62 protein-coding genes and 1 riboswitch (1 of these 63 cut by a window edge) are annotated in these 55,798 nt (G+C 70.7%); of the genes, 59 read left to right on the top strand and 3 right to left on the bottom strand.

Annotation, left to right across the window (positions count from 1 at the left end; all coding sequences use genetic code 11):
• The 4 genes in view from FWJ67_RS04025 to rpe are tightly spaced (at most 24 nt apart) and all read left to right on the top strand, a layout consistent with a single transcriptional unit that may run on beyond the window.
• Positions 1-712 carry the 3' portion of a penicillin-binding transpeptidase domain-containing protein gene (locus FWJ67_RS04025; protein ID WP_304172756.1) on the top strand. Its footprint begins 524 nt before the window's first position, so only the last 712 of its 1,236 coding nucleotides appear in the window; its start codon lies beyond the left edge, outside the window; its stop codon occupies positions 710-712.
• A gap of 3 nt (positions 713-715) precedes the next feature.
• Positions 716-2,623 carry a Stk1 family PASTA domain-containing Ser/Thr kinase gene (pknB, locus tag FWJ67_RS04020; RefSeq protein ID WP_304172759.1) on the top strand — a complete coding sequence of 636 codons (1,908 nt, stop codon included), beginning with the start codon at positions 716-718 and terminating at the stop codon, positions 2,621-2,623.
• 18 nt (positions 2,624-2,641) lie between these two features.
• The gene (gene rsgA, locus FWJ67_RS04015) at positions 2,642-3,535 is read left to right on the top strand and encodes a ribosome small subunit-dependent GTPase A (RefSeq protein WP_304172761.1); all 894 of its coding nucleotides are present in this window, start codon (positions 2,642-2,644) and stop codon (positions 3,533-3,535) included.
• Between the two features lie 24 nt (positions 3,536-3,559).
• Positions 3,560-4,240 (top strand): ribulose-phosphate 3-epimerase, encoded by a 681-nt coding sequence (rpe, locus tag FWJ67_RS04010; RefSeq protein WP_414482594.1) that lies wholly within the window; start codon positions 3,560-3,562, stop codon positions 4,238-4,240.
• A gap of 303 nt (positions 4,241-4,543) precedes the next feature.
• Here the strand turns inward: rpe and rpmB are convergent, their stop codons facing one another.
• Positions 4,544-4,735: a 50S ribosomal protein L28 gene (gene rpmB, locus FWJ67_RS04005; protein ID WP_304172764.1), complete on the bottom strand. Its 192-nt coding sequence runs from the start codon at positions 4,733-4,735 to the stop codon at positions 4,544-4,546.
• Positions 4,736-4,932: 197 nt separating this feature from the next.
• On the opposite strand from rpmB, the gene FWJ67_RS04000 reads away from it, so the two are divergent.
• Genes FWJ67_RS04000 through FWJ67_RS03970 form a run of 7 tightly spaced genes read left to right on the top strand, consistent with a single transcriptional unit; the run spans position 4,933 to position 11,562 of the window.
• Positions 4,933-5,331: an Asp23/Gls24 family envelope stress response protein gene (locus FWJ67_RS04000; protein WP_304172766.1), complete on the top strand. Its 399-nt coding sequence runs from the start codon at positions 4,933-4,935 to the stop codon at positions 5,329-5,331.
• Between the two features lie 16 nt (positions 5,332-5,347).
• Positions 5,348-7,078, top strand: a complete 1,731-nt coding sequence (locus FWJ67_RS03995; protein WP_304172768.1) for a DAK2 domain-containing protein — start codon at positions 5,348-5,350, stop codon at positions 7,076-7,078.
• Positions 7,079-7,109: 31 nt separating this feature from the next.
• Positions 7,110-7,970: a DegV family protein gene (locus FWJ67_RS03990; RefSeq protein ID WP_304172770.1), complete on the top strand. Its 861-nt coding sequence runs from the start codon at positions 7,110-7,112 to the stop codon at positions 7,968-7,970.
• A 22-nt stretch (positions 7,971-7,992) separates the two neighbouring features.
• Positions 7,993-10,044 carry an ATP-dependent DNA helicase RecG gene (locus FWJ67_RS03985; protein WP_414482593.1) on the top strand — a complete coding sequence of 684 codons (2,052 nt, stop codon included), beginning with the start codon at positions 7,993-7,995 and terminating at the stop codon, positions 10,042-10,044.
• Positions 10,035-10,592, top strand: coding sequence for a 16S rRNA (guanine(966)-N(2))-methyltransferase RsmD (gene rsmD, locus FWJ67_RS03980; RefSeq protein ID WP_414481909.1), 558 nt, complete (start codon positions 10,035-10,037; stop codon positions 10,590-10,592). The genes FWJ67_RS03985 and rsmD overlap by 10 nt, the downstream gene beginning before the upstream one ends.
• A gap of 2 nt (positions 10,593-10,594) precedes the next feature.
• Positions 10,595-11,092, top strand: coding sequence for a pantetheine-phosphate adenylyltransferase (coaD, locus tag FWJ67_RS03975; RefSeq protein ID WP_304172775.1), 498 nt, complete (start codon positions 10,595-10,597; stop codon positions 11,090-11,092).
• The gene (locus FWJ67_RS03970) at positions 11,089-11,562 is read left to right on the top strand and encodes an ATPase (protein WP_414481910.1); all 474 of its coding nucleotides are present in this window, start codon (positions 11,089-11,091) and stop codon (positions 11,560-11,562) included. Before coaD ends, FWJ67_RS03970 begins: the two co-directional genes overlap by 4 nt.
• A 7-nt stretch (positions 11,563-11,569) precedes the next feature.
• Here the strand turns inward: FWJ67_RS03970 and ylbJ are convergent, their stop codons facing one another.
• Positions 11,570-12,799: a sporulation integral membrane protein YlbJ gene (gene ylbJ, locus FWJ67_RS03965; protein ID WP_304174399.1), complete on the bottom strand. Its 1,230-nt coding sequence runs from the start codon at positions 12,797-12,799 to the stop codon at positions 11,570-11,572.
• A gap of 153 nt (positions 12,800-12,952) precedes the next feature.
• Here ylbJ and FWJ67_RS03960 point away from each other — a divergent pair, with 153 nt between their 5' ends.
• The 10 genes from FWJ67_RS03960 to rnc all read left to right on the top strand — a co-directional run bounded on the left by FWJ67_RS03960 (position 12,953) and on the right by rnc (position 20,617).
• Positions 12,953-13,537, top strand: a complete 585-nt coding sequence (locus tag FWJ67_RS03960; RefSeq protein WP_414481911.1) for a YceD family protein — start codon at positions 12,953-12,955, stop codon at positions 13,535-13,537.
• A 12-nt stretch (positions 13,538-13,549) separates the two neighbouring features.
• A complete protein-coding gene (rpmF, locus tag FWJ67_RS03955) occupies positions 13,550-13,747 on the top strand; it encodes a 50S ribosomal protein L32 (RefSeq protein WP_304172471.1) in 198 nt (65 codons plus the stop codon).
• A 117-nt stretch (positions 13,748-13,864) separates the two neighbouring features.
• Positions 13,865-14,413: a transcription factor FapR gene (fapR, locus tag FWJ67_RS03950; protein WP_304172472.1), complete on the top strand. Its 549-nt coding sequence runs from the start codon at positions 13,865-13,867 to the stop codon at positions 14,411-14,413.
• A gap of 35 nt (positions 14,414-14,448) precedes the next feature.
• Positions 14,449-15,450 (top strand): phosphate acyltransferase PlsX, encoded by a 1,002-nt coding sequence (plsX, locus tag FWJ67_RS03945; protein WP_304172473.1) that lies wholly within the window; start codon positions 14,449-14,451, stop codon positions 15,448-15,450.
• 3 nt (positions 15,451-15,453) lie between these two features.
• Positions 15,454-16,446: a beta-ketoacyl-ACP synthase III gene (locus FWJ67_RS03940; protein ID WP_414481912.1), complete on the top strand. Its 993-nt coding sequence runs from the start codon at positions 15,454-15,456 to the stop codon at positions 16,444-16,446.
• The gene (gene fabD / locus FWJ67_RS03935) at positions 16,443-17,393 is read left to right on the top strand and encodes an ACP S-malonyltransferase (RefSeq protein WP_414481913.1); all 951 of its coding nucleotides are present in this window, start codon (positions 16,443-16,445) and stop codon (positions 17,391-17,393) included. Before FWJ67_RS03940 ends, fabD begins: the two co-directional genes overlap by 4 nt.
• A complete protein-coding gene (gene fabG / locus FWJ67_RS03930) occupies positions 17,390-18,130 on the top strand; it encodes a 3-oxoacyl-[acyl-carrier-protein] reductase (RefSeq protein ID WP_414481914.1) in 741 nt (246 codons plus the stop codon). Before fabD ends, fabG begins: the two co-directional genes overlap by 4 nt.
• Before the next feature lie 96 nt (positions 18,131-18,226).
• Positions 18,227-18,466, top strand: coding sequence for an acyl carrier protein (acpP, locus tag FWJ67_RS03925; RefSeq protein ID WP_304172477.1), 240 nt, complete (start codon positions 18,227-18,229; stop codon positions 18,464-18,466).
• Between the two features lie 65 nt (positions 18,467-18,531).
• A complete protein-coding gene (gene fabF / locus FWJ67_RS03920) occupies positions 18,532-19,791 on the top strand; it encodes a beta-ketoacyl-ACP synthase II (RefSeq protein WP_304172478.1) in 1,260 nt (419 codons plus the stop codon).
• A gap of 55 nt (positions 19,792-19,846) precedes the next feature.
• Positions 19,847-20,617 (top strand): ribonuclease III, encoded by a 771-nt coding sequence (gene rnc / locus FWJ67_RS03915; protein ID WP_304172479.1) that lies wholly within the window; start codon positions 19,847-19,849, stop codon positions 20,615-20,617.
• A 38-nt stretch (positions 20,618-20,655) separates the two neighbouring features.
• Here rnc and FWJ67_RS03910 read toward each other — a convergent pair whose 3' ends face one another.
• Complete coding sequence (locus FWJ67_RS03910) at positions 20,656-21,237, bottom strand: LexA family protein (RefSeq protein WP_304172480.1); 582 nt, start codon at positions 21,235-21,237, stop codon at positions 20,656-20,658.
• A gap of 286 nt (positions 21,238-21,523) precedes the next feature.
• Between FWJ67_RS03910 and FWJ67_RS03905 the strand changes: the two genes are divergently transcribed.
• The 38 genes from FWJ67_RS03905 to FWJ67_RS03720 form a co-directional block, all read left to right on the top strand.
• Positions 21,524-22,213 (top strand): hypothetical protein, encoded by a 690-nt coding sequence (locus tag FWJ67_RS03905; protein ID WP_304172481.1) that lies wholly within the window; start codon positions 21,524-21,526, stop codon positions 22,211-22,213.
• 111 nt (positions 22,214-22,324) lie between these two features.
• Positions 22,325-22,585: a stage V sporulation protein S gene (locus FWJ67_RS03900; protein ID WP_304172482.1), complete on the top strand. Its 261-nt coding sequence runs from the start codon at positions 22,325-22,327 to the stop codon at positions 22,583-22,585.
• Between the two features lie 141 nt (positions 22,586-22,726).
• Complete coding sequence (locus tag FWJ67_RS03895; RefSeq protein WP_414481915.1) at positions 22,727-23,422, top strand: sigma-70 family RNA polymerase sigma factor; 696 nt, start codon at positions 22,727-22,729, stop codon at positions 23,420-23,422.
• A gap of 84 nt (positions 23,423-23,506) precedes the next feature.
• On the top strand, positions 23,507-27,079 hold the full coding sequence (smc, locus tag FWJ67_RS03890) for a chromosome segregation protein SMC (RefSeq protein WP_414482587.1): 3,573 nt from the start codon (positions 23,507-23,509) through the stop codon (positions 27,077-27,079).
• Entirely contained in the window at positions 27,076-28,011 is a 936-nt protein-coding gene (gene ftsY / locus FWJ67_RS03885; protein ID WP_414481916.1) for a signal recognition particle-docking protein FtsY, read from the top strand. Before smc ends, ftsY begins: the two co-directional genes overlap by 4 nt.
• A 69-nt stretch (positions 28,012-28,080) precedes the next feature.
• Entirely contained in the window at positions 28,081-28,530 is a 450-nt protein-coding gene (gene ylxM / locus FWJ67_RS03880) for a YlxM family DNA-binding protein (RefSeq protein WP_304172486.1), read from the top strand.
• On the top strand, positions 28,512-29,870 hold the full coding sequence (ffh, locus tag FWJ67_RS03875) for a signal recognition particle protein (RefSeq protein WP_304172487.1): 1,359 nt from the start codon (positions 28,512-28,514) through the stop codon (positions 29,868-29,870). The genes ylxM and ffh overlap by 19 nt, the downstream gene beginning before the upstream one ends.
• 19 nt (positions 29,871-29,889) lie before the next feature.
• Entirely contained in the window at positions 29,890-30,174 is a 285-nt protein-coding gene (gene rpsP / locus FWJ67_RS03870; RefSeq protein ID WP_304172488.1) for a 30S ribosomal protein S16, read from the top strand.
• Positions 30,175-30,176: 2 nt separating this feature from the next.
• The gene (locus FWJ67_RS03865; protein ID WP_304172489.1) at positions 30,177-30,434 is read left to right on the top strand and encodes a KH domain-containing protein; all 258 of its coding nucleotides are present in this window, start codon (positions 30,177-30,179) and stop codon (positions 30,432-30,434) included.
• 17 nt (positions 30,435-30,451) lie between these two features.
• Positions 30,452-30,973, top strand: coding sequence for a ribosome maturation factor RimM (gene rimM / locus FWJ67_RS03860; protein ID WP_304172490.1), 522 nt, complete (start codon positions 30,452-30,454; stop codon positions 30,971-30,973).
• Entirely contained in the window at positions 30,963-31,727 is a 765-nt protein-coding gene (gene trmD, locus FWJ67_RS03855; protein WP_304172491.1) for a tRNA (guanosine(37)-N1)-methyltransferase TrmD, read from the top strand. The genes rimM and trmD overlap by 11 nt, the downstream gene beginning before the upstream one ends.
• 10 nt (positions 31,728-31,737) lie before the next feature.
• Positions 31,738-32,079, top strand: coding sequence for a 50S ribosomal protein L19 (gene rplS / locus FWJ67_RS03850; protein ID WP_369686550.1), 342 nt, complete (start codon positions 31,738-31,740; stop codon positions 32,077-32,079).
• Positions 32,080-32,082: 3 nt separating this feature from the next.
• Positions 32,083-32,931, top strand: coding sequence for a GTPase (locus FWJ67_RS03845; protein ID WP_304172493.1), 849 nt, complete (start codon positions 32,083-32,085; stop codon positions 32,929-32,931).
• Between the two features lie 23 nt (positions 32,932-32,954).
• On the top strand, positions 32,955-33,296 hold the full coding sequence (locus tag FWJ67_RS03840; protein ID WP_304172494.1) for a YraN family protein: 342 nt from the start codon (positions 32,955-32,957) through the stop codon (positions 33,294-33,296).
• 164 nt (positions 33,297-33,460) lie between these two features.
• Positions 33,461-34,612, top strand: a complete 1,152-nt coding sequence (locus FWJ67_RS03835; protein WP_304172495.1) for a branched-chain amino acid ABC transporter substrate-binding protein — start codon at positions 33,461-33,463, stop codon at positions 34,610-34,612.
• Between the two features lie 71 nt (positions 34,613-34,683).
• Entirely contained in the window at positions 34,684-35,589 is a 906-nt protein-coding gene (locus FWJ67_RS03830) for a branched-chain amino acid ABC transporter permease (RefSeq protein ID WP_304172496.1), read from the top strand.
• 26 nt (positions 35,590-35,615) lie between these two features.
• Positions 35,616-36,626: a branched-chain amino acid ABC transporter permease gene (locus tag FWJ67_RS03825; RefSeq protein WP_414481917.1), complete on the top strand. Its 1,011-nt coding sequence runs from the start codon at positions 35,616-35,618 to the stop codon at positions 36,624-36,626.
• Positions 36,623-37,399 (top strand): ABC transporter ATP-binding protein, encoded by a 777-nt coding sequence (locus FWJ67_RS03820; protein WP_304172498.1) that lies wholly within the window; start codon positions 36,623-36,625, stop codon positions 37,397-37,399. Before FWJ67_RS03825 ends, FWJ67_RS03820 begins: the two co-directional genes overlap by 4 nt.
• Entirely contained in the window at positions 37,399-38,118 is a 720-nt protein-coding gene (locus FWJ67_RS03815) for an ABC transporter ATP-binding protein (protein WP_304172499.1), read from the top strand. The genes FWJ67_RS03820 and FWJ67_RS03815 overlap by 1 nt, the downstream gene beginning before the upstream one ends.
• Positions 38,119-38,200: 82 nt before the next feature.
• Positions 38,201-39,682 carry a YifB family Mg chelatase-like AAA ATPase gene (locus tag FWJ67_RS03810; protein ID WP_304172500.1) on the top strand — a complete coding sequence of 494 codons (1,482 nt, stop codon included), beginning with the start codon at positions 38,201-38,203 and terminating at the stop codon, positions 39,680-39,682.
• A gap of 102 nt (positions 39,683-39,784) precedes the next feature.
• Entirely contained in the window at positions 39,785-40,030 is a 246-nt protein-coding gene (locus tag FWJ67_RS03805) for a hypothetical protein (RefSeq protein WP_304172501.1), read from the top strand.
• A gap of 45 nt (positions 40,031-40,075) precedes the next feature.
• A complete protein-coding gene (dprA, locus tag FWJ67_RS03800) occupies positions 40,076-41,176 on the top strand; it encodes a DNA-processing protein DprA (protein WP_304172502.1) in 1,101 nt (366 codons plus the stop codon).
• Between the two features lie 78 nt (positions 41,177-41,254).
• A complete protein-coding gene (gene topA, locus FWJ67_RS03795) occupies positions 41,255-43,417 on the top strand; it encodes a type I DNA topoisomerase (RefSeq protein WP_414481918.1) in 2,163 nt (720 codons plus the stop codon).
• A gap of 39 nt (positions 43,418-43,456) precedes the next feature.
• Positions 43,457-44,020, top strand: a complete 564-nt coding sequence (hslV, locus tag FWJ67_RS03790) for an ATP-dependent protease subunit HslV (RefSeq protein ID WP_304172504.1) — start codon at positions 43,457-43,459, stop codon at positions 44,018-44,020.
• A 49-nt stretch (positions 44,021-44,069) separates the two neighbouring features.
• Positions 44,070-45,479: an ATP-dependent protease ATPase subunit HslU gene (gene hslU / locus FWJ67_RS03785; protein ID WP_369686551.1), complete on the top strand. Its 1,410-nt coding sequence runs from the start codon at positions 44,070-44,072 to the stop codon at positions 45,477-45,479.
• A gap of 129 nt (positions 45,480-45,608) precedes the next feature.
• Positions 45,609-45,697, top strand: a riboswitch (cyclic di-GMP riboswitch).
• An 85-nt stretch (positions 45,698-45,782) separates the two neighbouring features.
• Positions 45,783-46,178: a flagellar basal body rod protein FlgB gene (gene flgB / locus FWJ67_RS03780; protein ID WP_304172506.1), complete on the top strand. Its 396-nt coding sequence runs from the start codon at positions 45,783-45,785 to the stop codon at positions 46,176-46,178.
• Between the two features lie 2 nt (positions 46,179-46,180).
• Entirely contained in the window at positions 46,181-46,606 is a 426-nt protein-coding gene (gene flgC / locus FWJ67_RS03775; RefSeq protein ID WP_304172507.1) for a flagellar basal body rod protein FlgC, read from the top strand.
• Positions 46,607-46,707: 101 nt separating this feature from the next.
• Complete coding sequence (fliE, locus tag FWJ67_RS03770; RefSeq protein WP_414481919.1) at positions 46,708-47,016, top strand: flagellar hook-basal body complex protein FliE; 309 nt, start codon at positions 46,708-46,710, stop codon at positions 47,014-47,016.
• Between the two features lie 35 nt (positions 47,017-47,051).
• Positions 47,052-48,584: a flagellar basal-body MS-ring/collar protein FliF gene (gene fliF, locus FWJ67_RS03765; RefSeq protein ID WP_304172509.1), complete on the top strand. Its 1,533-nt coding sequence runs from the start codon at positions 47,052-47,054 to the stop codon at positions 48,582-48,584.
• Between the two features lie 8 nt (positions 48,585-48,592).
• Entirely contained in the window at positions 48,593-49,615 is a 1,023-nt protein-coding gene (gene fliG / locus FWJ67_RS03760; protein WP_414481920.1) for a flagellar motor switch protein FliG, read from the top strand.
• Positions 49,608-50,345 (top strand): FliH/SctL family protein, encoded by a 738-nt coding sequence (locus tag FWJ67_RS03755; RefSeq protein WP_304172511.1) that lies wholly within the window; start codon positions 49,608-49,610, stop codon positions 50,343-50,345. Before fliG ends, FWJ67_RS03755 begins: the two co-directional genes overlap by 8 nt.
• A gap of 19 nt (positions 50,346-50,364) precedes the next feature.
• A complete protein-coding gene (fliI, locus tag FWJ67_RS03750; protein ID WP_414481925.1) occupies positions 50,365-51,696 on the top strand; it encodes a flagellar protein export ATPase FliI in 1,332 nt (443 codons plus the stop codon).
• 12 nt (positions 51,697-51,708) lie between these two features.
• Positions 51,709-52,206, top strand: coding sequence for a flagellar export protein FliJ (fliJ, locus tag FWJ67_RS03745; protein WP_304172513.1), 498 nt, complete (start codon positions 51,709-51,711; stop codon positions 52,204-52,206).
• Positions 52,203-52,778, top strand: coding sequence for a MotE family protein (locus FWJ67_RS03740; RefSeq protein ID WP_414481921.1), 576 nt, complete (start codon positions 52,203-52,205; stop codon positions 52,776-52,778). Before fliJ ends, FWJ67_RS03740 begins: the two co-directional genes overlap by 4 nt.
• A 1,183-nt stretch (positions 52,779-53,961) precedes the next feature.
• Complete coding sequence (locus FWJ67_RS03735) at positions 53,962-54,486, top strand: flagellar hook-length control protein FliK (protein ID WP_414482586.1); 525 nt, start codon at positions 53,962-53,964, stop codon at positions 54,484-54,486.
• 37 nt (positions 54,487-54,523) lie between these two features.
• Positions 54,524-54,970, top strand: a complete 447-nt coding sequence (locus tag FWJ67_RS03730) for a flagellar hook capping FlgD N-terminal domain-containing protein (RefSeq protein ID WP_414482585.1) — start codon at positions 54,524-54,526, stop codon at positions 54,968-54,970.
• 4 nt (positions 54,971-54,974) lie between these two features.
• Positions 54,975-55,376 (top strand): TIGR02530 family flagellar biosynthesis protein, encoded by a 402-nt coding sequence (locus tag FWJ67_RS03725; protein WP_414482584.1) that lies wholly within the window; start codon positions 54,975-54,977, stop codon positions 55,374-55,376.
• 114 nt (positions 55,377-55,490) lie between these two features.
• A partial coding sequence (locus FWJ67_RS03720; protein WP_414482583.1) for a flagellar hook-basal body complex protein occupies positions 55,491-55,798 on the top strand: 308 nt, incomplete at its 3' end.

Below are 55,798 nucleotides of genomic sequence, written 5' to 3'. Positions count from 1 at the left end.
ATCGGCCTTCAAAGTGGTGGTGATGGCCGCCGCGCTGGAGGCGGCTCAAGCCGGGGGTACCGTCGGGCTCCCCGGGCCGGGCCGGGCCCCTTTGGATCTGGCGCTGGCCCGATCGGACAACCTGGTCTTCAGGCAGCTGGGCGTCGCCTTGGGTCCCCAGATCACCGGGCTGGCGCGCCGTCTGGGCCTGGACGGGGCGCCCCCCTTGGAGATCCCCACCCGGGCCGGCCACCTCCCCCCGGAGCCCTTGAGCCTCGGGGAGGCGGCCCTTGTTGGGATCGGCCAGGGCGCCATCGCGTTCACGCCCCTGCAGATGGCCCTGGTGGCGGGTGTCATCGCCAGCGGCGGGCGGGCGCTCACCCCCCGGTTGGTCCGGTGGATGGAAGGCCGGCCGGCGCCCCGTGTCCAGGAAGGGCCGCGGCTTCTGCCCCTGGCGGTGGCCCAGCGGGTCCAGGCGGCCATGGCCCTGGCGGTGGAGGAAGGGACGGGCACCGCCGCCCGGGGGGAGCCGCCGGTGGCGGGGAAGACGGGCACGGCAGAGGTGGCCGGCAAGCCACCCCATGCCTGGTTCATCGGCTTTGCCCCCGCCGACCGCCCCAGGGTGGCGGCGGCGGTGGTGGTGGAACACGGCGGATCGGGCGGCCGGGTGGCGGCGCCCATCGCGGCCAAGATCCTGCGGGCCGCACTCGAGATGATGGGCGGAGGAGGCTGACCCGTGGTCGGGCAGATCTTAAGCGGGCGGTACCGCCTGGAAGAACGGGTCGGACACGGCGGTATGGCGGAGGTCTACCGGGCGACGGACCTCCTCTTGGAGCGGGCGGTGGCGGTCAAGATCCTCCACCCCCAGTTCGCCTCCGATGAGGAGTTTGTCCAGCGCTTCCGGCGGGAAGCCCAGGCCGCGGCGAGCCTCTCCCATCCCAATGTGGTCAACATCTTCGACGTGGGCGAGGATGCGGGGACCTATTACATCGTCATGGAGTACGTCCGGGGCCGGACCCTGCGGGCCCTCCTTCAGGAGCGGGGGCCCTTGCCGGTCCACGAGGCCCTGGACGTGGCGGCCCAGGTGGCCGGGGCCCTGGCCGCGGCCCACAGCCAGGGGCTGGTCCACCGGGATGTGAAGCCGGCCAACATCCTCATCTCCACCTCGGGCCAGGTGAAGGTGACCGATTTCGGCATCGCCCGGGCGGCCAGCGAGAGCAGCCTCACCCAGACGGGGACGGTCCTGGGGTCGGTCGGGTACGTCTCGCCGGAGCAGGCCCGGGGCGAGGAAGTGACGGGGCTTTCGGACCTGTACTCCCTGGGGGCCACCCTGTACGAGATGCTGACGGGCCAGGCCCCCTTTCGGGGCGAGTCGACGGCGGCGGTGATTCTCAAGCACCTCCAGTCGGAGCCGACCCGGCCCCGGCGGCTCCGGGCCGAGGTGCCCGAGGATGTGGAGGCCCTGGTCCTGCGCCTCCTTTCCAAGGAGGCCCGGCGCCGGGCCCGCTCCACCTTGGCCTTGAAGGAGGAGCTGGAAGAGCTGGCCCGCCGGTACGATCACGAGGAGGCGACCCGCCGGTTCCAGCGGGTGAGCGACCCGGTGGGGGAGGCGGGGGAGGAGGCAGGGGAGGACGTGGCAGCACGACGCAGGCGACGGGTCCCGACCTGGATGTGGGTGGCCGGGGTGGTCTTGGCGGTGGCCCTGGCCGGGGTGTTGGGGGCCCGGGCCCTCGCGGCCCTCCTCTTCCCGCCCGAGGTGGTCGTCCCCGACCTGGTGGGGCAGAGCCTGGAGGCGGCCCAGACCCGGGCTAGCGCTTTGGGCCTCAAGCTGGAGACCCGCTACCTCCTGGCCAGCGCCGAGGTCCCCCAAAACCACATCATTTCTCAGGATCCCCGGGCGGGGCGGACGGTTCGCGCGGGACGGACCATCTGGGTGGTGGTGAGCACCGGACCTGAGGTGGTGACGGTCCCGGCCGTGGAGGGGATGGCCCTTCGGGAGGCCCGGCTGATCCTGAATGAGGCGGGCCTGCGGGTGGGCCGGGTGGAGGAGCGCTACGCCCCGGAGATCAGCCCAGGGCAGGTTCTGGAGCAGAACCCGCCGGCCGAGGCGGAGGTGGAGGCAGGCCAGCTGGTCGATCTGGTGGTGAGCCGGGGCGGCGCCGGGCTGACGGTGGTGGTCCCCGACCTTCGGGGCCAGCTCTTCTCCCAGGCGGAGGCCCGTCTGGGCGAGCTGGGCCTCCAGCTGGGCGAGGCCCAGCCCCGGGAGGCGGCGGCCCCCGTGGGCGAGATCCTGCACCAGGAGCCCGGGCCCGGGACCCGGGTGCCCGTCGGCTCGGTGGTCAACCTGGTCTACGCGACGGGCCAGCCCGATGAGGCCCGCACCCCTGAGCCGGCGGCCACCGTTCCCGAGCGGCCCCAGGTCTCTCAAGGGATGCTGCGGACCCAGGTGACCATCCAAGTCCCCGAGGGGCCGGCCCAGGAGGTGCTGGTGGTCCTCATCGACGACCGGGGGGCCCGGGAAATCCACCGGGCCTACCATCCGGGCGGCAGCCGGGTGGAGCTGCCCCTGGAGGCGACGGGGGCCTCCCCCTTGGTTCAGGTCTACTTGGACGGTTCCATGATTCAGGAGTTGCCCCTCCGGTAAATCGGGAGGCTGTGCGAGGTGGACGCGCTCAGGACAGGCCGGGTGGTGCAGGTGATCGCCGGCTTCTACCACGTAGCGGTGGGGCCGGGGGAGACGGTCATGTGCCGGGCTCGGGGCCGCCTCAAAGGGGCCGCCAGTATCTACCCCGGCGACCTGGTCCGGGTCCTGCTCTTCGAGGATGAGCCGGGCACGGGCCGGGTGGAGGAGGTCCTGCCCCGGGCCAGCCTCCTCCAGCGGCCCGCGGTGGCCAACGTCACCCGGGTGCTGGTGGTGATGGCCCTGGCCCAGCCCCGTCCCCAGAGCTTCCTCCTGGACCGGCTCCTGGTGCTCACCCATTTGGCCGGTCTGGAGCCGCTCATCGTCTGGAACAAGGCCGATCTGGAAGCGGAGCCAGAGAGCCTGGCGTTGATCGACATCTACCGGGTGCCCGGCTACCCAAGCGTCGTCGTCTCCGCGGCCACCGGCCGCGGCATGGAGGCGCTGGTCGCCTCCCTGGGGGATGGGGTCGGGGTGCTGGCCGGCCCGTCGGGGGCGGGCAAGAGCTCCATCCTCAACCGGCTGGTTCCCGAGGCGGCCCAGGAGACATCGACCGTCAGCCGGAAGTCGGGCCGGGGTCGGCACACCACCCGTTCCGTCCGCCTCTGCCGGGTGGGGGACGGCTGGCTGGCCGATACCCCCGGATTCAGCCGTCTGGACCTGCCGCTGATCGAGCCCCGGGAGCTGCCCGCCACCTACCCGGAATTCGCCGAGCCGGCCCGCAATTGCCGGTACGACGGGTGCCTCCACGCCAGCGAGCCCGGCTGCGCCGTGCGGGACGAGGTGGAGCGAGGCACCATTCCCCCCTTGCGCTACGAGCAGTACCGGCGTCTCTTGGACGAAGTGATCGAGGCCTATCGAAACCGGTACCGGTAAGGAGGAGCTTCAGTCGTGATCTGGATGGCCCCATCGATCCTCGCCGCCGACCCCGCTCGGCTGGGGGAGGCGGCTTCTGCTGTCTCGGATGCGGACTGGCTGCACGTGGACGTGATGGATGGTCACTTCGTGCCCAACCTGACCTTCGGGCCCAACGTGGTGGAGGCCCTCCGCCGGGCGGGCGCGCCCCCCTTGGATGTCCACCTGATGATCACGGAACCGGAGCGCTCGGTGGAGCAGTACGTTCGGGCGGGGGCCCGGCGGATCGCGGTCCACGTGGAGGCGACGCCGCACATCCATCGTCTCCTCCAAAGCCTGGGCCAGCTGGGGGTGGAGCGGGCCGTCGCCCTCAACCCCGGCACGCCTTTGGAGGCGGTGGAGTGGGTCATGGAGGAGTGCGAGGCCATCCTGGTCATGACGGTCAATCCGGGTTGGGGCGGCCAGAAGCTGATCCCCGCCACCTTGCGGAAGGTGGCCCAGCTCCGGGCCCTCTTGGAGGAGCGGGGGCTCGACCGGCGGATCGTGGTGGACGGCGGCATCGACCTGCAGACGGTAGCCCAGGCGGTCCGGGCCGGCGCGGACACCCTGGTGGCCGGGTCAGCCGTCTTCGGCGCGCCGGACCCGGCCGAGGCCCTGGCCCAGCTCCGGGCGGCGGCGGAGGCGGCCTTGGATGGTGAGGCTAAACCAAAGTTTAATCAGACTTGACTGACCCACAAATGGAAAGTATCATACTCTTAGGAAACCGGGGGGCTCGGCGAGGAGAGGGGGATGCCCGCGGGCCCAGCCGGTCATGTAGGGATCGGCGGGCCTGCTCGCCAGAGCTGCGGCAGAGCGCGAAAAAGGCCCGATGCCTCGGGCCTCACGAGATCCGATCCACTGGTCCACATGACCAGAAAAAATACGATAAACTCCCCCTGCGGGCAAGGAAGACCTGGGACGGAGCAGACGGATCAAGGGACGCCAACCATCACCCGAGCTCTCCCAGGTTTCCTCGCGTCAGGCGCCGGCTTAGAGCGCGCGCAGCACCCGGCCCGACCGGAGGCAGCGGGTGCAGACGTACTGGCGGCGGGGTTGGCCGTCGACAAGGATCCGCATCCGCTGCAGATTGGGGTACCACTTGCGGCGCGTCTTCCGGTTGGAGTGGCTCACCTGGTTGCCTGTTTGGGTGCCCCGGTTGCAGTAGTAGCAGCGCCGTGCCATACGGAGCCCTCCTTTCACGCCTGGCTTGACGAGCCTGCGGTGGGCACGGCTAGAAGTCTACCATAAGAGTCCGGTCGTTGACAAGGAGAAGGGCCGGTGATATAGAACCGTTTAGGTCAGGCCTGCGCCGGTGCGCGGGGCGTCCGGAGGTGGGGAGGCGCCCCCGGGGGCTGGCGTCGAGGGAAGGGGGGCCGGCGGTGCCGGAGAGTTTGGACAGCCAACTGGGCAAGGTGCGCATCGCCGATGAGGTGATCGCGGCCGTCGCGGGGGCCGCGGCCGTCTCCTGCTATGGCCTGGTGGGCATGGCCGCCCGAAACGTCCAGGACGGCCTGTCGGAGCTGTTGGGCCACGACCAGATCGACCGGGGGGTCCGGGTCCGGCTGGACGCGGATGGCAGCACCGTCATCGATCTTTACGTGGTGGTCCAGTACGGCGTCAACATCGCCGAAGTGGCGGAGAACGTCAAGGAGCAGGTCCGCTACCAGGTGGAGCGCCTGCTGGGGCTGAAGGTCCGGGCCGTCAACGTCCACGTCCAGGGTGTGCGGGTGGAGCGGCCCGAGCGGGAAGGGCGGGCCCCGCTCACGGAGATGGCGTAGTCGCGGGGGGAGTTCGGTGAAGGTCAAGCATCTGACGGGGGACCTGTTGCGTCAGCTGATCCAGGAGGCCACCACCCGCTTGGAGCTGGCCCGGGACGAGGTGAACGCACTCAACGTCTTCCCCGTTCCTGACGGTGACACGGGCACCAACATGCTGCTGACGCTGCAGGCGGCCCTGGCGGAGATGGAGAGGGTCCAGGAGGACGATCCTCGCCTGGTGGCCCGCGCCATGGCCAAGGGGGCGCTCATGGGGGCCCGGGGGAACTCCGGGGTGATTCTTTCTCAGATTTTGCGCGGTTTCGCCAAGGGCTTGGAGGCGCCCGGGCCGCTGGGGCCTCAGCGGGTGGCCCAGGCCCTGCTGGAGGCGGCCCAGACCGCCTACCGGGCGGTCATCCGCCCGGTGGAGGGGACGATCCTCAGCGTCGCCCGCGCGGCGGGCCGGGAGGCGGTCAAGGCCGCGGCGGTGGCCGACCACCTGACGCCGGTCTTTCAGGTGGCCGCGGAGGCGGCCAGGCAGGCCCTGGCCCGTACGCCGGAACAGCTGGCCGTCCTCCGGGAGGCGGGCGTGGTCGACGCGGGCGGGCAGGGGTACGTGGTCATCCTCGAGGGGTTTGAGGGTTGCCTCGCGGGGGAGCGGGTGGCGCCGGTCCAGGCCCAGCCGGACCGGGCTGCATCGGATTCGTCGCCGTTTGAGCAGTCCTTGGCCGAGCTCCACCGGCAGGGGATTGTGGAGACAGAGGTGGAGCACGGCTACTGCACCGAGTTCCTCGTCCGGGGCAAGGATGTGCCCATCGACACCCTCCGGGCCCAGATTGAGGAGCTGGGCGACTCGGTGCTGGTGGTGGGGGACGGGGAGGTCGTCAAGGTCCACGTCCACACCGAACACCCCGGTCAGGCCCTGGAGGTCGGCCTCCGTTTCGGCGAGCTGCTCAACGTCTCCGTGGGGAACATGCGGGAGCAGAACCGCCAGGCGGCCCAGAAGCAGCGGGAGACGGGCGCGTCGGCCCTCCACGCCAACAACGGCCAGAGCGAGCGGCCCGCCAGCGCGGTGGGGGCCGCGGTGGCCACCCCGCCCAGCCCGGTGCAGAAGGCCGCCCTCCAGGCCGTGGTGGTGGCGGTGGGCGACGGCCTGGCCGAGATCTTCACCAGCCTGGGGGCCGCCCGGGTGGTGAAGGGCGGCCAGACCATGAACCCCAGCACCCAGGAGATCCTGGAGGCGGTGGAGTCCGTCGGCTCCGAGCATGTGGTGATCCTGCCCAACAACGGGAACGTCATCTTCACCGCCAACCAGGTGATCGAGCTGACCGACCGGCACGTCCACGTCATCCCCACCAAGACCCTGCCCCAGGGGATGGCGGCCATGCTGGCCTACGACCCCAACCGGAGCGTGGAGGAGAACCTGGAGCTGATGCGCCGGGCCGGTGAGCAGGTGCGGACCGGCGAGGTGACGTACGCGGTTCGGGACTCCCAGAACAACGGCATTCAGGTCCGCAAGGGCGACATGATCGGCCTGGTGGAAGGGGAGCTGGTGGTGGCCGGCCCCGACCGGAGCCAGGTGGTCCTGAAGGTGCTGGAGCGGATCGTGACGGAAGATTCGGAGGTCATCAGCCTCTACTACGGCGAGGATGTGACCGATGAGGAGGCTGAGGCGATGCGCCGCCAGGTGGAGGAGCGCTTCCCCGACCTGAGCGTGGAGCTCTACGCCGGGCGGCAGCCGCTCTACTACTACATCCTCTCCGTCGAGTAGGCCCTCGCCGGAGAGGCTTGAGGAGACCGCCATGGTTGATCGGACCTTTGCCGTTGTGACCGATAGTGGTGCTGATCTCCCCGCCTCCCTTGCGGAGGAGCTGGGGATCCGGGTGGTGCCCTTGAGCATCCACTTCGGGGACGAGGTCTTCAAGGACGGGGTCACCTTGACGGCCGAGGCCTTCTACCAGCGCCTGACCACCGACAAGGAGCGCCCGCCCCACACCAGCCAGCCGTCGCCGGGGGACTTCCAGCAGGTGTACGAGAGCCTGCGGGAGGCGGGGGTCAAGCAGGTCCTCTCCATCCACCTCTCGAGCAAGCTGAGTGGAACCCTCCAGTCGGCCACCATCGCCGCCCGGGAGATGGAAGGGATGGAGATCGTCACGGTGGACAGCCGGATGGCTTCGATGGGGATCGGCATGCTGGCCGTCCACGCCGCCCGCCTGGCCCGGGAAGGGCGGAGCCTGCAGGAGGCGGCGGCGGAGGTGGAGGCCCTGCGGGACCAGTTCCACGTGGTCTTCGCGGTGGACACCCTCGAGTACCTGGCCCGGAACGGGCGGATCGGCCGGGCCCAATCTTTTCTTGGCGGCCTGTTGAGCATTAAGCCGGTCCTCAGCCTGGCGGACGGCGAGGTGGTCCCCGTGGAGCGGATGCGGGGGAAGAACCGGGCCCTCCAGGAAGTGGTGGACCGGACCGTCGCCTTCCTGGGCGACCGGCCAGGCTGGGTGAGCATCGTGCACAGCCAGGCCGAGGAGGAGGCGGCCCAGGTCCGGGCCCGCATCGAGGAGCGGTGCCAGGTGGCGGAGATGATCGTCACCCACCTGGGGCCCACCATCGGGACCCACGTGGGCCCTGGCACCATCGGCGTTCTCGCCCTCCCCGTCTCAGGCTGATCACACAGGGTGGTGAGCAAACCTGAACCCGGCTCTCCGTGCGCCCATCGACACCCTGAAGGGTGTGGGGCCCGTGCGCGCCGCGGCGCTGGAACGGGTGGGTGTACGGCGGGTGTGGGATCTTCTGACCCTTCCGCCCCGGCGGTATCTGGACTACAGCCGGGTGGTGGAGCCTGCCGACGCCCAGCCGGGGGAAGGGGCAGTGCGGGGCCGGCTGGGTGCCTTCCAACGCCGGCCCCTGGCCGACCGGCCCCGGGTGCTGCTGGTGGAGAGTGTTCTCACCGGGCCCCGGGGCCGGCTGACGCTTCACTGGTTTCTTCCCCGCAACCACGCCCGCTACGTCCGCTTCCCGCCGGTGGGGACGACGGTCGTCGCCTCGGGGCCGGTGCGGGCCGCCAACGGGCGCCTGACCATGGTCAACCCGGTCCTGGAAGAGGAGGGTCGCCTCCAGGTGGCGGGGCGGCTCCTCCCCGTCTACCCCCTGAGCCAGGGGCTGAGCCAGGGCGTCCTGCGCCGGCTGGTGGACCAAGCCCTCGACGCCTACCTGCCCCTGGTGGAGGAGTATCTTCCCGAGGCCGTTCGGGCCCCCTTGGCCCTGCTCCCTCTGGAGCAGGCCATCGAGCGACTCCACCGGCCCGAGAACCTGGAGGAGGCGACCCAGGCCCGGCGCCGCCTGGTCTTCGACGAGCTCTTCTTGTGGAACTGGTCCCTGGAGGCGGCCCGGGCGGCCCGGCAAGCCCAAGCGGCACCGGCCTTGGGGCCACCAGGCCCCCTGGCCGCCCGCTTCCTGGAGCAGCTCCCCTTCTCGTTGACCGACGGCCAGAGGGAGGCGATGGCCGTCCTCGATGAGGATCTAACCCGGCCCTTCCCCATGCGCCGTCTTCTCCAGGGGGATGTGGGCTCGGGGAAGACGGTGGTGGCCGCGTACGCCCTCCTGCGGGCGGTGGAGAGCGGGCTCCAGGCGGCGCTGGTGGTGCCCACAGGGGTCCTCTGCCGGCAGCAGGAGGTCCGGCTGCAGGAGCTCTACCGTGGCCTGGGGGTCCGGGTGCTCCGGTACACGGGCAGCCTCAACGAGGCGGAGCGGGCCCAGGTGGAGGCGGAGCTGGCCTCGGGCCAGCCCCTGGTGGTGGTGGCGACCCACCTCTTCGCCAACCTCCCCCGGCCGCCCCGGCTCGGCTTGGTGGTGGTCGATGAGGAGCAACGCTTCGGCGTGCGGTTGCGCCAGGCCCTGGCCGGGGAGGGGGTCCACCAGCTCCACATGACCGCCACCCCCGTGCCCCGCACCCTGGCCCTCACCGCCTACGGGGACCTGGACGTCACCGTGCTCCGGGGCCTGCCGCCGGGCCGCCACCCTGTCGACACCCGCTGGATCCCCGAGCGGAAGCGGGACGAGCTGTACCGGTTCGTCCGGGCCCGGGTGGAGGCGGGGGAGCGGGCCTTCATCATCTTTCCCGCCATCGACTCGGAAACTCAGGCCCAGGCCCTGGTGGAGCAGGTTCGCGTCCTGGCTCGGGGCCCCCTGGCGGGCATCCCCATCGGGGTGGTCCACGGCCGGCTGCCCGAGGAGGAGCGGTGGTCCACCCTGGAAGCCTTCCGCTCCGGCGAGGTGCCCGTCTTGGCCGCGACGACAGTGGTGGAGGTGGGGGTGGATGTGCCCGAGGCCTCGGTGATGGTGGTGGAGGGCGCGGATCGATTCGGCCTGGCCCAGCTCCACCAGCTCCGGGGCCGGGTGGCCCGCAGCCGGAGCCCGGCCTTCTGCTTCCTGGTCGCCACCCCCCGCACGCCCCAGGCCCGGGGCCGGCTCAATGCCATGCGGACCCTGGATGACGGCTTCGCCATCGCCGAGGCCGATCTGCGGCTGCGGGGGCCGGGGGAGCTCCTGGGCGAGGCCCAGTGGGGGGCGCCCGAGTGGCGGCTCGCCTCCCTTCCCGAGGACGAAGGGCTCCTCCGGGAGGCCCGGCAGGCCCTGGAAAGCTACATTGAACAGGTGGGCTGGGAGACGGTGGAAGGGGGGCCCATCGGCCGGGAGGCGGCGGCCCGGGCCGAGGGGGAGGAGGGGTGGGGATGCGGGTGATCGGAGGCACCGCCCGGGGCCGGCGCCTGGAGGCGGTCCCCGGCCGGGCGACCCGGCCCACGTCCGACCGGGTCCGGGAAACCCTGTTCAACATCCTGGGCCCCCGGGTGGTGGAGGCCCGGGTGCTGGACCTCTTCGCGGGGACGGGGGCGCTGGCCATTGAGGCCTTGAGCCGGGGCGCGGCCCATGCGGTGCTGGTGGAGGCGGCCCGACGGGCGGCGGAGGTGGCCCGCCGGAACCTGGAGCGGTGCGGCTTCCAAGACCGGGCGGAACTTCTCATCCAGCGGGACCGGCAGGCCCTGCCGTGGCTGGCCCGGCGGGGCGACCGGTTCGACCTGGTTTTCCTGGACCCGCCCTACCAGCGGGGCCTGGGCCAGGCTGCCTTGGAGACCCTGGCCCGGCTGGGGCTGGTGCCCCCAGGGGGCCTGGTGGTTTGGGAACGGGCCCGGGGAGAGGAAGAGCCCCAACCGATACCGAATCTGTCGCTGCACCGGCGGCACCCAATCGGATCCAGCGAGCTTTGCTTTTTTCTTGGGGAGGAGGGGTAGCCGTGAAGATTGCGGTCTATCCCGGCAGCTTTGACCCGGTGACCTACGGCCACTTGGACATCATCCAGCGGGCCGCCGACCTCTTCGACCGCCTCTACGTGGCAGTCCTGAGGAATCCCAACAAGAAGGCCCTCTTCTCGGTGGAGGAGCGGGTGGAGATGCTCCGCCTGGTGACCAGCCACCTGGAGAATGTGGAGTGTGAGAGCTTCGACGGCCTGGTGGTCCGCTACGCCCAGGGCCGGCAGGCCAGCGTGATCGTCCGGGGCCTGCGGGCTGTGGCCGACTTCGAAGCGGAGTTCAAGATGGCCTCCATGAACCGGTCCCTGGCGCCGGAGGTGGAGACCATCTTCATGATGACCAGTGCGCCCTACAGCTTCGTCAGCTCCAGCATCATCAAGGAAGTGGCCAGCTTCGGCGGGTCCGTGGGCAAGTGGGTGCCGAGGGAAGTGGAGCGGCGGCTCATCCGCCGCCTGCGGGGGGGAGGTGAAGGCGAGGGATGACCCAGATGAACCTGATCAACCTCCTGGGCCAGCTGGAGGAGCTGATCCAGCGGGCTCCTGAGGTGCCCTTGACGGGGCGGGCCATCATCGATGGGGACCTGGCCCTGGAACTGATTGAGAAGATCCGGAACGCCATCCCCGAGGAGATCCGCCGGGCGGAGCAGCTGCAGGGCGAGCGGGAGGCCTTTCTCCGGGAGGCCCAGGCGGAAGCGGACGAGACCATCCAGCGGGCGGAGGCGTACGCGGCCAAGCTGGTCTCCGATTCCCACGTGGTCCAGCGGGCCAAGCAGGAGGCGGAACGGATCGTCGACGACGCGCGCCGGCAGTGCGAGGAGCTGAAGCGGGAGGCGGACCGGTACGCCCTGGACGTGCTCACCGATCTTGAGGGCCGCCTCACCAACCTCTTGGAGGTGATCCGCAACGGCCGGGCGGAGCTGAGCAAGGGCCAGACCAACGGCGCCATGGAGTGAGGCGAGGCTAGCGCCGCCGGCGTCCCCGGCGGGCGCCGGCCCGGAGAAGCTGCCAGAGGAGGCTGGTGGCCAGCAGGGTGAGGGTGACGCCCATGACCCGGAGGCTCGCGCCCCATAGCCGCCCCAGAAAGCCGGGGGTGAGGGGGGCCGGCAGGGGGAGGGCCGCCTCCAGAAAGAGGTTACCCGCCACCCGGAAGGCGAGCAGGGTGAGGAGCCCAGCCAGGATCCCGTGCAGGAACCGGGCCAGGATGTAGGGACCGAGGCGGCAGCCCGTCCCCTGGAGCATGGCGGCCACCTGGGCGTGGACGGCCAGCCCGCTCCAGGCGATGACCGCGCTGGTGATGACCACCCGGTCTTGCAAGGAGGCGGCCGCTTGGGCTGCGGCCCGGCTCCCCAGGTCCAGCTCGAAAAGGCCGGCCGCGAGGGCGTGGGCCAGGCTCGGGTCCAGCCCCACCAGGCTCAGGAGGGGGCCCAAGAGGTGCTGGGCCGCCCAGGGGACCAGGCCCGTGATGGCGGCCACCCGCAAGAGCACCGAGAAGAGCATGATGGTCCCGCCGATGAAGAGCATCTGGATCATCGAGTCCCGGACCACGTCCCCCAGAAGATGGCCGAACGGCCGGCCGTCCCGGGCCCGGGCCTGGTAGAGGGCTTCCAGCGCCCGGTCGAGGAGGGCACCCGGCGGCGGGGCGGGTGGCGGCGGCTCCCGGTGGCCGTGGAACCGCATGAGGAGCCCGACCAACACCACGGAGGCGTAGTGCGCGAAGCTGAGGACGGCCCCGAGGGAAGCCTGGCCGAACATGCCCACCGCCACCGCGCCCGACATGAAGAGGGGATCCGCGGTGTTGGCAAAGGCGACCAACCGTTCGGCCTCCACCCGGCTGCAGAGCCGGTGCCGGCGCAAGTCCCCCGTCACCTTGGCCCCCAGAGGGTACCCTGAGACCAACCCCATAGCCACCGCAAAGGCGGCGGTGCCGGGGAGGCGGAAGAGGGGGCGCATCAAGGGCTCCAGGCAGACCCCCAGGAAGTGGACCGCCCCCAACCCCATCAGCACCTGGGCCATGACGAAGAAAGGGAGGAGCGACGGGAGGACCACCTCGAACCAGAGACGGAGGCCGTCGAGGGAGGCTTCGAAGGCGCTCCGGGGGAAGAGGACCACCATGGCGGTAAAGAGCACCGCACCCGCCGCAGTGGCGTAAGCCACCCGGCGGGAGGGAAGGGTGTGGGATGGGGAGGTCACTGGACGGGCCCGCCTCCTCTCCGTCGGCTCGTGGGCGGTCGCCGCGTCCCCTTTCTTATGCGCCCCGGGCGGGCGCCAGACCGGGGCGGGGTGTTCAGGAGTTTCCCTTGACGGTGTCGAAGGGAACCCAGTATAATGCGGAGGTGATCGCCCATGGAGCTGCAGGTCGGCCGGCTGTTGAGGGAGCGGGGCCGGGCAGAGGTCTTCGTCACCGATGAGCCCTGCCCGCCAGATCTGACCGAGGTTGGCGTGGAGGCCTGCCGCGGGCCGGTCCACATTGAGGGTCGGGCGACCAGCACCGGGGATGGCGTCCTGGTGGAGGGGCGGATCACCGTTCCCGTCACCCTGCTCTGCAGCCGCTGCCTCAGCCCCTACCCGGCCGAGGTGGAGGCCCACTTTCAGGAGAAGTTCGTCCCCCGGACGCGCCGCCGCCACCGGGACGAGGAAGAGGGCGGGGTGCCCGAAGGGGTGGAGGCGGTCGCCGATGAGGACGACCAGGTAGAGTTTTTTGAGAACAACCGGATCGATCTGGGCCCCCTCATCCGGGAGCAGCTCATGATGGCGGTCCCCATGAAGGGTCTCTGCCGGGAGGAGTGCCGGGGACTCTGCCCCATCTGCGGCCAAGACCTGAATCAGGGCACCTGCCAATGCCAGGTGGAGGAGACAGACCCCCGTCTGGCCGTCCTGCGGGATCTTCTAGAGGGGATGGAGGCATCCCGGCCGGCGGGGGAGGAGTGAGGAGGAAACGTTATGGCCAATCCAAAGCGCCGTCATTCCAAGGCCCGGACCCGGACTCGCCGCACCGCCTGGGCGATGCGGGCCATCGTGGAGCCCGAGTTGGTGGAGTGTCCCCGGTGCCACGAGCTGAAGCCGACCCACCGGGTCTGCCCCAACTGCGGGTGGTACAAGGGGCGCCAGGTGATCGCCGTCGGCGAGGAGGAGGCGTAATAAGGGACGCCCGGGGTCAAGAGCCCCGGCGGTTCCGTTTCCTGGCCAGCCGCCGCGAGGCGGCTTCCCTTAGGCCGGGGATTAGCACCTGGTGCTAAGGCCGGAGAGGAGCGAGGCGTGACGCGGGAGGAACGGCGCCATCAGCTGGCCCGTCTGATCCAAGAGGAACCCTTCATCTCCGACCGGGAGCTGGCCCAACGGTTCGGGGTGAGTGTCCAGACCATCCGCCTGGACCGGGCGAGCCTGGGCATCCCCCAACTCCGGGAGCGGACCCGGAAGCTCGCCCGGATGGCCTACAGCCAGCTCCGCTCGGTGGGGGCCGATGAGGTGGTGGGGGAGCTGTTGGAGATGGAGTTGGGGCGCCGGGCCCTCTCGGTGATGGAGACCACGGAGCGGATGGCCTTGAGCGGTTCAGGGGTGGTGCGGGGCCATCACCTCTTCGCCCAGGCCAACTCCCTGGCCGTGTCGGTCATCGACGCCTCCCAGGCCTTGACGGGCCGGGCCCGGCTCCGGTTCGTCAAGCCCGTGCGGGTGGGGGAGCGGGTGGTGGCGGTGGCCACCGTGGTCCGCCAGCGCCAGGGGCGGTTCTGGGTGGATGTGGAGAGCCGGGTGCAGGGGGAGCCCGTCTTCCAGGGCCGGTTCTTGGTGGTGGTGCCCGGCCCCTGAGGGTGGGCCGGGGCTGGCTGCGGGGAGGTGAGGGGATGCGGCGGGTAGCCGTCGATGTGATGAGCGGGGACCGGGGGGTCCCAGAGTTGGTGGCCGGTTGTGTGGAGGCGGCCCGCCGGGGCTGGGCCGAGGTGGTGCTGGTCGGCCGGCCCGAGGCCATCGAGCCCTGCCTCGATGGGGAGGCCCGCCGGCTGCCCATCGCCATCGAGCCGGCTTCCGATGTGATCGGCATGGAGGAGGCGCCCGTCGCCGCGGTCCGGGCCAAGCGGGAGGCGAGCGTGGTCGTCGCCTGCCGGCTGGTGCGGGACGGCCAGGTGGATGCGGCCGTCAGCCCGGGGAACACGGGGGCCACCCTGGCCGCCGCCTTGCTGGTGGTGGGGCGGCTGCCGGGGGTGGAGCGGCCGGCCTTGCCGGCCCTCTTGCCCACGGGTGCGCGGCCGTCGCTCCTGTTGGACGTGGGGGCCAACGTGGATGTGCGCCCCACCCACTTGGTGGATTTTGGCCGGATGGGAAGCCTCTACATGGAGCGGGTCGTCGGGGTCCAGCGGCCCACCGTGGGCCTGCTCAACATCGGCGAGGAGGAGACCAAGGGGAACCGTCAGGTGCAGGAGGCCTTCCCCCTCTTCCGGGAGGCGGAGGATCTCCACTTTGTCGGCATGGTGGAGCCGGGCCAGCTCCTCCGGGGTGAGGTGGACGTGGCGGTGGCCGACGGCTTCCTCGGCAACGTGACCCTCAAGGTGCTGGAGGGGATGGCCGAGGTTCTCTTCGGCAGGCTGAAGGCGGAGCTCCGCCTGGGCCTGCGCACCCAGCTGGGCGCGGCCCTGGTCGCCCCCCGGCTGAAGGCCCTGGCCCGGAGCCTGGACTATGCCGAGTACGGCGGCGTCCCCCTATTGGGCGCCCGGGGTCCGGTCCTGGTGGCCCATGGCCGGTCCAACGCCCGGGCGATCGCCAGTGCGGTCCGGTCGGCCGCGACCATTGCCGAAAGCGGGCTCTGGCAAGCCCTGAGCGAGCGGTTCGGCACGAGGAAGGACGGGTGACAGATGCCAGCGGGCATTGTCGGGATCGGCTCCGCCGTTCCCGGCCGGATCCTGACCAACCGCGACCTGGAGCAGATGGTGGAGACCAGTGATGAGTGGATCCGGACCCGGACGGGGATCCGGGAGCGGCGGGTGGTCTCCCCGGGGGAGACGGCGACGGAGCTGGGCCTGCGGGCCGCGCAGCGGGCCCTGGAGGTGGCCGGCCTGGAGCCCGAGGCGGTGGATCTCATCATCGCTGCCACCTCCACCCCCGACACGGTCTTCCCGGCGACGGCCGTCCGGATCCAGAAGGAGCTGGGGGCCCGCCGGGCTGCCGGGTATGACCTCTCCGCCGCCTGCTCGGGCTTCGTCTACGCCCTTCACCAGGCCCGCTACCTGGTGGAGGCAGGAGCCGCCCGGCACGTGCTGGTGGTGGGGGTGGATCTTCTCAGCCGGATCACCGACTGGACCGATCGGAGCACCTGTGTCCTCTTTGGTGACGGGGCGGGCGCGGTGGTGGTCGCCCCCGTGGCCGAGGGGCAGGGCATCCTGGCCAGCCGGCTGGGCGCCGATGGGGAGGGCGGCCCCCACCTCTACCTGGACGCGCCCCACGCTCGCCACACCGTGGGGGGACGCCCGGAGGAGCCCCTCCCCTTCATCCGGATGAACGGCCAGGAGATCTTCAAGTTCGCTGTCCGGCTGGTGGTGGAGGAGACCCAGGCGGTCCTGGACGGGCTGGGCCTGAGCGTGGCCGATCTGGATCTCTTGGTGCCCCACCAGGCCAACATCCGCATCATTGAAGCGGCCCGGGAGCGGCTGGGCTTGGCGCCGGAGCAGGTCTTCACCAACCTGGAGCGGTACGGCAACACCTCCACCGCCTCCATTCCCCTCGCCTTGGATGAGGCCTGGCGGGCGGGCCGGTTGAAGCCGGGGGATCTGGTGGTCATGGTGGGCTTCGGCGGCGGGCTGACCTGGGGGACCGTCGCGGTGCGGTGGAGTTTGGAGGGACGGCCATGAGCCTGGTCTTGCTCTTCCCCGGTCAGGGGTCCCAGCGGGTTGGGATGGGCCAGGCCTGGGTCCAGGCGGAGCCAGCCAGCCGGGCGATTCTAGAGGAGGCCGACCGGATCCTGGGGGAGCCCCTCAGCCAAGTGATCGCCCAGGGGCCCGAGGAGGTCCTGCAGCGGACCTACTACACCCAGCCGGCCCTCTTCACCGTAGAAGTGGCCATCTGGCGCGGCCTCCAAGCCCGGGGCGTGGTGCCGGCCGCGGCGGCGGGGCACAGCGTGGGCGAGTACGCGGCCTTGGTGGCCGCGGGGGCTTTGGACTTCGCCGAGGGGTTGCGGCTGGTCCGCTTGCGGGCGGAGCTGATGGAGCAGGCCCGGGCGGGGCGTCCCGAGGGGCCGGGCGGCATGCTGGCGGTACTGGGGCTCGAGGATGAGCAGGTGGAGGCCCTCTGCCGCCAGGTGACGGCGGGGGTGGTGGAGCCGGCCACCTACAACGGGCCTGGCCAGGTGGTGGTGGCGGGGGAGCCAGGGGCGTTGGAGGCTTTCGCCGAGCTGGCCCGGGCGGCGGGCGCCCGCCGGCTGGTGCCCCTCAAGGTGAGCGGGCCGTTCCACTCCAGTCTCTTGGCCGAGGCGGCCGAGCGCTTGGGTGAGGCCCTGGCTTCCATCCCTGTGGCCGATCCCCAGATCCCGGTGGTGGCCAACGTGTGGGCCCGGCCCTACGCCAACGCCCAGGAGGTGCGGGAGGGGCTGGCCCGGCAGGTGGCCGCCCCCGTCCGGTGGACCGAGTCGGTCCGCTGGCTGGGCGCCCAAGGGTACGGGCGTTTTGTGGAGGCGGGGCCGGGCAATGTGCTGGCGGGGCTCGTCCGGCGCATCCTGCCTGAGGCCCAGGTCATCCTGGCAGGAGAACCTCCGGAGACCGAAGAATTGATTGGCTCGCACAAGCGGGGTGAGGCGGGATGAGGCTGGCCGGCAAGGCCGCGTTGGTCACCGGCGGCACCCGCGGGCTGGGGTGGGCGATCGCCCAGAGGCTGGCCCAAGAGGGGGCCTCCGTGCTCGTCTGCGGCCGGCGGGAGGAGGACGCGCTCCGGGCGGCGCAGGAGCTGGCCGCCTTCGGCCGGGTGGAGGGGATCGGCTGCGATGTGGGCGATCCCGAGCAGGCCGAGGCCGCGGTCCAGGCGTGCGTCGAGCGGTTCGGCGCCCTCCACATTCTGGTGAACAACGCGGGCATCAACCGGGACCGCTTCCTGGCCCGGATGCGGGAAGAGGACTGGGCCGCGGTGCTCCAGACCAACCTGACGGGCGCCTACTTCATGGCCCGCGCGGCGGTGAAGCCCATGCTCAAGGCCAAGTGGGGGCGGATCGTCCAGATCAGCTCCGTGGTGGCCCTGGTGGGAACCGCTGGCCAGGCCAACTACGCCGCGGCCAAGGCGGGCCTCATCGGCTTCACCCGGAGCCTGGCCCGGGAGCTGGCCAGCCGGGGGATCACGGTGAATGCGGTCGCTCCCGGGTACATAGACTCCGAGATGACTCGGGCCATCCCCGAGAAAGAGCGTCTCGCCCTTCAGAGCCAAATCCCCCTGGGTCGTGTGGGGCAGCCGGAGGAGGTCGCCGCCGCGGTGGCCTTCCTGGTCTCGGACGAAGCCGCGTACATCACAGGCCACACCTTGACGGTGGACGGCGGCCTGTCCATGTACTAAAGTGGCTTTCCCACCAGGGCGCGCACGACCGGGCCCTGGGAAGAAGGGTATCGGGACCGCCTGATGGTCGGGCGGCAGTTGAAGGAGGGTACGTCGATGGAGACCGAGATCTTCGAGAAGGTCAGGCAGATCATCGTCGATCAGCTGGGCAAGGAGGCCGATGAGATCAAGCCCGAGTCCCACTTCGTCCAGGACCTGGGGGCTGACTCGTTGGACATCGTCGAGCTGGTGATGGCCTTCGAAGAGGAGTTTGATCTGGAGATCCCCGACGAGGCCGCGGAGAAGATCGCGACCGTGGCCGACGCGGTCAACTACATCAAGGAGCAGAAGGGCTGACGGGACCGGTCGGGCGGCAAGGCCGTTGGGCCGCGGGTGTGTAAGAAGGGGGAGCTCTTGGGCCTATGGGCGAGCGAACAGCAGGGCCCCGTCGGCGGGTGGTGGTGACGGGGCTGGGGGCGGTCTCTCCTCTCGGGATCGGCGTGGAGGCTTCATGGGAAGGCCTGGTGGCCGGGAGATCCGGTGTGGGGCCCGTGAGCCGGTTCGATGCTTCGGACCTGCCCGTCCGCATTGCCGGGGAGGTTCACGGCTTCGACCCGTTGCATTATGTGGATCGGAAGCGGGCCCGCCACCTGGACCGGTTCGCCCAGTTCGCCATCGCGGCCGCGCAAGAAGCCCGGGCCTCCAGCGGCATCGTGGTGGAGGACGAGCCCGAACGGGTGGGCGTGGTCATCGGTTCGGGCATCGGCGGCATGGAGACCTTCGAAACCCAGCACCGGACCATGCTGGAACGGGGGCCGGGCCGGGTGAACCCCTTCTTTGTGCCCATGATGATCGCCAACATGGCGGCCGGGGAGGTTTCCATTGAGCTGGGGGCCCGGGGGTACATCGGGGCGCCCGTCACCGCCTGCGCCACCGGCGCCAACGCGATCGGTGAGGCCTACCAGGCCATCGCCCGGGGGGATGCGGACGTCATCTTCGCCGGGGGGACCGAGGCGAGCATCACGCCCATGGCCCTTGCCGGCTTCGCCGCGGCCCGGGCCCTCTCCACCCGGAACGACGAGCCCCAACGGGCGAGCCGCCCCTTCGACCGGGACCGGGACGGTTTCGTCATGGCCGAGGGGAGCGCGGTCTTGGTCCTGGAGGAGTTGGAGCACGCCCGCCGGCGGGGGGCCTCCATCCTGGCCGAGGTCTGCGGCTACGCCAGTGTGGCCGACGCCTACCACGTCACCGCGCCGGACCCCGAGGCCCGGGGGGCCACCCGGGCGTTGCAGCTCGTCCTCCAGCAGGCCCAGTGCCGGCCTGACCAGGTGGACTACATCAACGCCCACGGCACCTCCACCATCTACAACGACCGGAGCGAGACCCTGGCCATCAAACAGGCCTTGGGGGAGGCCGCCTACCAGGTGGCCGTCAGCTCCACCAAGTCCATGACCGGCCACATGCTGGGGGCGGCGGGCGCCTTCGAGGCGATGGTGGCCGTCATGAGCCTGGTGAAGGGCGTCATCCCGCCCACCATCAACTTGGACAACCCTGATCCTGAGTGCGACCTGGACTACGTGCCCGGCACCGCTCGGGAACAGCCGGTCCAGGTCTCCATCTCCAACTCCTTTGGTTTCGGGGGTCATAACGTTGTCCTCCTCTTCCGGCGAGACACCCTCTGAGAGACGCCGGCGACGTCCAAAGAAAAGCCGACCGCCCCGGGAAGGGGCGCCCCGGGTGGAAGGGACGGGGATCTCGCCCGGGCGAGCGCGGCAGCTGGCCGCCCTCGCCCGGGTGGTTGACCCGCCTTTGACGCGGCTGGACCTCTTGGACGAGGCGATGACCCACCGCTCCTACCCCCAGTCACCCCACCGGCCCCGCCGGGAGAACGAACGGCTGGAGTTTCTGGGGGACGCGGTCCTGGGGCTGGCCATCGCTGACCGTCTCTTCCGCCAGTTCCCCGACCTGCCCGTGGGCCGGCTGGCTCAGATGCGGATCGACCTGGTCCGGGCCCCAGTGTTGGCCGCCAAGGGGAGGAGCCTCTCCCTGGGCCGCTACCTCCGGTTGGGCCACGGGGAGGCGGCCAGCGGCGGGCGGCAGAAGGACTCCCTCATTGGGGACGCCTTGGAGGCCTTGATCGGCGCCATCTACCTGGAGCAGGGGTATGAAGCGGCGGCCCGGTGGATCGAGACCCTCTTCGAAGAGGAGATCGCCCGACTGCCCGGGACGGTCCGGAGCTTTGACGCCAAGAGCCGGCTCCAAGAACGGACCCAGGAACGGGGTGGCCAGCGGCCGGAGTACCGGCTGGTGGAGGCGGTGGGCCCCGACCACGACCGCCGCTTCACCGTCGAGGTCTGGTTGGGCGACCGGGCCTTGGGCCGGGGCGTGGGCCGGAGCAAGAAGGCGGCCGAGCAGGAGGCGGCCCGGCAGGCCCTGTCGGTGCTGGAGCAGGCCGAGGAGGAAGACGGCGGCCAGCCCGACGCGGTGCAGGCCCCCTCCAACTCCTGACGGTCTCCACGGCGGCCCGTCTCTCCAGGGTGCTCCTCCTAGAACAGGCGCACCAGGCGGCTGATCCGGCCCAGGATGACGGGACGGGAGGGGTACGCCTCGAAGGGCCGGGGCCGGCTGGGATGAGTGAGCCAGGTGGGGTTCTGGCCGAAGATCCGGCGGATGGCCGGGCCGGAACCCTTCAGGAGGACCAGCACCAGGTCACCGTCCCGGGGCTCGCTGGCGGGGTCGATGACCAGCTGGTCCTGGGGCTCGATGACGGGGGCGTACTCGCTCCCCTCCACCTCCACCGCGAACGCCTCCGGGGCGGGCGGGGTTTCCACCACCAGCCGGCGGGAGCTGGGCGGCGGCTGGTCCCGATCGAAGGGAAGCTGGCTCATCCGGTAAAGGGGCAGCTCGTAACCCCCAGCCTGAGAGCGGATTCCCGCGGATCCACCCCACTCGCCACGCAGGACTGCGTCCCGGAACTGGCGAATCCCTCGGAAGTCAGCCTTGTTCAGCCAATAGTAGACGGATCGCTCTTGACTGTACCCCAAGGCGTCGGCCAGCTCCCGGACCGTGATGGCCGGGCGCTCGCGGACGAGCTGGGACATCCGTTGCAAGACGTCGTGGGCTTCCATGGCACCGTCCTCGGATGGTCTCGGGCTGGCCCGCCGCTGGATGGCAGGAAAGGGCTCCCAGATGGCCAACCGGAGTATAGGAGTTCGGTACAGGCTTGAACGCAGACCTTTACATAGAGTGTGTCACCGGCCCGAGGGCCGGTGTTTTTGAGAATGGGCCCAGAAGCCGGTACGAGCGGCTGACAAAGCCTTTCCAAAAGCCAGACGAGCCCGCGGGCGACTACAGAAACCCTGTCAGGCTGCTGGGCGCCACGGCGAACCGATCGGCGGGGGAGGGGCCTGAAGGATGGAGCACCAAACCTGGCCAGGACCGGAGACGGCAGGGGACGAGCTGCGGATCGATCCCCGGGAGGTGGAGCGGGGGCTGCTGGAGCTGGCGTCGGTGGAGGCGGTCCGGGTGGTCGCCGGGGCGGAGCGGCCCATCGACGAGATCCACGTCCTGGCCGCCCCAGGACCCTCGCCCAAGCAGGTGGTCCGGGACGTGGAGGCCTTCCTCCTGACCCGGTTCGGCCTCCGCATCGACCGGCGGCTCATCAGCGTGGTGCAGCTGGGGGGCCAGGGTCGCAAGGGTCCGAAGCGGATCATCCTGGACCGGATCGTGGTGGAGCAGACCCGGCAGAACCTGGTGGTCCGGGTCCGCCTCCTCCGGGGGGACCAGGCGGCCGAGGGTGAAGCCCAGGCGGCCGTTTCCCCGGAGAGCCGGGGGGCGCTGGCCGCCGAGGCCACCTTGCGGGCGCTGGAGGGCCTCTGGCAGGAGCGCCTCCGCTTCGGGGTGGAGGCGATCCGGCGGGTGTTGGTCGCCCACCGGTGGGTGATGGTGGTCCGGGTGGGCGCCATTGGGGAGGGCGGTGAGGGCTTCACCACCGTGGGTGTGGCCGTCATCCGCCGCTCCGATGAGGAGGCGGCGGCCCGAGCGGTGCTCAACGCCACCCAGCGCCGCCTCGAGCAGATACCACAAGGGACGGCTAATAACTGAACCGGGAGGATTTTGCCTCGAGGGCGGGAATAGGATTAGGCACATCCAGCCACACAGTGCAGGGGTCGCACCAGGCGCCCATGCAGCGTCTCAGGAGGAGGCGTACTCGGCGTGGAGGTCCTGAAGGTATCCGCAACGTCGAAGCCCAAGGCTGTCGCCGGTGCTCTGGCTGCCGTGCTGCGGGAGCACGGGTCCGCGGAGGTGCAAGCCGTCGGCGCCGGCGCCGTCAATCAGGCGATCAAGGCGATCGCCATCAGCCGAGGCTTCGTGGCCCCCAACGGCATTGACCTGATCTGTATTCCGGCGTTCGCTGAGATCGAGATTGACGGTGAGGAGCGGACTGCCATCCGGTTTATCGTTGAGCCCCGGTGAGCTCCGCTCGACGGGGCGAGTTCTTTTCGGGACAATTTCCAGAATTGTGTGCCTTTATCTCGGTCCCGGAGGACCGGGGCCTTCTGGTCGCGTCTTGGCCGCGTGGAGGGGAGAAGAGCTCTCGCATCGAGGAGGGTCCCTGTGGTCAGTCCCAACCAGAAACGAGATCTGGAGCTGTTGCAGCGGATCGGGCAGAAGGATCGGGAGGCGGAAGAGGAGCTGATCCGCAAGTACACCCCCATGATCCGCCACATCGTCCGCCGCCACTACGCCCGGGCCATGGATTTTGACGACCTGTGCCAGGAAGGCTTCATCGGCCTGATCCAAGCCATCGCCCAGTACGACCCGGTCCGGTACGATGTGGCCTTCAGCTCCTTTGCCTACCTCTGTATTATCCGGAAGGTCTACAACGCCATCAAAAGCGCCAACGGGACCCGCCACCGGGCTCTCAACACGGCCGTCTCCCTCCAGCACCCGGTCCAAGGCCAGGCCGAGCGGACCGTCCAGGAGACCATTCCCGCGGAGGACCCGGACCCGGTGGACCTGGTGGCCGAGCGGATGGCGGTGGGCCGGCTCCAGCAGGTCCTCCAGCACCACCTGTCGGTCTTGGAGTACACCGTCGCCGCCTACCTGGCGGCGGGGTACACCGCGCAAGAGATCGTCCGGGCGGTGGGCGTCAACGCCAAAGCGGTGGACAACGCCCGCACCCGGGTCCGGGCCAAGCTCTCCCGCCTGCTCGCCCAGTATGGCACCCTGCTCAATCCCACCCTCCCCCTGACCACCCGTCGGCGGACAGACCTCTACGTCCAGCTGCCCCGGCGTCACCGGGCCGGGTAGGGCCCGGGGGCAGGGGTCCTCAGGTGCAGGCCGCGACCTCCTTGTGCTAGAATAGGCGCTGGCACTTTGGGAGGAGTTGGGCCCGTGCACCTGGAGTCCCTCAGCCTGCGCGGCTTTAAATCCTTTGAACGGCGGGTCACGCTCCGTTTCGACCGGCGGATCACCGCGGTGGTCGGGCCGAACGGCAGCGGCAAGAGCAACATCGCCGACGCGGTACGCTGGGTCTTGGGCGAGCAGAGCATGCAGGCGCTCCGCTCCAAGAGCCTGGTCGATCTGATCTTCGCCGGCACCGACCGGCGCGCCCCTGTCAACGTCGCGGAAGTGGTCCTGACGGTCAACAATGAGGATGGCAGCCTGCCCGTCCCCTACGCCCAGGTCTCGGTGATGCGCCGGATCTCCCGCTCGGGTGAGAGCGAGTTCTTCATCAACGGCATCCCCTGCCGGCTGCGGGAGATCCAGCAGCTCTTCCTGGACACGGGGGTGGGGCGGAAGAGCATTGCCTTGGTGGGCCAGGGCGAGATCGACGCGCTCTTGACGGCCACGCCCGAACAGCGCCGGGGTTGGGTGGAGGACCTGGCGGGCATCGCCCGTTACCAGCTGCAAAAGGAGCAGGCTCTGGCCAAGGCGGAGAGCACCCGGCTGGAGCTGGCCCGGCTGCAGGATCTCATCATCGAGGTCCGCTCCCAGCGGGACCGCCTCCAGGCGGAGGCGATGCGGGCCCGCCGCCACCGGGAGCTGGTGGCCAAGCTCCGCCTGGCCGAGTGGCACCTCTACCTGGCGGCTCGCCAGGCGGCGGAGGCCCGGGTCGCCGCGGCCCAGGCTCGGCTCGATGGGGCCCAGGCTCGCCTGCAGGAGGCCTTGGAGCGCCACCGAGCCCAGGCGGCCCAGGTGGAGACCCTGCGGGAGCAGGTCGCCTCCCTGGAAGGGGCCCTGGCGGAGGTGGCGGGCCGGGAGCGGCAACTGGAGGAGGCCCTGAGCCGCCTGGAACGGGATGAGAGCGTCCTGGCCGTGGAGCGGCGCCAGGCGGCGCAGGGCCTGCGGGCCCAGCGGAAGGAGCGGGCCCGCCTCCGGTCCCAGGCTGCGGGCCGGGTGGAGCGCTGGCGGGCGGCGCGGCGGGCCAGGAGCGAAGCGGCCCGGGAGCTGGCCGCGGCCCAGACAGCCCTCCAGGAGGCGGAGGCGGCCCTGGCCGCGGTGGAGCAGGAGGTCCCCGCAGGGCAGGCCTCCGCCGATCTGGAGGCCCTCCGGGCCCAGGCCGGCCGGCTCCGGGAGCGCCTGGCGGCCCAGCAGGCCGAGGCCAAAGCCCGGGCCCGGGCCCTGGAGGAACGGCGGCGCCAGCTGGCCGAGACGGAGGAGCGTCTCAGCCGCCTGACCGCCGCTGTGGCCCAGGCTCGGGAGAGCCTGGCCCGGCACGAGGCGGAGCGGGAGCGGCTGGAGGCCGAACTGGCCCGCCGGAAGGCGGCGCTGGCCCAGGCGGAGGCGGCCCTCCAGGAGGCGGAGGCGGGCCGAACCCGGGAGGTGCGGGAGTACGAGCGGCTCCAGGCCCGGCTGGGGAGCTTGCGCCAGCTGGTGGAGGAGGGCCAGGGGTACGCCTTGGGCCCCCGGCTCATCCTCCAGGCCCGGGAGCGTTTTCCGGGGCTCATCGGTTCCGTCGCCGAACTCCTCCAAGTCCCGCCCGAGCTGGCCAGGGCCGCGGAGGCGGCCCTGGGCGGGGCGGGCCAGTACCTGGTCACCCGGGACGAGCGGGCCGTCCGGGAGGCCATCGCCTGGCTGAAGGCCGGCGGCCGGGGCCGGGCCACCTTTCTCCCCCTGGACCGCTTGCGGCCCGCCTCGCCCCTCCCCCCGCACCATCCCGCCCGCCGGGCCCAGGGGGTCCTGGGTGTGCTGGCGGAGATGGTGGGGGTGGTGGGCGGCTTTGAGGTGCTCCTCGCCTATTTCTTCGGGCGGACGGTGGTCTTGGAGACCCTGGATGCCGCCCTCCAACTGCAGAAGTCGCCGGCCATGCCCTCGGGCGGCGGCGCCCGGTTGGTGACGGTGGAGGGGGACCTCCTCCTGCCGTCGGGGGCGGTCACCGGGGGCGCCTTCCGCCAAGAGGCGGGCGGCCTCATCGCCCGCCAGAGCGAGCTGGCCCGCCTGGAGGCCGAAGGGGCCCGGCGGGCCCAGGTCCTGGCCCAGGCCCGGGAGCGAGCTCGCCAGGCCCAAGCTGCCCTGGAGGCGGCGCGCCGGGCCCGGGCCGAGGCGGAAGAGGCGTGGCGGGCGGCGGCCGCCGCCTGCCGGGAGGGGGAGCAGGAGGTGGCCCGCCTCCAGCGGGACCAGGCGGCGCTGGAGGCGGAACGGGACCGGTTGAAGAGCCACGTGGCAGCGGAAGAAGCGGAGCAGGCCCGGTTGCAGGCCGAGGCGCAGGCGACGGCCCACGGGTTGGCCGCGGTGGAGGCGGAGCTGGCCCGCGCGGAAGGGGAGGCCGCGCAGCGGGAGGAGGCCTGGCAGGCGGCCCGGGACCGGGTGGAGGCGGCCCTGCGGGCGGTGGGCGAGGCCCGGCTGACCCACCAGGCCGCCGCCCACCGGTACCAGGAGGCGAGCCGGCGGCTTGCCGAGGAGCGGGCCGGCTGGGCCGCCTGGCGTGAGGCGCTCCGAGCGCTGGACCAGGCCCGCCAGGCCCAGGAGCCGGAGCGCCAGGCCCTGGCCCAGCGCCGCCAGGCCCTGCGGGCGGCCCGGCGGGAGCTGGAGGCCGCCCTGGCCGCCTTGCGGGCCGAGGCTGAGGCGCGGCGGGGGGCCTACGCGGAGGCCCGCCGGGCCCTGGCCCAAGGGGAAGAGCAGGCCCAGGCCCTCGCGGGCCGCCTGGAAGCCCTCCGGGAGGCGCGCCACCGGGCGGAGCTGGACCTGGTGCGAGAGCGCTCCGAGCTGGACCACCTCCTCAACGACGCGCCCGTGCCCCCTGAGGAGGTGCAGGGCCCCCAGGGGGAGGCGGCGGCCGCCGCGGAGCTGCCGGGGGATCTGGAGGCGCTGCGGGCTCAGGTCCGCTCCCTCCGGGCGGGGCTCGCCCGTTTGGGGCCGGTCAACCCCGCCGCGGAGGAGGCCTTCCAGGAGATCGACCAGCGCTACCGGACCCTGGAGGCCCAGCGGGACGATCTGATCACGGCCCGCCGGGAGCTGGCCGAGATGGTGGAGACCATCGACCGGACCAGCACCGAGCGGTTCCGCACCGCCTTCGCCGCCCTCCAGGAGGCGTTGCAGGACCTCTTCCAGCAGCTCTTCGACGGGGGCGAGGCCCGGCTGGACCTGACCGACCCCGACGACCCCCTCCACTCGGGGGTGGAGCTGAACGTCCGCCCGCCGGGGAAGCGGTGGCAGCCGCTGGTCGCCCTCTCGGGCGGGGAGCGCTCCCTTTGCCTGGTGGCCCTCCTCTTCGCCATGCAGAAGGTCCGCCCTAGCGCCTTCGCCCTCTTGGATGAGGTGGACGCGGCCCTGGACCAGCGGAACCTGGCCCGCTTCGTCTCGGTGCTGGAGGAGTTCTCGGAACGCACCCAGTTTGTGCTCATCTCACACCGGCCGGAGACGGTGGAGGCGGCCCGGGTGCTCTACGGGGCCACCCTCGACGGCGACGGAACCTCCCGCCTGATCTCCTTGAAGGTGCCGGAACCGGAGGAGGAAACCCCATGAGTCTTTGGGATCGGTTGCGCCAAGGCCTGGCCCGGAGCCGCTCGGGCTGGGTCAGCCAGTTGAAGAAGGCGGTGGCCGGCGGCCGGGGCCGGATCGATGAGGAGCTCCTCCTGGAGCTGGAGGAGAGCCTGCTGGAGGCGGACGTGGGGCTGGACGGGGCGGAGGCCATCCTGGACGCCCTGCGGGAGGCGGCGGCCAAAGAGCGCCCCAGCACGGCCGACGAGGTCTTGTCCCTCATCCGCCGCCTGATGACGGACCAGCTGAGCGAGCACCGCCGGGAGCTGCACCAGCCGCCCGAGCCGCCTGGGGTCATCCTCCTTCTGGGGGTGAACGGCTCCGGCAAGACAACCACCGCCGCCAAGCTGGCCGCCCAGCTGGGCGGGCGGGGAAAGGTGATCCTGGGGGCGTGTGACACCTTCCGGGCCGCGGCCAGCGACCAGCTGGCCGAGTGGGGCCACCGGATCGGGGTGGATGTGGTCCGCCAGGAGCCGGGGAGCGATCCGGCCGCGGTCGCCTTCGACACCGTCCAGGCGGCCCGGGCCCGGGGGATGGCGTGGGCCATCCTGGATACGGCCGGGCGTCTCCAGACCCGGACCAACCTGATGAAGGAGCTGGAGAAGATCCACCGGGTGGTGGAGCGGGCCCTGGGCCGGCCGGCGGACGAGCGGCTTCTGGTGCTGGACGCCACCGTGGGCCAGAACGGCCTCTCCCAGGCCCGGCTCTTCCATGAGACGGTGCCCCTCACCGGACTGGTGGTGACCAAGATGGACGGCACCGCCCGGGGCGGTATCCTCTGGGCCATCACCCGGGAGCTGGGGCTGCCGGTCAAGTGGATCGGCGTGGGCGAGGGCCTGGAGGACCTCCAGCCCTTCGATCCGCAAGCCTTCGTGGACGCGCTCTTCGCCGGGGATGGGTCAAGGGAAGTTCCTTGACGCACCTCCCGCGCGCCAGTATACTCTGGAACTGTAAAGGCCAGAAGGTTGACAGGGTCGGAGGTTGGGATGGCGCGGCGCCCGGGCCACGGGGAGAACCGGCTGGAAGAGCGGCTGCAAAAGACGGTGGAGATGGCCCTGCTTTACGATCGGTACGGGGAGCTCCTGACCGAGCGGCAGCGCCGGTTCTTCGAGCTCTACTTCCTGGACGACCTCTCCCTGGGCGAGATCAGCGACCAGTACGGGGTCAGCCGGCAGGCGGTCTACGACATCCTCCGCCGGTCCCAACGGACCTTGGAGAAGATGGAGCGCATCTTAGGGCTGGTGGCCGCCCGGCGGGCCCAGGCCGAGCATCTGGGCCGGCTCATCGAGACGGCCCAGCGGGTGGAGGCGCTCCTTGCCGATCCCGCCGGTGACCGGGCGGAGGCCCGGAGGCTGGCCGCCGAGCTCCGGCAGGGTCTGGTGCAGCTGGCGGACCCGGCGCCCAAAGGAGGGGAGTCATGGCCTTTGAACGGCTGACCGAGCGGTTGCAGGAGGCCTTCCGCCGCCTCTCGGGCCGGGGCAAGCTCTCGCCCGCGGATGTAGATGAGGCCCTCAAAGAGGTGCGGCGGGCCCTCCTGGAGGCGGACGTCAACTTCCGGGTGGTGAAAGACCTCCTGGAGCGGATCCGGGCCCGGGCGGTGGGCGAGGAGGTCTTGAAGAGCCTCACGCCTGCCCAGCAGGTGATCCGTATTGTCCGGGACGAGCTGACGGCCCTGATGGGCGGCGAGCACGCCGGGATCCAGTTCGCCTCCCGGCCGCCGACGGTGATCCTCCTCTGCGGCCTCCAAGGCTCGGGGAAGACCACCACCGCGGCCAAGCTGGCCTTCCGCCTCAAGCAGCAGGGTCGCCGGCCCCATCTGGTGGCCGGGGACCTGTACCGCCCGGCGGCCGTGGACCAGCTCCGGGTGCTGGCCAAGCAGGTGGGGGTGCCCTGCCACGAGGGGCAGGGGGATCCGGTGGAGGTGGCGGCCCAGGGGGTGGAGGCGGCTGCCCAGGCAGGGGCGGACGTGGTCTTGGTGGACACGGCCGGGCGGCTCCAGATTGACAGCGAGATGATGGAGGAGCTCCGCCGGACCCGGGATCGGATCCAGCCCCATGAGGTCCTCCTGGTCCTCGATGCCATGACGGGCCAAGAGGCCCTCAACGTGGCCCGCACCTTCCAGGAGCAGATGGAGCTGACGGGTCTGGTCCTCACCAAGACCGACGGTGATGCCCGGGGCGGGGCCGCCCTCTCGGCCCTGGCGGTGACGGGCAAGCCCATCAAGTTTGTCGGGGTGGGGGAGCGGATCGAGCAGCTGGAGCCCTTCCACCCGGACCGGATGGCCTCCCGCATCCTGGGGATGGGGGACGTGCTCAGCCTCATCGAGCGGGCCGAAGCGGCCATGGATCAGGAGGATGCCCAGCGGCTCGCGGAGCGGATCCGAGAGGCGGACTTCACCCTGGAGGACTTTCTGGAGCAGCTCCGGCAGGTGCGGAAGATGGGGCCTCTGGACGAGCTCCTCCAGATGTTGCCCGGGCTGCCGGCGGGCGCGGGCAGCCTGAAGGGGCTCCAGGTGGACGAGCGGGAGCTGAAGCGGGTGGAGGCCATGATCCAGTCAATGACGCCCCAGGAACGGCGGAACCCGCAGATCATCGACGGCTCCCGCCGGCGGCGGATTGCCGCCGGGAGCGGCACCCAGGTGCAGGATGTGAATCGCTTGCTGAAACAGTTCGAGCAGACCCGGGCCCTCATCCGGCAGATGGGGCAGGCGGGACGCCGGATCCGGGGCGGGAAGGGCCGCAAGGGTTGGGGCGGCCTCTTCCGGGGTCGGCGGTAGGTTCAGGAGGTGGTTTGAGGTGGCAGTACGGATCCGTCTCAAGCGCATGGGGGCCAAGCACCAGCCCTTCTACCGGCTGGTGGTGGCCGACTCCCGGGCCGCCCGGGATGGGCGGTTCATTGAGACCGTCGGCACGTACAACCCCATCGCCAAGACGGAGGCGGACGAGATCAAGGTGGATGAGGAGCGGGCCTTGCTCTGGCTCTCCCGGGGCGCCCAGCCGTCCGAGAGCGCGCGCCAGGTGCTGGAGCGGGCCGGGGTTTGGCAGAAGTTCGAGGCGAGCAAGAAGCAGAAAGAGGCGTAGCCGTGGACGAGACTGGGCTTGTGGAGCTGGTTCGATGGATCGCCGTTCACCTGGTGGACCATCCCGACGACGTCAAAGTGAGCCTGGTGCGGGGCGAGGCGGGCAAGAAGACCCCCACCGTCCTGGAGCTCCGGGTCCATCCCGACGACATGGGCCAGGTGATCGGAAAGCAGGGCCGGGTGGCCAACGCGATCCGGACCCTCCTCAAGGCAGCCTCGGGACGGGGAGGCGAAGCGGTTCGCCTGGAGATTCTGGAGTAGGTGAGCCGCCCCAGTGGGTGACGGTGGGCCGGGTGATGACGGCCTGGGGTGTTTCGGGCTGGGTCCGGGTGGAGCCCGAGACCGACGATCCCCTTCGGTTCCGGAAGCTCACCCGGGTGCGGCTGGTGCCCCGTCACGGCCCGCCCCGCTGGATGACCATCCAAGGGGTGCGGGTGCAGGGCGGTCAGGTCCGGCTCCGGTTTGAAGGGGTGGAGACCCGGGAGGCGGCCAAGCTTCTGGCCAATAGCCTCCTGCAGATCCCCCCGGAGGAGGTCCTTCCCCTACCCGAGGGCGAGTTCTACCGCTTCCAGTTCCTGGGCCTGGAGGTGTGGACCGAGGAGGGCCGCCATCTGGGCCGGGTGGTGGATGTGCTGGAGACGGGGGCCAACGACGTCCTGGTGGTCCGGGGGGAGGGGTGGGAGATCCTGCTCCCCACCCTGCGCCAGGTGATCCGCCGGGTGGACCTTCCCCAGCGGCGGATGGAGGTGGCCCTGCTGCCAGGGCTGGAGGAGGCGACCGGACGCACGTATGCTGATTGACGTCATCACCATCTTTCCTGAATTCTTCCAGGGCCCCCTGGACGTGGGCATGATGCAGCGGGCCCGGGAGAAGGGGCTGCTCCAGGTCCGCCTCTGGCAACTCCGGGACTTCACCCGGGACCGGCACCGGACGGTGGACGACACCCCCTATGGGGGCGGGGCGGGGATGGTGATGAAGCCTGAGCCGCTGGTGGAGGCTTTGGAGGCGGTGCGGGCTCAGGGGCCGCCGGGCCGGGCCATCCTCCTCACCCCCCAGGGGCGGGTGATGGATCAGGCCTGGGCCCAGGAGCGGGCCAAGGAAGAGCGCCTCATCCTCCTCTGCGGCCGGTACGAAGGGGTGGACGAGCGGGTCCGGGCCTTTGTCGATGAGGAGCTGTCGGTGGGTGATTACGTCCTCACCGGCGGGGAGTACGCAGCCTTGATCGTCATTGATGCGGTGACGCGGCTGGTGCCGGGGGTCTTGGGCAGCAGCGCATCGCCGGTGGAAGAGTCGTTCAGCGACGGGCTCCTGGAGTACCCCCAGTACACCCGCCCGCCGGTCTTCCGGGGCATGGAAGTGCCCCAGGTGCTCACCACGGGCAACCACCAGGAGATCGCGCGCTGGCGGCGCCGGCAGGCGCTGTACCGCACGTGGCAACGGCGTCCAGACCTGCTGGCCCAAGCCTCCCTGACGCCGGAGGAGAGGGCTTTGGTGGAACGCTGGCGCGAGGCCCAGGGGCCCAGCCAGGAGAAGGGGAACGGTTCGGAAGGGTGAGGTGGAGATGATGGACCGGATTCGTGAGATTGAGAAGGCCCAAATGCGAGACGACCTGCCGGAGATCGTGCCCGGCGACACGGTCAAGGTGCACCTCCGGGTGGTCGAGGGCGACCGGCGGCGGATCCAGATCTTTGAGGGCGTGGTCCTGGCCCGGGATGGTTCGGGGCTGAGCGAGACCATCACCGTCCGGAAGGTGAGCGGCGGCGTGGGGGTGGAGCGGGTCTTTCCCATCCACTCGCCGAGCATCGAGCAGATCGAGGTGGTCCGCCACGGCCGGGTCCGCCGGGCCAAGCTCTACTACCTGCGCAACCTGAAGGGCAAGAAGGCGCGCCTGAAGGAACGTCGGTAAGCCGTGGAGATCCGCTGGCAACCCGGACACCTGGTGCGGGCCCGGCGGGAACTGCGGCTCTTGCTCTCCCAGGCCCAGTGGGTTCTGGAGGTCTGCGACGCCCGGGCCCCGCAGGCCAGCCGGGAGCGGCGGCTGGCTGAGTTGGTTCCGCCGGAACGGCGGATCCTGGTGCTGAGCCACGGGGATCTGGCCGATCCCGCCCTCACCCGGCGCTGGGTGGACCACTTCCGGGCCCAGGGCGAGCAGGTCCAGGTGGTCCGGCTGGACCGCCCGACCAGCTACCAGGGGATTCGGCGCCGCCTGACGCCGCCCCGGCCCCGGCAGGATGCCGCCCTCCGGGGGATCCGCTTGGGCGCCCACGTGACCGTCCAGCGGGCGGTGGTGGTGGGCCTGCCCAATGTGGGGAAGTCAACCCTCATCAACGTCCTGGCCCGCCGGACCCGGGCCAGGACCGAAGCGCGCGCGGGTACCACCCGGGGGCCCCAGTGGATCCGGGTGAGCGAGGGGTTGGAGATCCTGGATACCCCGGGCATTCTGGCCCCGGCGGGGATCCGGGGCGAACGGGCCTACCTCTTGGCGGCTTTGGGACTCGTCTCCGACCGAAGCTTTCCCGTCTGGGAGGTGGCCGTGTGGCTCGTCACGCGCCTGGGTCTGGCCGGCCCCGAACGGGACGAGGCGGAAGAGGCCTTGGAGCGGATGGGGCGCCGCTGGGGACTGGTCGCCAAGGGGGGCGGGATCCACGCCGAGCAGACGGCCCTCCGTCTCCTCCAGCAGTTCCGCCGGGGCCGCTTGGGCCGCCTCACCCTGGAACGCCCCGAGCCGCCCCAACCGGAACCCGCGGCCAGCGGCTAGACGGGCCGGGCGGCCGCCTCCAATTGGGCAGGTGGGGCGAGGCCCTCGCCGCCCTCTATCTCCAGGGACTGGGATACCAAGTCCTCGCCCGGAACCTCCGGAACCGGCTGGGCGAGCTGGACCTGGTGGCCCTCGACGGTGAGATCCTGGTCTTCGTCGAAGTCCGCACCCGGCGGGGCGGGCCCGCCGGGACGCCCGAGGAGTCGGTGGACCGGGCCAAGCAGGCCCGGCTCCAGCGGCTGGCTTCCGCCTTCCGAGCCCGCCACCCCCTCCACCGGAGCCGGCCCGCCCGGATCGATGTGATCGCCCTCCGCCTTCACCGGGAGGGGCTCACCCTCCGCCACCTGCGCAACGTGACCGGCTGAACGCTGACCATGCTCATCACTGTTATCCCACAAGACACGAAGAATTCGCCCTTATTTGAAGGGGACGGACAGATCGCGGCGAATGGGAGGCTCGTGAGGGCGTCGGGGGCTCCAGACTGGTCAGGGCGCGGTCCTGACCGGGGAAGGCAACAGGGGGTGCACCGATGCGTCCGCGTGGAGCGGGAGCCTTCGCTGCCGCTTGGGTCGTGACCTGGTTGCTGGCTGTCCTTCTGGCGGGGGCTGTTGGCGCCCAAGAGCCGATCCGGATCGGGTTGCAGGCGCCCATCACCGGTCCCTGGGCCTACGAGGGCGAGATGGCCCGGAACTCCGTGGAGATCGTGAAGGATCAGATCAACGCCCGGGGCGGGGTGTTGGGCCGGCCCATCGAGATCGTCCTGGGAGACGATCAGGGCAACCCGCGCCAGAGCGCGCTGGTGGCCCAGCGGATGGTGGCTGCGGGCGTGGTGGCGGTCATCGGCACGTATGGCTCCTCCATCAACGAAGCGGCCTCCACCATCTATGAGCGGGCGGGGGTGGTCAACATCGCCTACGGGGCCACCGCCGTCCAGCTGACTGAACGCGGCTGGCGTTACTTCTTCCGCACCTGCTTCCGGGATGACCGGCAGGGAGCCTTCTTCGCCCAGCTCGTCAACGAGATGCTGGGGGCGAGCCGGGTGGCCATCCTCCACGACAACACCACCTTTGCCCGGGGGCTGGCCGAGGCGGCCCGGGCCTCCTTGGCGGCCGAAGGCCTGGCGGAGCTGGTCTTCTACGACGCGGTGACCCCCGGCGAGCGGGACTTCACCCCCATCCTGAGCCGCATGCGAGCTCGGGCGCCGGAGGTGGTCTACTACACGGGCTACTACCCCGAGGCGGCCCTCATTGCCCGGCAGATGCGGGATCTGGGCATCGACGCCCTCTTTGTGGGCGGGAATGCGGCCATCAACGACGAGTTCGTGGAGATCGCCGGGCTGGAGGTGGCCAGCGGGGCTCTCATGACCCAGGAGCCGCTGCCCACCGACCTGCCTTACCCCGAGGCCCAGGCCTTCCTGGAGGAGTACGTCCGGCGCCATGGCCAGCCGCCCAGCAGCCCCTGGCCGGTCTACGCGGCCGACGCGCTCCTGGTTTTGGCGGCAGCCATCGAGGCGACGGGCTCCACCGAGAGTGAGATCCTGGCCGAGTTCATCCGGGGGCCGCTCGCCATCCAGGGGATCACGGGCCCCATCGCCTTCGACAGCCGGGGCGACCGGGAGGGGGCCATCTACCTGGCCTACCAGGTCGGGCCGGACGGCGGCCTGCAGCCGTACGAGCCGTAAGACCAGCGGGATGATGGGGGCCCGGGCGGGCCGCTCCGCCCGGGCCGCCGGCCGTCGCGGGAGGTGACGGGGTGGCCCTCTTTCTGGAACAGCTGCTCAACGGGCTGACGGTGGGGTCGGTCTATGCCGTGGTCGCCTTGGGCTACACCATGGTCTACGGGGTGCTGCGGCTGATCAATTTCGCCCACGGCGAGCTCTTCATGCTGGGCGCCTACCTGGGGTTCACCCTGCTGGTCGCGACGGGCCTGGGGGGCGCCCTGCCCTTGGGCCTTGCTCTCCTCCTTCTGCTGCTGGTCGTGATGGGGGCGGTAGCCCTCCTGGGATTGGTCATTGAGCGGGTGGCGTACCGCCCCTTGCGGCGGGCCAACCGGCTCACCGCGGTGGTCTCGGCCCTGGGGGTCTCCATCTTCCTCCAGAACGGGGCCATGCTCCTCTGGGGCCCCCGGTACCGGGCCTACCCTGCCTGGGCGCTGCCCGAGGTGCGCTGGACCGTGGCCGGCCTCCACCTTTCCCTCATGCAGGTGGTGATCCTGGCGGTGGCCTTGGTCCTGATGGTGGGCCTCTACCTCCTGATCCAGAAGACCATGCTGGGCACGGCCATCCGGGCAACGGCCATCGACCACGACACCGCCCGCCTGATGGGGATCAACGTCGATCGGATCATCCAGTTCATCTTTTTCATCGGACCCGCTCTCGGCGCCGCGGCGGGGGTCTTGCTGGGGCTCTACTACCGTCAGGTCCACTTCACCATGGGCTGGATCTACGGCCTCAAGGCCTTCACCGCGGCCATCTTAGGGGGCATCGGGAACATCCCGGGGGCCATGATCGGGGGGCTCCTGCTGGGCATCTTGGAGATGCTGGGCGCCGGGTACCTTTCGGCGGCCTGGAAGGATGCCTTCGTCTTCATGATCCTGATCCTGCTCCTGATCCTCCGGCCCACGGGGCTGCTCGGTGAGCGGGTGGCGGAGAAGGTGTGACCGTGGCCAGGAGCAGATCAAGGGAGATGGGCGTTTCCGATGGACGGCTGGCCTCCGATGCACGGCTGGCCGGGGCGGGATCCCAGGTGGAGGGCCCGGCCCGAGCCCTTCTGATGGCGGCCCTGGTGGCCGCGGGTGGGGCCTTGCCCCTGGTGCTCAGTGACTACTGGCTGGATGTGGCCATCTTCTGGGGGATCTACGCCCTACTGGGCCTCAGCCTCAACCTGATCGTGGGCGAGGTGGGGCTCTTCAACATGGGCCACACCGCCTTCTTTGCCATCGGGGCCTACGGGACGGTCCTCCTCAATCAGGCCTGGGGACTCTCCCTGTGGCTCCTCATGCCCCTCTCCGGCCTGCTGGCCGCGGCCGCCGGGTATGGGCTGAGCCGCCCCATCATCCACCTGCGGGGCGACTACCTGCTGGTGGCCACCATCGGCCTCAACGAGATCCTGCGGGTGACCCTGGTCAACAACCCCTGGGGGTTGACGGGGGGGCCCAACGGCCTGATCCTGCTGGACCAGTTCACCGTGCTGGGCCGCCGTCTCGACGATCCCGCCGCCTTTTACTACCTGGTCTGGGGTGTGGTGGGCTTGGTGGTCTGGGCCCTCCTGCGGCTTCAGCACTCCCGGATCGGGCGGGCATGGAACTGCGTCCGGGAGGATGAGGTGGCGGCGGAGGCGATGGGGATCGATGTCCGCCAGGCCAAGCTGCTCGCCTTTGTCCTGGGCGCGGGGCTGGCGGGGGCGGCCGGCACCCTGTATGCGGCCAAGATGGTGGTGGTCTCACCGGAGAGCTTCACCTTCATGGAAGCGGTCATCCTCTTCGCCATCGTCGTCCTGGGCGGTCTGGGCTCCATCCCCGGCGTCCTCGTCGGCTCCGCGGCCATGATGGTCCTGCCCGAGGTCCTCCGGGATTTCGCCCAGTACCGGATGCTCTTCTTCGGGGCGGCCATGGCTCTGATGATGGTCTTCCGGCCCCAGGGCCTCTGGCCGAGCCGCCGGTGGAGCCGGCAGCTGGCGGGGGAGCGGGAGCCATGAATCTGCTGGAGTTGCGGGGGGTCCGGAAGCGCTTCGGGGGCCTCCAGGCGGTCCGGGACGTGACCCTGGAGGTGCGGCGGGGGACCATCACCAGCCTCATCGGACCCAATGGGGCTGGGAAGACCACCCTGTTCAATCTCATCACCGGCATCTACCGGCCCGATGTCGGCTCCATCCGGTTTCAGGGTGAGGAGCTGGTGGGGCTTCGCCCCCACCAGGTGGTCCAGCGGGGCATCGCCCGCACCTTCCAGACGGTCCGGCTCTTCACCAACCTCACCTGCCTGGAGAATGTGCTGGCGGGGCAGCACTGCCGGAGCCAGGCGGGGCTGTGGGCCTCCATCCTCCGGACCAGGCGCCAGCGGGCGGAGGAAGCCCGGGTCCGGGAGGTGGCCCAGGCCTGCCTGGAGCTGGTGGGCTTGGAGGCGGCGGCCCACGAGCTGGCGGCCAGCCTCCCCTACGGCGACCGGAAGCGCTTGGAGATCGCCCGGGCCCTGGCCACCCAGCCCACCCTCCTGATCCTGGACGAGCCCGCGGGCGGCCTCAACGAGAGCGAAAGCCACGCCTTGATGGAGCTGATCCTCCAGATCCGGGCTTCGGGCGTCACCGTGCTCCTGATCGAGCACGACATGCGGGTGGTGATGGGCATCTCCGACGAGGTGGCCGTCTTGGACCAGGGCCGGATCATTGCCCGGGGAACGCCTTCGGACGTGCAGAACGCGCCCCAGGTGATCGAGGCGTACCTGGGCCGGCCGGGCGAGGAGGCGCTGATCTGATGGCACTCCTGGAGGTGAAGGACCTGACGGTCCGCTACGGCGGCGTGGTCGCGCTCCACCGCCTCAGCCTCCAGGTCGAGGCGGGCGAGATCGTCACCCTGCTGGGGGCCAATGGGGCGGGGAAGAGCACCACCCTCCGGGCCATCTCGGGGCTGGTCCCTCCGGCCGGGGGCCAGATCCGGCTGGACGGAGAGGAGGTGACCCGGCTCCCCGCCCACGCCCTGGTGGAGCGGGGGGTGGCTCACGTGCCCGAAGGACGGAAGGTCTTCCCCACCCTCACCGTCGAGGAGAACCTGAACCTGGGCGGCTACACCCGGCGGCGGCACCGCCACGCCCTCGCCGAGGGGCGGGACCGGGTGTACCAGCTCTTCCCCCGGCTGAAGGAGCGGCGGCACCAGCTGGCCGGCACCCTCTCGGGCGGAGAGCAGCAAATGCTGGCCATCGGCCGGGGACTCATGGCCTCGCCCCGGCTCCTGCTCCTGGACGAGCCATCCCTCGGCCTCGCTCCCAAGCTGGTGGTGGAGATCTTCCGCACCATCAAGGCCATCAACCGGCAGGGGGTGGCCGTCCTCCTGGTGGAGCAGAACGCCCGCCTGGCCCTCCATGTGGCCCAGCGAGGCTATGTGCTGGAGACGGGCCGGCTGGTGCTGGAGGGGATGGCCCACGAGCTCCAGGGGGATCCCCAAGTTCGGGAGGCTTACCTGGGCGGCCGGGTCTGACGCCGGCAGGAAGGGGCTGGGCGGCGGCGAAAGGAAGAGGCACCCAGGCCCTCTTGCCCGCCGGGGCAAGGGGGTCTTGCGCGTGCTTGCCCGTCTGTGGAGCGCGGCCCTGGCCGGCGTGGAGGGCCAGCCGGTCCAGGTGGAAGTGGATCTCCGGCCGGGCCTCCCTGCCTTCGACGTGGTCGGTCTGCCGGGAACCGCGGTCTTGGAGAGCCGGAACCGGGTGCGGGCCGCCTTGCGGAACAGCGGCTTCGAGATGCCCCTGGGGCGGGTGACCATCAACCTGGCGCCCGCCGGCCTCCGCAAAGAGGGCCCCCTCTTCGACCTCCCCATGGCCGCCGGCATCCTGGTGGCCATGGGCGTCGGCTCGCCCGAGCGGGCCCGGGGCCACGGCTTCCTGGGCGAGCTGGGGCTGGACGGGACCCTGCGGCCCGTGAGCGGGGTCCTGGCCGCGGCCGAAGCCCTCAAGGGGCACGTCCAGGCGGTGGTGGTGCCGGAGGCCAACGGCCCCGAGGCGGCCCTGGCCGGGCTGCCGGCCCTGGCCTTTCGCCACCTGAAGGAGGTGGCTACCTTCCTCCGGGGCGGGCCCGCGCCCCCGCCCGCTCGAGCCCTGGCCAGCCCCAGCCAACCCCTCGGGCCCGCCCTCGAGCGGGTGGCCGGCCAGGAAGGGGCCAAGCGGGCGCTGGAGGTGGCCGCGGCCGGTGGGCATGCTCTGGTCATGATCGGCCCTCCGGGGGTGGGGAAGACCCTTCTGGCCAGCCGCTTGGGCGAGCTCCTGCCCGATCTCGCCCCCGAGGAGGCCTACGAGGTGACCAAGATCCACAGCATCGCCGGCCTCCTGCCGCCCCACGGGGGCTTGATCCGGCGCCCCCCTGTCCGGGCGGTCCATCCTTCGGTGGGGGCGGCGGCCCTCCTGGGGGGCGGGGTGCCGCCCAGGCCGGGCGAGGTCACCCTGGCCCACCGGGGCGTCCTCTTCCTGGATGAGCTGCCCGAGTTTCCCGCCCAGGTCTTGGACGGCCTCCGCCAGCCCTTGGAGACGGGCTGGATCGAGGTGAGCCGGGCCCGCTACCACGTTCGCTTTCCCGCCCGTTTCCTCCTGGTGGCCGCGGGCAACCCCTGCCCCTGCGGCCAGTGGGGCTTCGGCGAGTGCCGCTGCTCCGACGGGCAGCTGGCTCGCTACCGGCGGCGCCTGTCGGGCCCCATCAAGGACCGGGTCGATCTCTGGGTGCCCGTGGAGCCGCCCTCCGGAAAGGCCCTCTTCCAGGAGCCGGCTGGGGAGACGGAGCGGGTGCTGGCGCGGATCCGGGCGGCCCGGGAGCGCCAGGCCCAGCGGTACGGCCCCGGAGGCCTCAACGCCACCGCGGCGGTGGACCTCCACCAGCTCGCGGCCCAACCGGCGGTCCGGCGGCTGGTGGAGCGGGCCATGGAGGCGCGGCTTATCTCGGCCCGGGGCGCGGTCCGCCTCCTCCGGGTGGCCCGGACCCTGGCGGACCTGGATGGGAGCGACACCCTCCAGGAAGAGCATGCGGCGGAGGCCCTCCAGTACCGGCGGCCGCCGTGGTGAGGGATGGGCACGGGGGCGGATCCGGCGGGATAAAGGCGGGGGCGGGTCGCCATGCTACAGGAGCGTACGGCGAAGCGGAACGGACGAAGGAAGGCGAGCCCGTTGGAGCCTGAACCTGGCACCACCCGGATCTACCGCTGCCCGGTTTGCCACGTGGAGACGCCCCATGCTGTCCTGGCCCAGAAGGCCGGCCGGATCGCCCTGCGGTGCACCAACTGTGAGAACGGCAGCCTGGTGGATCAAGGTGAGCTCTTCCTCTACCAGCACCGCTGGGAGTCGGAGCTCCGGGAGATCTTGGATCACCTGAGCGCCCGCGGGGAAGGAAGGGGAGGGGACGAGGGCGAATAGGAGGGGCCGTCCCGGCTTGCCCCAGGGGGCGGGAGGAGAGGAGCCGTGTCCTCTGACGACCGCCGGGAACGCCTCGACCTGCTGCGTCTCTACGGCGCCCTGCCCTTCCACCAAGCCCGCAAGCTTCTCAAGATCTACGCCACCGCCTCCCAGGCCTGGCGCCGGTATCCCCAGTGGCCTGAGCTGGGGGTAGAGCCCTCGGTCTGGTCCGCCGCCCAGACCTTCACCCGGAGCTGGGCGGCCGCCAGCCTGACCCAACTCCGTTCTGCGGGCACCCAGGTCCTCACCCCCAGCATGGCCGGCTACCCCCGAGCCCTGGCTGCCATTGACCAGCCGCCGCCGCTCCTCTTCATCCGGGGCCGGTGGACACCGATGGACGAAGGGGCGGTCAGCATTGTGGGGACCCGACGGCCCACCCCCTACGGAGAGGGGGTGGCCGCCGACCTGGCCCGGGCCCTGGCCCAGGCGGGGGTGACGGTGGTGAGCGGCCTGGCCCGAGGGATCGATGGGGTGGCCCACCGGGCGGCCCTGGCCGCGGGCGGGCGGACGGTGGCCGTGATGGGCACGGGCCCCGACCGGATCTACCCCCCGGAACACCGGGAGCTGGCCCGGGCGATTGAGCGGCAGGGGGCGCTCGTGACCGAGTACCCGCCGGGGATGGCCCCCGCGCCCTACGCCTTCCCCCACCGGAACCGGATCATCGCTGCCTTAGGCACGGTCACGGTGGTGGTGGAGGCGGGGGCCCGGAGCGGCGCCCTCATCACCGCCCGTCTGGCCGATGAGCTGAGCCGGCCCGTCTACGCGGTGCCCGGGCCCTTGGGACGCCCCCAGAGTCTGGGGTGTCACCGGCTCATCCAGGACGGCGCGCTGCTGCTTGCCACGGTGGAGGAGCTGGTGGAGGCGGTCCGGGCCCAGCGCCCGGTGGCGGCGCCCAGCCCGCTCCCGGGGCTGGGTCCCGATGGTCCCGGGGCCGGCGATCCCCAGGGGTGGCTCCTTCATCACTTGGACCGGGAGCCCCGGACGGCGGAAGAGCTGGCCCGGCGAACGGGCGCGGAGCTGGGCGCCGTTCAGGCCGGCCTCACCCTGTTGGAGCTTCGGGGTCTGGCCATCCGGGTCGGCGGCCGGTTCTGGCGGAGAGGCTGGTAGGCGGCCCGGGAAGCCCCTTCGGTTTACAGCCCCGAGAGGCCCCAATATAATGTAGGGCGAGTTGAGGGAGGGGACGGTGTGGCCAAGTCACTGGTCATCGTTGAGTCGCCGGCCAAGGCGAGGACCATCGGCAAGTTCCTCGGGCGCTCCTACCAGGTGAAGGCCTCCATGGGCCATGTCCGGGATCTGCCCAAGAGCCAGTTCGGGGTTGATGTGGAGAACAACTTCGAACCCCATTACATCACCATCCGGGGCAAGGGGAAGGTGCTCCAGGAGCTGCGGGAGGCGGCCAAGAAGGCGGAGACCGTCTACCTGGCCACCGACCCGGACCGGGAAGGGGAGGCCATCTCCTGGCACCTGATGACCGCCCTGGGGCTCGATGAGGAACGGGTCCGGCGCATCGTCTTCCATGAGGTGACGGCCGAGGCGGTCCGGAACGCGGTGAAAAACCCGCGAGGCATTGACCAGCGCCTGGTCGACGCGCAGCAGGCCCGCCGGGTCTTGGACCGGGTGGTTGGCTACCAGCTGAGCCCCCTCCTCTGGAACAAGGTCCGCCGGGGCCTGAGCGCGGGACGGGTCCAGTCGGTGGCGGTCCGGTTGATCTGCGACCGGCAGGATGAGATCGACGCCTTCGAGCCCGAAGAGTACTGGACCGTCGACGTCACCTTCCGCCCGGTGCCCGTCAACGGCCAGACGGAGCCGGCCCCCGAAGGGGAAGCGGGGCAGGACCGGCCCCCGGCGGTCTTCGTGGCCCGGGTGGAGCGCCGGGATGGGAAGAAGCTGGAGCTGGCCAACGAGGCGGAGGCCCAGCGGGTGGTGGAGGAGCTGGCCGGGCTGGAAGCCCGAGTGGCCTCGGTGGAGGAGAAGGAGCGGCGGCGCTCGCCGTACGCCCCCTACACCACCAGCACCCTCCAGCAGGATGCCTCCCACCGCCTGCGCTTCTCGGCCTCCAAGACCATGCGCCTGGCCCAGGAACTGTACGAAGGATTGCCTCTGGGGCCCGAGGGACACATGGGGCTCATCACCTACATGCGGACCGACTCCACCCACATCGCCGCCCAAGCCCAGGCCGAGGCCCGGGCCTTTATTGAAGAGACCTACGGCCCTGAGTTCCGCCCGGCCCGGCCGCCCCAGTACAAGAACCGCAAGGGGGCCCAGGCGGCCCACGAGGCGATCCGGCCCACCTCGGTCTACCGGACGCCGGAGAAGGTCGCCCCCTACCTGAGCCGGGACCAGCTCCGGCTCTACCGGTTGATCTGGGAGCGGTTCGTAGCCAGCCAGATGAGCCCTGCCCGCTACCAGACCATGAGCGTCCGGGTGGCGGCGGGGCCTTACGAGCTCCGGGCCACGGGCTCCCGGCTTGTCTTCCCTGGCTTCCTGCAGGTCTACCGGGCCGATGAGACCGAGACCAGCAAGATGCTGCCGCCGCTGGTGGAGGGGCAGCTCCTGGAGCAGTTGGAGCGGAAGCCAGAACAGCACTTCACCCAGCCGCCCCCGGCCTACACCGAGGCTTCCCTGGTGAAGGCCCTGGAGGAGCTGGGGATTGGCCGCCCCAGCACCTACGCGCCCATCTTGGAGACCATCCAGAAGCGGGGCTACGTGGAGCTGGTCGACCGGAAGTTCCGGCCCACGGAGCTGGGGCGGGTGGTGGTCGATCTCCTCAAGGAGTACTTTCCCAACATTGTCGATGTGGAGTTCACCGCCCGCATGGAGGCGGCCTTGGACGAGGTGGAGGAGGGGAAGCAGGACTGGGTCTCCCTCGTCCGGAAGTTCTACGACCCCTTCCAGGAGCAGCTCCGCCACGCGGAGGCGACGGCCGAGCGGGTGAAGGTGGCCGACGAGGAGACGGACGAGGTCTGCGACAAGTGCGGGCGTAAGATGGTGATCAAGCACGGCCGCTACGGTCGCTTCCTCGCCTGTTCGGGCTTCCCCGAGTGCCGGAACACCCGGCCCCTCTTGGAGAAGATCGGGGTGGACTGCCCCGAGTGCGGGCACCCCTTGGTGAAGCGCCGGTCCCGGCGGGGCAAGACCTTCTACGGCTGCTCCAACTACCCCGACTGCCGCTTCGTCATGTGGCAGAAGCCTGTCCCTGCTCGCTGCCCCAAGTGCGGCAGCCTCCTGGTGGAAGCCCAGGGCGGGCGAGGCCGGAAGGCCGAGTGGGTCTGCCCCACCAAAGGGTGCGGCCACCGGCAGCCGGCCGCCGACCCCAAAGAGGCGGAAGCCATCCAAGCCCAAGCCTGATCCCAACCACGTGGCCCCAGGAGCAAGGAGGCGAGGCGTGTGGCAGCGGCAGCACTCCATGGCACCACCATCGTGGGTGTCTTGCGGGATGGACGGGCGGCCCTGGCAGGCGACGGCCAGGTCACCCTGGGCCAGCAGACCATCATGAAGCGCACAGCCCGGAAGGTCCGCCGGCTCTACCACGGCCGGGTGCTGGCCGGCTTCGCCGGCTCCGTCGCCGACGCCCTCGCCCTCTTCGAGCGGTTCGAGACCCGGCTCGAGGCGTACCACGGTAACCTGCCCCGGGCGGCTGTGGAGCTGGCCAAGGAGTGGCGCACCGACCGGGCCCTCCGGCGCCTGGACGCGCTCTTGATCGTGATGGACCTGAACAACCTCTTGATCCTCTCGGGGACGGGCGAGGTGATTGAGCCCGACGACGGGGTGGCGGCGGTGGGGTCGGGCGGTCCCTTCGCCCTGGCCGCGGCCCGGGCCCTTCTGGCCCACAGCCAGCTCTCCGCCGCGGAGATCGCCCGGGAGAGCCTGCTCATCGCCTCAGGTATCTGTGTCTACACCAACGATCAGATCATCGTCGAAGAGCTTCCCGAGAAGGGGCCTACCCCCTGAGATCTGATCCCGACTGCCCCTGGCTCAAGGTGCCGTTGGAAAGGACGGGATGGTCGTGGTTGAAGGTCTGACCCCTCGCCAGGTGGTGGAGGAGCTTGACAAGTACATCATCGGGCAGACGGAGGCCAAGCGGGCCGTCGCCATCGCCCTGCGGAACCGCTACCGGCGCCGCCTGCTGCCGGAAGAGCTGCGGGATGAGGTGAGCCCCAAGAACATCCTCATGATCGGCCCGACGGGGGTGGGCAAGACGGAGATCGCCCGGCGGCTGGCCAAGCTGGCCGGCGCCCCCTTTGTCAAGGTGGAGGCGACCAAGTTCACCGAGGTGGGCTATGTGGGCCGGGACGTGGACTCCATGGTCCGGGACCTGGTGGAGACCGCCATCCGCATGGTGAAGGGGGAGAAGATGGAGGCGGTCCAAGACCGGGCCAACGAGCTGGCCGAGGAGCGGCTCCTCGAGATCCTCCGGCCGGGGCCCGGCGGGCGCTGGGGCCGGGGCCGGGGCTTCCACCCCCTGCAGGCCCTCTTTGGCATGGGGGGGCCCCAGCAGGCCCCCGACCCGCCTGAGGACGAGGCGACCATCCGGGCTGAGCGGGAGGAGCTCCGGCAGCGGCTGCGCCGGGGGGAGCTGGAGGACCAGCTGGTGGAGGTGGAAGTGGAGGACACCACTCCCCGTACCCTGGAGATCTTCACCGGAGCCGGGGTGGAGGAGATGGGCATCAACCTCCAGGATATGCTGGGGCCCTTCCTCCCCCGCCGGACCCGGCGCCGGAAGCTCCCCATCCGGGAGGCCCGGAAGGTGTTGGCCCAAGAAGAGGCTCAGAAGCTCATCGATATGGATGAGGTCCAGGCGGAGGCGATCCGGCGGGCGGAGGAGAACGGCATCATCTTCCTGGACGAGATCGACAAAATCGCCTCCTCTGGCCAAGGCCACGGTCCCGACGTCTCCCGGGAGGGCGTCCAGCGGGACATCCTGCCCATCGTGGAAGGCTCCACGGTGATGACGAAGTACGGTCCTGTGCGGACAGACCACATCCTCTTCATCGCGGCGGGTGCCTTCCACGTCTCCAAGCCTTCGGACCTGATCCCAGAGCTGCAGGGGCGGTTCCCCATCCGGGTGGAGCTCCGCTCCCTCACCGAGGACGACTTCCGCCGCATCCTCACCGAGCCGGAGAACGCCCTCATCACCCAGTACACCCAGCTTCTGGCCACCGAGGGCGTGACCGTGGAGTTCACCGACGATGCCATCGACGCCATCGCCCGCCTTGCCCGTCAGGTGAACGAAGCCACGGAGGACATCGGCGCGCGCCGGTTGCACACCATCATGGAACGGGTCCTGGAGGAGCTCTCCTTCGCCGCGCCCGAGCTTTCGGGCCAGCGGGTGGTGATCAACGCGGCCTATGTCCACCAACGTCTCGCGCCCATTATGGAGGATCGGGATTTGAGCCGATACATCTTGTAAGGGCTTCGAGGTTCACCTTTGGTTCCAGAAGGCGGGGCACCGGGTGAAGATTCTCTGGACGCGAGGAGGAAATTCAGGGAAATCATCGAATGACCCTCATCGAGATCGTGAACTGAATACCTTCCGTGACGAATGCAGGGGCAAAACTGTCGAAAGGCAGTGACGCAAAGCCACGGGCCTACGGAACCCCCTGGGTTCACGGTCGCCGGGCTGCCATTCGTGCGGGTTCTTCCGCATGCCCAAGCCCCTGGCTTGGGTCTCTTTCTTTCTGTGGGGATGTGTCGGAAGAAGGAGGGGGTTGCGGTGGCAGGCGATTGGCAGGTCACCCAGCGCTTGCTCCGGGCGGGGATGGATACGATGCTGCTCAAGCAGCGAGTTGTGGCGGAGAACATCGCCAACGTCAACACGCCCGGCTACAAGCGCCGGGATGTGACCTTCCCCGCCATCCTCCGCCAGGCTGAACGCCGGCTGCCCCTCCGCACCACCCACCCGCAGCACCTGCCCCGACCGACCGCACCCGGCAGCCCACAGGTCGTGGTCGACACGGCCACCACCATGCGCAACGATCTGAACAACGTGGATCTGGATCGGGAGATGGCCAGCCTGGCCCAAGCCCAAATCCTCTACAACGCGCTGGTGGAGCAGTTCAACAGGGGCTACCAGAGGCTCCGCACCGCGGTGCGGGAAGGGAGGGCGTGATCATGAGCCTCTTTGGCGCCATGGACGTGAGCGCGTCGGGATTGACGGCTGAGCGCTTGCGGATGGATCTGATCGCCTCCAACCTGGCCAACGCCAACACCACCCGGACCCCTGAGGGCGGGCCCTACCGCCGGTTGATGGCGGTGCTGGTCCCCGAGGCGGTCCGGTCGGCGGGCCATCCCATGAAGCGGGTGGGTGGAGGTGTTCGGGTTCAGGCGATCATCCAGGATCCCAACCCGCCGCGCCTGGTCTACCAGCCGGATCACCCGGATGCGGACGCCGAAGGGTATGTGGCCTACCCCAACGTCAACCCCGTCACGGAGATGGTGGACCTGATCACCGCCACCCGAGCCTACGAAGCCAACGTAACGGCCTTCAACGCTGCCAAGGGCATGGCCACCAAGGCGCTTGAAATCGGCCGGGCGTAAGGCCCGGGCCGTCTCGAGGTGCGGGTCTCCAGGGAAGTGTCGTCTTCCGTCGAGTTCTGCTGGGATCTGACCGGTTTGGGGATGGGTGAGGGAGAGCGGTCATGATCGATCGAGTCTCGCTTGCGACGCGACCGGTGACGCTTCAGCCGCCCGCTTCTTTGCCGAAGGAGCGGGAGACGGCCGGGAAGGCGGCGAGCTTCAAGGAGCTGTTCTACCAGCAGCTGGAGGCGGTCAACCAGCTGCAGATTGAGGCGGAGGTGCAGGCCCAGCGGCTCGCCCGGGGTGAGGCGGAGAGCCTCCATGAGGTGATGATCGCGGCTGCCAAGGCCCAGCTCGCTCTGGACCTGACCGTCGCCCTCCGGAACAAGGTCCTGGAAGCGTATCAGGAGATCTCCCGGATGCAGCTCTAACCGGGTTCAAGGTATCGGGAGGGTGATCCGGGTCCATGGCCAGCAGTTCGGCGCTTTCCGCCCAACCACCATGGCAAGCCGTCCGTGAGCGGGTGGCCCAGACGTGGGAGCGGCTGAGCCCCACGGCCCGTTGGGGTGTGCTGGGCGCTGCCGTCGTCGTGCTTGCCCTCCTCATTTACGGGCTGATCCTTGCCTCCAGCCAGCCTGCCTATGTGCCCCTCTTCGCCGATCTGAGCCCCCGGGCGGCCGGGGAGGTCGCCCAGGTCCTCCAGGAACAGGCCATCCCCTACCAGCTGGCCGATGGCGGGCGGACCATTCTGGTGCCCGAGAACGTGGTCTATCAGACCCGGATCCAGCTGGCCGCCCAAGGGATCCCCTCGGGCGGCACCCTGGGGTACGAGCTCCTCAACCAAAACAGCTTGGGCATGACCGAGTACGAGCGCCGGGTCCGGTACGTGCTCGCCCTCCAGGGGGAGCTGGCCAGGACCATTGAGGCCCTAGCGCCGGTGCGGGAGGCCCGGGTCCACATCGTTCAGCCCCAGCCGTCTGTCTTTGTTTCCGAACGACGGCCCGCCACCGCGTCGGTCTTGGTGGATCTGCGGCCCGGCCAGGATCTGGACCGGCAGCAGGTCCGGGCCATTGTCAACTTGGTCGCCGCCAGCGTTGAAGGGCTCACCACCGAGAACGTCACCCTGGTGGACACCCGGGGTCGCACCCTGTCGGACATGGTGCGGGAGAACACCCTGGACGCGGTGGCCATGACCCATCTGGAGCTGCAGCGGAACTACGAGATGCAGCTCCAGGCCAGCGTTCAGACCATGCTGGAGCAGGTCTTCGGCTACGGCCGGGCCGTCGTCCGGGTCAAGACCCAAATGGACTTCTCCTCCTCCGAAGAGGTGGCCGATGAGTTTCTCCCCGTCCAGGGCGGGGGCATTCGGAGCGAGCAGCGGGTGGAGGAGCGGTACGAGGGTGAAGGGAGCCTGATGCCGGGCGGCGTGGCCGGGGTGGAGGCCAACGTGCCCGGCTACGTGGCCACCACGGCCGGCCCCTCCAGCTACGAGCGGATCGACACCATCACCAACTACGAGTTCAGCCGGCGCCAGGTCCAGCGGACGGTCCCGCCCGGGCGGGTGACGGGATTGTCGGTGGCCGTCTGGGTCGACGGGAGCCTCACCCCGGCCCAGCAGGCGGCCATCGAGGCAGCCGTCGCCTCCGCGGTGGGTGCGGACCTGAACCGGGGCGACACGGTCACCGTCCAGGCCTTCGAGTTTAGCCGGCCTGAGGTGGTCCAGGTGGCCGCCGAGCCGGCCCTGCCCCTGGTCTGGTTGATCCTGATGGGCGTGCTCCTGGCAGCGGTGGTGGGCGGTCTGGTGGGCTGGAGCCTCTACCGCCGGCGGGTGCGGGAGGCGGAGGCTGAGGCGGCTGCCGCCGCGGAGGCGGAAGAGGAGGAGGTGCCCGCCCTCACCACCGAGGAGGCGGACCGGACCCTCATGCGGATCCGGGAGCTGGCCCTGCGCAATCCCAAGAACTTCGTGGAGCTTCTGCGCTCCTGGCTGACGGAGGAATGACCATGTCGGTGTCCACGCCAAGCACGGGTGCCAGGCGCCTGACCGGGCGGCAGAAGGCGGCGGTCCTCCTCATCGCCATGGGCGAGGAGCACTCCTCCCGGCTCTTCCAGCACCTGGAAGAGGACGAGGTGGAGCAGCTCACCTACGAGATTGCCAACACCCGGAACGTGGACGCGGAGACCCGCGACCAGGTCATCCAGGAGTTCGCCCAGCTGGCCCTGGCCCAGGATTACATCTCCCGGGGCGGCATCGAGTACGCCCGGACCCTGCTGGAGAACGCCTTCGGCCCCGAGCGGGCCCGGATCGTCATCGAGCGGCTGACGGCTTCTTTGCGGGTCCGGCCCTTCGACTTCGCCCGCCGGGCCAACCCCTCCCAGCTGTTCGACTTTATCCGCAAAGAACACCCCCAGACCATCGCGGTGATCATGGCCTACCTGACGCCCGAGCAGGCGGGGACCATCCTGTCAGCCCTGCCGCCTGAGCAGCAGGTGGATGTGGCCCAGCGGCTGGCCACCCTGGACCGGATCAGCCCCGAGGTTTTGCGGGAGATCGAGCACGCCCTGGAAGAGCGCCTCTCCGGCCTGGTGGGCGACGAGATGACCGCGGCCGGTGGCATCGACGCGGCCGTCGCTGTGCTCAACCGGGTGGACCGCTCCACGGAGAAGCGGATCTTGGAGGCCTTGGAGCAGAGCGACCCCGATCTGGCCGAGGAGATCCGGAGCAAGATGTTCGTCTTCGAGGACCTCATCCTCCTGGACGACCGGTCCATGCAGCGGGTCATCCGGGACGTCCAGTCCTCCGACTGGGCCCTGGCCCTCAAGACGGCCAGCGAGGAAGTCTCCCAGCGGGTCTTCCGCAACATGTCCAAGCGGGCCGGCGAGATGCTCCGGGAGGAGATGGAGTACCTGGGTCCGGTCCGCCTGCGGGACGTGGAGGAGGCCCAGCAGCGGATCGTCGCCGTGGTACGCCAGCTGGAAGAGGCGGGCGAGATCGTGGTCTCCCGGGGTGGGGAGGATCAGCTGATTGTCTAGGATCATCAAGGCGGCCCAGGTGGAGACGGTCGCCCAGCCCCAACCTGAACCGAGGCCCGAAGACCTCGGCGCCTCCGCCTCCCTCTCCGATTACCTGGTGGACGCTGCCCGGGTGCTGGAGGTGGCCGAGGCCCAGGCGAGCCGCCTGATGGAGCGGGCCCGGGCGCGGGCGGTGGAGCTGGTGGAAGAGGTGGAGCGCCGGGCCTCCGAGCGGCTGGAGGCAGCCCGCCGGGAGGCGGAGGAGGCGGGGTACCAGGAGGGGCTCCGGCGTGGCCGGGAGGAGGGGCTCCAGCAGGCCCAGGCGGTGGTGGACCGGCTGGAGCGTCTGGCCGAGCAGCTGGTCCGCCTACGGGAGGACCTCCTCCGCCTCCACGAGGAGGATGTGGTCAAGCTGGCTCTGGCTGTGGCCGAAAAGGTGATCGGGAGGGTGAAGGAGGAGGATCACGAGCTGGCCGTCCGGACGGTCCGCCACCTCCTGAACCAGGTTTCGGGGGCGCGGGAGATCCGCATCCGGGTCCACCCCGATGATCTCCCCCAGGTGGAGGCCCACCAGGAGACGTGGAAGCGCCTCTTCGAGGGGACCCGGACCTTGGCCATCGTGGGCGACGACCGGATCGCTCCCGGGGATGCCCTGGTGGAGACGGAGTTCGGCGCCATCGACAGCGGGATCGAAAGCCGGTTCCGTGAGGTGGGCGAGGCCTTGATGGAGGTGCTCCGGGGTGAGGCCTGAGGCAGGCGTGGCCCAACCGATGGCGGCAGAGCAGCCCCCCGTTGCCATCAACCTGGACCGGTACCTGGACCGGCTGGCCCGGGTGGAGGGGTACCGGCAGCGGGGTTGGGTGAGCCAGGTGGTGGGCCTCACCATCGAATCCTCCGGCCCCCGGGCCACCTTGGGCCAGCTTTGCACCATTCACCCGGCCGGGGACCGGGCGCCCATCCTGGCGGAAGTGGTGGGCTTCCGGGACCGGAAGACCCTGCTCATGCCTCTGGGCGAGATGCACGGCATCGGCCCCGGCAACACGGTGGTGGCCGAGCGCCGGGGGCTCACCGCCCCCGTGGGGTGGAAGCTTTTGGGCCGGGTGCTGGACGGCTTAGGCCGCCCCATCGACGGGCTGGGCCCCCTCCAGGTGGAGGGGCGCTACCCCGTCCACAGCACCCCGCCGGACCCGCTCTCCCGCCAGCGGGTGACCACCCCCCTCCCCTTGGGCATCCGGGCCATCGACGGGCTGATCACCTGCGGCCGGGGGCAGCGGCTGGGGATCTTCGCCGGGTCCGGGGTGGGCAAGTCCACCCTCTTGGGGATGATCGCCCGGAACACGGCGGCCGATGTGAACGTCATCGCCCTCATCGGCGAGCGGGGGCGGGAAGTGCGGGACTTCTTGGAGGAAGACCTGGGGCCCGAAGGGTTGGCCCGCTCGGTGGTGGTGGTGGCCACCTCAGACCAGCCGGCCCTGGTCCGGACCAAGGGGGCGTATTTGGCGACGGCCATCGCCGAGTTCTTCCGGGATCAGGGGAAAGACGTGCTGCTCTTGATGGATTCGGTCACCCGCTTTGCCGCCGCCCAGCGGGAGGTGGGGCTGGCCGTCGGGGAGCCGCCCGCCACCAAGGGGTACACCCCGTCGGTCTTCGCCGAGCTTCCCAGGCTCTTGGAGCGGAGCGGCTCAGGCGAGCGGGGGACCATCACCGGCCTTTACACGGTGCTGGTCGACGGCGATGACATGACGGACCCCATCGCCGACTCGGTGCGGAGCATCTTGGACGGCCACGTGGTCCTTTCCCGGCGGCTGGCCGAGCGGGATCACTACCCGGCCATCGACGTGCTGGCCAGCGTCAGCCGGGTGATGCGGGATGTGACCAGCCCCGCCCACCAGCGGGCCGCCTCCCGCATCCGGTCGCTGCTCGCCGCCTACCGGGACGCGGAGGACTTGATCCAGGTGGGCGCCTACGCCCACGGCAGCAATCCCGAGGTGGACGCGGCCATCGCCCGGATGGACGCGATCGATGCCTTCCTCCGCCAGGGAGTGGAGGAGCGGAGCGAGTTCGAGGAGACCCTGCGCCGGCTGGAAGCCCTGGCAGCGTAAGGAGGTGCTCCCGTGGCTCGGTTCACCTTTCGGCTGGAGACGGTCTACCGGTGGAAGCAGTGGCAGGAAGAGGCGGCCCGCGACCAGTGGGTGCAGGCCCACCGCCGGCTGAACCAGGCCCGGGCCGAGCTCCTCCTCCTGGAGAGCGAGCTGGGGGCCCTGGGGGAGCGGCTGCCCGGTGGCGTCATCGACGGGAGCACCTTGCAGGCGTGGGCCCAGTACGCCGCCCGCACCCGGGAGGAGGCGGCCCGCCAGCAGGAGGAGGTCAGCCGGGCCGAGAGCGTGGCCGAGGAGGCCCGGGACCGGCTGGTCCATGCCTCCCAAGAGCGGCGGCTCTTTGAGCGCCTCCGGGAGAAGGCCTGGATGCGCTACATCCGGGAACGGGAGCGCCAGGAGCAGCGGGAGCAGGACGAGCTGGCCGTGGTTCGAGCCGCCCGGGAGCGGATGCGGGGGCGGGAGGCCGGGCCGGAGGAGAGCCCGGTCGGATGGGTTGAGGGGGCGATGGGGTGAGACTCCCACTCCGTTGGCCGACGGTGATCGCGATCCTCTTGGTGGCCCTGGTGGTGACGGGTGTGGTCTTGGAGCAGACCCACGTCTATCCCGTCGGGGATTTGGTCCTCCGGCTGGCCGCCCGGATTCCGGGCCTGGAGGATGAGGTGGCCACCTACCGGCTGGGCGAGGAGCGGAGCGAGGCCTTCATGCAACGGGCCGCGGAGCTGGCGGCGTGGGAGGCGGAACTGGCCCGGCAGGCGGAGGTGCTGGAGGCCGAGCGGGCGAGGCTGGCCGAGGAGGCGGCGGCATTGGAGCGCCAGGCCCAGGAGTTGGCCCGCCGGGAGGAAGCCCTCCAGGACCAGGCGGCCCAGCTGGGGGCCCAGGTGGTGCAGGCGGCCAGGAGCGAGCGGCTGTACGCCATCTTCGGGGCCATGCGGCCCCGGGATGCGGCCCGGCTGGCGGCGGAGCTTCCCCCCGAGGAGGCAGCCCGGATGCTCCTGACCCTGTCCGAGCGGGACGCCGCGGCCATTTTGGCTGAGATGGAGACCGAACGGGCGGCCCAGCTCAGCCGGCTCCTTGTGGGGCTCTAACCCGGAAGGGGCAGAGCCTCCCATCACCCGAGGAAAGGAGGTGGAGGCCATGGAGGCAGTGGTGCTCGACCTGGTGGCCCGGCCCAGCCCGACGAAGACCCCCACCAGGCCGCGCGCCGGCGGCCGGCAGGGGGCGAGCGCAGGCTCATTCGAGGACGTACTGCGGGAGCTGGACCGAGCCGGCCAGCCGGTGGCCAAGGGCCGGGGTGGTTCGCCTAGAACGGAGGGATCCCAACCGCGGAGTGGGGCCAAGGGGGAGCCTGCCACGGACCGGGCCCAGGGGCCTCAGGCCCCCGGTGATGAGCCTGACGGGGACGGGGAGATGCCGGCCCGTGAGGCTGAGACGTCTCTTGAGGCGGGTTTGCCGCCCGGGGTCGGTGCCGCCCTGCTCGCGGGTGCAGCCCCTGCTTCGACCGAGGCCCTGGGCGTCGGGGGCCATCCCGGCGGGGGGGCGGTGTCGTCAGCCGGGACGGGTGAGCTGGAGGGTCTTCTGCCCGCAACCGTCCCGCTGAGCGGTTCCCCTGCCGCGGCGGCCGATCCGGCGCTGGCAGGCCTCACCCCGTCCGAGCCCGCTGGCGGGCCGGAAGGGATGCTGGGCGAAGCTCCCGTGACGGACGGGACCCAGCCCCCCTCGACCATCCTGGAAGGCCAGTCCGTACCGGGGCCCGAGGAAGGCCTGCCGGTGGCGGACCTGGAGGCTGCAGGCGAAGGGGTCACCCGGCTCGATGGCTCCAGGGGCGGACGGGGACCGAACCCCGGTCTGGAGGAGGGGCTCGCCGCCCAGGTGGAGGCCCGGGCCGCACACGGCAGGCCGGCCCCGAGCGGACAGGCCCCCCGGACCAGGACGGAGGCAGCCAACACGCCCCGGCCGGGAGCGGAGGGAACCGGCCTGGACAACCGGACAGGAGCTACCGCCCACCAGGCGCTCCAAGGGCAAGGGGCGAGCTCCAGCCAGTCCGCCGCGGACCTTCCCCACGGCGCGGGTGAGGGCGTCTCCGAGGAGGCCGGTCGCTCCCTGAGGGAACTCCTGGAGGCGACGGGCTTCCGTGTGGAGGAGGCATCCGCTCCTGGCCGCCCGGCCACGGCCGAGGCTGGACACCCGGCGGAGCCAGGGCCCGGTTTCGACTTAGAGCCAGGAGCCAACCCGACGCCGGCGGGGACCACCACCCAGGGATCGGCCGTGGTGGGAAGCCCAGGTGATGCCCCCTTCGCCGAGATCCTCTCGGAGGCGGCGAGCGCGGCCAGCGAGCCCCGGGCGGCGGCTGGGGCTGCCTCGACGCCCTTGACCCAGGTGAACGACCTGGTGCTCAAGCGGCTCCACGAGCTCCGCAGCCCCGGATCGGAGGAGCTCCACTTGGAGCTGGAGCCCAAGGAGCTGGGCTCCCTCAAGATCCGGCTGGAGCTCCGGGGCGATGGGGTGAAGGCCCACTTCGTGGTGGAACGGCCCGTGGTCCAGGCCATGCTCGACCGGGCCATGGCCGAGCTCAGGCAGAGCCTGGTGGGCCAAGGGTACCAGGTGGAGGAGCTGAGCGTCGCCCTCCAGGGCGAGGACGGCCGGGAGGGCCGGGAGCCCTTGGGCGACCGGGGCCGTGGCCAGGGCCGGGCCCGAGGGCTCGAGGGAGGGGCGGTCGAGGCCGGGGGGGCTGAGGTGGCTCCGCCGACCTGGACGCCCTGGCTGGGAACGGGCCGGATCGACATCCGGGTCTGACCCCGGTGGCCCATCAGGAGTGAAGGAGGTGAGGAGGGTGCAGATCAGCGCGACCACCTACGCTGGGACCCAGACAACGGGTGAGGTGACCCAGGCTTCCCGGCAGGTGATGGGAAAGGATGACTTCCTGAAGCTGCTGCTCACCCAGCTGCAGTATCAGGACCCCACCGAGCCGGTGAAGAACGAGGAGTTCGCCGCCCAGCTGGCCCAGTTCTCCGCCTTGGAACAGATGCAGAATCTGAACGTGGCCGTCATGCAGCTCATCGCGCTGCAGGAGGGCATGGCGCTCCTCTCCCAGGCCAGCAGCCTCTTGGGCCGGGAGGTGGAGGTCTACGACCCTGACCGGGGCGGGTACCTGGAGGGCACGGTCCAGGGCGTCCTGGTCAAGGACGGGATCCCCTACCTGCGGATCCTGGTGGACGGCCAGACCGAGGAGCATCCGGTGCTGAACGTCACCGAGGTGCGGCTGAACGAAAGGACGTAACGGCATGACCGAGGGCATCTATCACCGTCCCGTGCACCCGCTGCAGCCGCCGACCCCTGTCGGGCGGCCGGCCCCAGCGCCGTCCCAGCCTAAGACTGGGGGGAAGGAGAGCTTCCAGGAGCTCTTCACCCAGGCGCTGGACGAGCAGCGGTGGGGCATCCGGTTCTCGGCCCATGCCCGGAGCCGGGTCCAGAGCCGGAACCTGGTGTTCACGCCCGACCGGATGGAGCGGCTCCGCCAGGCGGTGGACCGGGCGGCGGAGAAGGGCGCCCGGGAGAGCCTCATCCTGGTGGACGAGCTGGCCCTGCTGGTGAGCGTGCCGCACCGGACGGTGATCACGGTGATGGATCGGACCCAGGCGAAGCAGAGCGTCTTCACCAACATCGACAGCGCGGTGATCACATGAACACCATTCCGGTCGCGTGCGTGGCTGGACCGACCTCCCGGGGGGAGGCGGGGGCCCTGACGGCGGGTGACTGCCGCCGTCCTGCGACCGGCCGATAGGAGGTTCTGAAGGGCCATGATGCAGTCGCTCTTTGCAGGCGTGTCGGGCCTGCGGAGCCACCAGCGGCGGATGGACGTCATCGGCAACAACGTGGCCAACGTCAACACCGTGGGCTTCAAGGCCGCCCGGGCCACCTTCCAAGACGTCCTCTACAACACCCTCCGGGGGGCCGGCGCGCCCCAGAACAACCGGGGCGGCACCAACCCCATGCAGGTCGGCTTGGGGGTGCAGGTGGGGAGCATCGACACCCTCTTCACCTCAGGCAACCCCCAGTCCACCGGCGTGGAGACCGACCTGATGATCCAGGGTGAGGGACTCTTTGT

This window comes from Limnochorda sp., assembly GCF_047459355.1.
GTDB lineage: Bacteria > Bacillota > Limnochordia > Limnochordales > Limnochordaceae > Limnochorda.
This window is presented reverse-complemented; position numbering and strand designations above follow the sequence as displayed.

Bases quoted from the DNA above. Each gene is read 5' to 3' on its own strand.
- FWJ67_RS03940 (WP_414481912.1), top strand. From the start codon at position 15,454: ATGCCAGCGGGCATTGTCGGGATCGGCTCCGCCGTTCCCGGCCGGATC.
- trmD (WP_304172491.1), top strand. From the start codon at position 30,963: ATGCTGATTGACGTCATCACCATCTTTCCTGAATTCTTCCAGGGCCCC.
- fabD (WP_414481913.1), top strand. From the start codon at position 16,443: ATGAGCCTGGTCTTGCTCTTCCCCGGTCAGGGGTCCCAGCGGGTTGGG.
- FWJ67_RS03970 (WP_414481910.1), top strand. From the start codon at position 11,089: ATGACCCAGATGAACCTGATCAACCTCCTGGGCCAGCTGGAGGAGCTG.
- FWJ67_RS03910 (WP_304172480.1), bottom strand. From the start codon at position 21,237: ATGGAAGCCCACGACGTCTTGCAACGGATGTCCCAGCTCGTCCGCGAG.
- fliI (WP_414481925.1), top strand. From the start codon at position 50,365: ATGGCGGCAGAGCAGCCCCCCGTTGCCATCAACCTGGACCGGTACCTG.
- ylxM (WP_304172486.1), top strand. From the start codon at position 28,081: ATGGCGCGGCGCCCGGGCCACGGGGAGAACCGGCTGGAAGAGCGGCTG.
- rsmD (WP_414481909.1), top strand. From the start codon at position 10,035: ATGCGGGTGATCGGAGGCACCGCCCGGGGCCGGCGCCTGGAGGCGGTC.
- FWJ67_RS03960 (WP_414481911.1), top strand. From the start codon at position 12,953: ATGGAGCTGCAGGTCGGCCGGCTGTTGAGGGAGCGGGGCCGGGCAGAG.
- FWJ67_RS03835 (WP_304172495.1), top strand. From the start codon at position 33,461: ATGCGTCCGCGTGGAGCGGGAGCCTTCGCTGCCGCTTGGGTCGTGACC.
- hslU (WP_369686551.1), top strand. From the start codon at position 44,070: ATGGTCGTGGTTGAAGGTCTGACCCCTCGCCAGGTGGTGGAGGAGCTT.
- fabF (WP_304172478.1), top strand. From the start codon at position 18,532: ATGGGCGAGCGAACAGCAGGGCCCCGTCGGCGGGTGGTGGTGACGGGG.
- plsX (WP_304172473.1), top strand. From the start codon at position 14,449: ATGCGGCGGGTAGCCGTCGATGTGATGAGCGGGGACCGGGGGGTCCCA.
- ftsY (WP_414481916.1), top strand. From the start codon at position 27,076: ATGAGTCTTTGGGATCGGTTGCGCCAAGGCCTGGCCCGGAGCCGCTCG.
- FWJ67_RS03905 (WP_304172481.1), top strand. From the start codon at position 21,524: ATGGAGCACCAAACCTGGCCAGGACCGGAGACGGCAGGGGACGAGCTG.
- flgC (WP_304172507.1), top strand. From the start codon at position 46,181: ATGAGCCTCTTTGGCGCCATGGACGTGAGCGCGTCGGGATTGACGGCT.
- rpmB (WP_304172764.1), bottom strand. From the start codon at position 4,735: ATGGCACGGCGCTGCTACTACTGCAACCGGGGCACCCAAACAGGCAAC.
- rplS (WP_369686550.1), top strand. From the start codon at position 31,738: ATGGACCGGATTCGTGAGATTGAGAAGGCCCAAATGCGAGACGACCTG.
- FWJ67_RS03725 (WP_414482584.1), top strand. From the start codon at position 54,975: ATGACCGAGGGCATCTATCACCGTCCCGTGCACCCGCTGCAGCCGCCG.
- FWJ67_RS03990 (WP_304172770.1), top strand. From the start codon at position 7,110: ATGGTTGATCGGACCTTTGCCGTTGTGACCGATAGTGGTGCTGATCTC.
- fliF (WP_304172509.1), top strand. From the start codon at position 47,052: ATGGCCAGCAGTTCGGCGCTTTCCGCCCAACCACCATGGCAAGCCGTC.
- FWJ67_RS03825 (WP_414481917.1), top strand. From the start codon at position 35,616: ATGGGCGTTTCCGATGGACGGCTGGCCTCCGATGCACGGCTGGCCGGG.
- FWJ67_RS03815 (WP_304172499.1), top strand. From the start codon at position 37,399: ATGGCACTCCTGGAGGTGAAGGACCTGACGGTCCGCTACGGCGGCGTG.
- fabG (WP_414481914.1), top strand. From the start codon at position 17,390: ATGAGGCTGGCCGGCAAGGCCGCGTTGGTCACCGGCGGCACCCGCGGG.
- rpe (WP_414482594.1), top strand. From the start codon at position 3,560: ATGGCCCCATCGATCCTCGCCGCCGACCCCGCTCGGCTGGGGGAGGCG.
- rpmF (WP_304172471.1), top strand. From the start codon at position 13,550: ATGGCCAATCCAAAGCGCCGTCATTCCAAGGCCCGGACCCGGACTCGC.
- acpP (WP_304172477.1), top strand. From the start codon at position 18,227: ATGGAGACCGAGATCTTCGAGAAGGTCAGGCAGATCATCGTCGATCAG.
- FWJ67_RS03820 (WP_304172498.1), top strand. From the start codon at position 36,623: ATGAATCTGCTGGAGTTGCGGGGGGTCCGGAAGCGCTTCGGGGGCCTC.
- ffh (WP_304172487.1), top strand. From the start codon at position 28,512: ATGGCCTTTGAACGGCTGACCGAGCGGTTGCAGGAGGCCTTCCGCCGC.
- fliE (WP_414481919.1), top strand. From the start codon at position 46,708: ATGATCGATCGAGTCTCGCTTGCGACGCGACCGGTGACGCTTCAGCCG.